45 protein-coding genes, 3 tRNA genes, 5 pseudogenes, 1 riboswitch and 1 other annotated feature are annotated in these 51,396 nt (G+C 34.3%); of the genes and pseudogenes, 36 read left to right on the forward strand and 17 right to left on the reverse strand.

The window, feature by feature from the left end:
• The first annotated feature begins 74 nt into the window (after nt 1-74).
• The 4 genes from FD18_RS04335 to metK all read left to right on the forward strand — a co-directional run bounded on the left by FD18_RS04335 (nt 75) and on the right by metK (nt 1,807).
• A tRNA-Ser gene (locus tag FD18_RS04335) sits at nt 75-164 on the forward strand.
• A 117-nt stretch (nt 165-281) separates the two neighbouring features.
• Nucleotides 282-353: transfer RNA gene (locus tag FD18_RS04340), tRNA-Glu, on the forward strand.
• Between the two features lie 23 nt (nt 354-376).
• Nucleotides 377-449 (forward strand) — tRNA-Val (locus tag FD18_RS04345).
• Between the two features lie 78 nt (nt 450-527).
• A riboswitch (SMK box riboswitch) is annotated at nt 528-601 on the forward strand.
• Entirely contained in the window at nt 599-1,807 is a 1,209-nt protein-coding gene (gene metK, locus FD18_RS04350) for a methionine adenosyltransferase (protein ID WP_057718801.1), read from the forward strand. (Overlaps the previous riboswitch by 3 nt.)
• Nucleotides 1,808-2,023: 216 nt before the next feature.
• Here the strand turns inward: metK and FD18_RS04355 are convergent, their stop codons facing one another.
• Nucleotides 2,024-2,734 (reverse strand): phosphatase PAP2 family protein, encoded by a 711-nt coding sequence (locus tag FD18_RS04355; protein WP_083486756.1) that lies wholly within the window; start codon nt 2,732-2,734, stop codon nt 2,024-2,026.
• Nucleotides 2,735-2,933 (forward strand) — a binding site (T-box leader). It begins immediately after the preceding gene.
• Between the two features lie 44 nt (nt 2,934-2,977).
• Between FD18_RS04355 and leuS the strand changes: the two genes are divergently transcribed.
• From leuS to FD18_RS04425, 14 genes and pseudogenes are all read left to right on the forward strand, one after another.
• Nucleotides 2,978-5,392 carry a leucine--tRNA ligase gene (leuS, locus tag FD18_RS04360; protein WP_057718803.1) on the forward strand — a complete coding sequence of 805 codons (2,415 nt, stop codon included), beginning with the start codon at nt 2,978-2,980 and terminating at the stop codon, nt 5,390-5,392.
• Between the two features lie 101 nt (nt 5,393-5,493).
• Nucleotides 5,494-7,152, forward strand: coding sequence for a putative polysaccharide biosynthesis protein (locus tag FD18_RS04365; RefSeq protein ID WP_057718804.1), 1,659 nt, complete (start codon nt 5,494-5,496; stop codon nt 7,150-7,152).
• 106 nt (nt 7,153-7,258) lie between these two features.
• Nucleotides 7,259-8,395, forward strand: a complete 1,137-nt coding sequence (locus FD18_RS04370; protein ID WP_057718805.1) for a DUF2974 domain-containing protein — start codon at nt 7,259-7,261, stop codon at nt 8,393-8,395.
• A gap of 87 nt (nt 8,396-8,482) precedes the next feature.
• Nucleotides 8,483-9,229 (forward strand): hypothetical protein, encoded by a 747-nt coding sequence (locus FD18_RS04375; RefSeq protein ID WP_057718806.1) that lies wholly within the window; start codon nt 8,483-8,485, stop codon nt 9,227-9,229.
• A 43-nt stretch (nt 9,230-9,272) separates the two neighbouring features.
• Nucleotides 9,273-10,118: an NAD(P)H-hydrate dehydratase gene (locus FD18_RS04380; RefSeq protein WP_057718807.1), complete on the forward strand. Its 846-nt coding sequence runs from the start codon at nt 9,273-9,275 to the stop codon at nt 10,116-10,118.
• Nucleotides 10,119-10,170: 52 nt separating this feature from the next.
• Entirely contained in the window at nt 10,171-11,097 is a 927-nt protein-coding gene (locus FD18_RS04385) for a serine hydrolase (protein ID WP_057718808.1), read from the forward strand.
• A gap of 279 nt (nt 11,098-11,376) precedes the next feature.
• Entirely contained in the window at nt 11,377-13,053 is a 1,677-nt protein-coding gene (gene argS / locus FD18_RS04390) for an arginine--tRNA ligase (protein WP_057718809.1), read from the forward strand.
• A gap of 110 nt (nt 13,054-13,163) precedes the next feature.
• A complete protein-coding gene (locus tag FD18_RS04395; RefSeq protein ID WP_057718810.1) occupies nt 13,164-14,081 on the forward strand; it encodes a class II fructose-bisphosphate aldolase in 918 nt (305 codons plus the stop codon).
• Between the two features lie 66 nt (nt 14,082-14,147).
• The gene (locus tag FD18_RS04400) at nt 14,148-14,468 is read left to right on the forward strand and encodes a hypothetical protein (protein WP_057718843.1); all 321 of its coding nucleotides are present in this window, start codon (nt 14,148-14,150) and stop codon (nt 14,466-14,468) included.
• Nucleotides 14,469-14,542: 74 nt separating this feature from the next.
• Nucleotides 14,543-14,915, forward strand: a pseudogene (locus tag FD18_RS04405) (GNAT family N-acetyltransferase).
• A 26-nt stretch (nt 14,916-14,941) separates the two neighbouring features.
• Nucleotides 14,942-15,158, forward strand: a pseudogene (locus FD18_RS04410) (putative quinol monooxygenase); the annotation flags it as partial.
• Between the two features lie 552 nt (nt 15,159-15,710).
• Nucleotides 15,711-16,247 carry a hypoxanthine phosphoribosyltransferase gene (gene hpt / locus FD18_RS04415; RefSeq protein ID WP_057718811.1) on the forward strand — a complete coding sequence of 179 codons (537 nt, stop codon included), beginning with the start codon at nt 15,711-15,713 and terminating at the stop codon, nt 16,245-16,247.
• Between the two features lie 15 nt (nt 16,248-16,262).
• Nucleotides 16,263-16,931 carry a type 1 glutamine amidotransferase gene (locus tag FD18_RS04420; RefSeq protein ID WP_057718812.1) on the forward strand — a complete coding sequence of 223 codons (669 nt, stop codon included), beginning with the start codon at nt 16,263-16,265 and terminating at the stop codon, nt 16,929-16,931.
• Nucleotides 16,932-17,004: 73 nt separating this feature from the next.
• Nucleotides 17,005-17,625, forward strand: a complete 621-nt coding sequence (locus tag FD18_RS04425; RefSeq protein ID WP_057718813.1) for an NAD(P)H-binding protein — start codon at nt 17,005-17,007, stop codon at nt 17,623-17,625.
• Between the two features lie 53 nt (nt 17,626-17,678).
• Here FD18_RS04425 and FD18_RS04430 read toward each other — a convergent pair whose 3' ends face one another.
• Nucleotides 17,679-18,137: a GAF domain-containing protein gene (locus FD18_RS04430; protein ID WP_057718814.1), complete on the reverse strand. Its 459-nt coding sequence runs from the start codon at nt 18,135-18,137 to the stop codon at nt 17,679-17,681.
• A 298-nt stretch (nt 18,138-18,435) separates the two neighbouring features.
• Nucleotides 18,436-18,816 (reverse strand): chloride channel protein, encoded by a 381-nt coding sequence (locus FD18_RS10095; protein ID WP_338141085.1) that lies wholly within the window; start codon nt 18,814-18,816, stop codon nt 18,436-18,438.
• Between the two features lie 142 nt (nt 18,817-18,958).
• Between FD18_RS10095 and FD18_RS04440 the strand changes: the two genes are divergently transcribed.
• From FD18_RS04440 to FD18_RS10395, 3 genes and pseudogenes are all read left to right on the forward strand, one after another.
• Nucleotides 18,959-19,954, forward strand: a complete 996-nt coding sequence (locus FD18_RS04440; RefSeq protein ID WP_057718844.1) for a class III bacteriocin — start codon at nt 18,959-18,961, stop codon at nt 19,952-19,954.
• 22 nt (nt 19,955-19,976) lie between these two features.
• Nucleotides 19,977-20,483, forward strand: a complete 507-nt coding sequence (locus FD18_RS04445; protein ID WP_057718815.1) for a DNA-3-methyladenine glycosylase I — start codon at nt 19,977-19,979, stop codon at nt 20,481-20,483.
• Between the two features lie 59 nt (nt 20,484-20,542).
• Nucleotides 20,543-21,352 (forward strand): annotated as a pseudogene (locus FD18_RS10395) (AEC family transporter); the annotation flags it as partial.
• 236 nt (nt 21,353-21,588) lie between these two features.
• Here FD18_RS10395 and FD18_RS04455 read toward each other — a convergent pair.
• Nucleotides 21,589-22,344, reverse strand: a complete 756-nt coding sequence (locus tag FD18_RS04455) for an MIP/aquaporin family protein (protein ID WP_057718816.1) — start codon at nt 22,342-22,344, stop codon at nt 21,589-21,591.
• A gap of 202 nt (nt 22,345-22,546) precedes the next feature.
• On the opposite strand from FD18_RS04455, the gene FD18_RS04460 reads away from it, so the two are divergent.
• Both FD18_RS04460 and FD18_RS04465 read left to right on the forward strand, forming a co-directional pair.
• Nucleotides 22,547-24,025, forward strand: a complete 1,479-nt coding sequence (locus FD18_RS04460; protein ID WP_057718817.1) for an MFS transporter — start codon at nt 22,547-22,549, stop codon at nt 24,023-24,025.
• A 105-nt stretch (nt 24,026-24,130) separates the two neighbouring features.
• Complete coding sequence (locus tag FD18_RS04465) at nt 24,131-25,582, forward strand: MFS transporter (RefSeq protein WP_057718818.1); 1,452 nt, start codon at nt 24,131-24,133, stop codon at nt 25,580-25,582.
• A 63-nt stretch (nt 25,583-25,645) separates the two neighbouring features.
• On the opposite strand, the gene FD18_RS04470 is transcribed toward FD18_RS04465, so the two are convergent.
• Nucleotides 25,646-26,209: a hypothetical protein gene (locus tag FD18_RS04470; RefSeq protein WP_057718819.1), complete on the reverse strand. Its 564-nt coding sequence runs from the start codon at nt 26,207-26,209 to the stop codon at nt 25,646-25,648.
• Between the two features lie 111 nt (nt 26,210-26,320).
• Nucleotides 26,321-26,461 (reverse strand): annotated as a pseudogene (locus FD18_RS10400) (transcriptional regulator); the annotation flags it as partial.
• Between the two features lie 35 nt (nt 26,462-26,496).
• Between FD18_RS10400 and FD18_RS04475 the strand changes: the two are divergent.
• The gene (locus FD18_RS04475; protein WP_162257029.1) at nt 26,497-27,306 is read left to right on the forward strand and encodes a glycoside hydrolase family 25 domain-containing protein; all 810 of its coding nucleotides are present in this window, start codon (nt 26,497-26,499) and stop codon (nt 27,304-27,306) included.
• A gap of 9 nt (nt 27,307-27,315) precedes the next feature.
• On the opposite strand, the gene FD18_RS04480 is transcribed toward FD18_RS04475, so the two are convergent.
• A complete protein-coding gene (locus tag FD18_RS04480; RefSeq protein ID WP_057718821.1) occupies nt 27,316-27,894 on the reverse strand; it encodes a hypothetical protein in 579 nt (192 codons plus the stop codon).
• Nucleotides 27,895-27,987: 93 nt separating this feature from the next.
• On the opposite strand from FD18_RS04480, the gene FD18_RS04485 reads away from it, so the two are divergent.
• The 3 genes from FD18_RS04485 to FD18_RS04495 all read left to right on the forward strand — a co-directional run bounded on the left by FD18_RS04485 (nt 27,988) and on the right by FD18_RS04495 (nt 29,262).
• Nucleotides 27,988-28,314, forward strand: a complete 327-nt coding sequence (locus FD18_RS04485) for a hypothetical protein (RefSeq protein WP_057718822.1) — start codon at nt 27,988-27,990, stop codon at nt 28,312-28,314.
• Nucleotides 28,315-28,542: 228 nt separating this feature from the next.
• Entirely contained in the window at nt 28,543-28,971 is a 429-nt protein-coding gene (locus FD18_RS04490; RefSeq protein WP_057718823.1) for a GNAT family N-acetyltransferase, read from the forward strand.
• Nucleotides 28,972-29,064: 93 nt separating this feature from the next.
• Nucleotides 29,065-29,262 carry a P-loop NTPase family protein gene (locus tag FD18_RS04495; RefSeq protein ID WP_057718824.1) on the forward strand — a complete coding sequence of 66 codons (198 nt, stop codon included), beginning with the start codon at nt 29,065-29,067 and terminating at the stop codon, nt 29,260-29,262.
• A gap of 58 nt (nt 29,263-29,320) precedes the next feature.
• Here the strand turns inward: FD18_RS04495 and FD18_RS04500 are convergent, their stop codons facing one another.
• Nucleotides 29,321-30,109 (reverse strand): Cof-type HAD-IIB family hydrolase, encoded by a 789-nt coding sequence (locus FD18_RS04500; protein WP_057718825.1) that lies wholly within the window; start codon nt 30,107-30,109, stop codon nt 29,321-29,323.
• Between the two features lie 88 nt (nt 30,110-30,197).
• On the opposite strand from FD18_RS04500, the gene FD18_RS10105 reads away from it, so the two are divergent.
• Nucleotides 30,198-30,662 carry an AraC family ligand binding domain-containing protein gene (locus FD18_RS10105; protein ID WP_235499878.1) on the forward strand — a complete coding sequence of 155 codons (465 nt, stop codon included), beginning with the start codon at nt 30,198-30,200 and terminating at the stop codon, nt 30,660-30,662.
• 239 nt (nt 30,663-30,901) lie between these two features.
• On the opposite strand, the gene FD18_RS04510 is transcribed toward FD18_RS10105, so the two are convergent.
• Nucleotides 30,902-32,233 (reverse strand): solute carrier family 23 protein, encoded by a 1,332-nt coding sequence (locus FD18_RS04510; RefSeq protein WP_057718826.1) that lies wholly within the window; start codon nt 32,231-32,233, stop codon nt 30,902-30,904.
• Between the two features lie 235 nt (nt 32,234-32,468).
• On the opposite strand from FD18_RS04510, the pseudogene FD18_RS04515 reads away from it, so the two are divergent.
• The 8 genes and pseudogenes from FD18_RS04515 to FD18_RS04550 all read left to right on the forward strand — a co-directional run.
• Nucleotides 32,469-32,921: pseudogene (locus FD18_RS04515) on the forward strand (family 1 glycosylhydrolase); the annotation flags it as partial.
• A gap of 85 nt (nt 32,922-33,006) precedes the next feature.
• On the forward strand, nt 33,007-34,077 hold the full coding sequence (locus FD18_RS04520; RefSeq protein ID WP_235499879.1) for a P-loop NTPase family protein: 1,071 nt from the start codon (nt 33,007-33,009) through the stop codon (nt 34,075-34,077).
• Between the two features lie 130 nt (nt 34,078-34,207).
• The gene (locus FD18_RS04525) at nt 34,208-34,390 is read left to right on the forward strand and encodes a hypothetical protein (protein WP_200953882.1); all 183 of its coding nucleotides are present in this window, start codon (nt 34,208-34,210) and stop codon (nt 34,388-34,390) included.
• An 88-nt stretch (nt 34,391-34,478) separates the two neighbouring features.
• On the forward strand, nt 34,479-35,399 hold the full coding sequence (glsA, locus tag FD18_RS04530) for a glutaminase A (protein WP_057718829.1): 921 nt from the start codon (nt 34,479-34,481) through the stop codon (nt 35,397-35,399).
• Nucleotides 35,400-35,615: 216 nt separating this feature from the next.
• On the forward strand, nt 35,616-36,611 hold the full coding sequence (gene dhaK / locus FD18_RS04535) for a dihydroxyacetone kinase subunit DhaK (protein WP_057718830.1): 996 nt from the start codon (nt 35,616-35,618) through the stop codon (nt 36,609-36,611).
• A gap of 12 nt (nt 36,612-36,623) precedes the next feature.
• Nucleotides 36,624-37,208: a dihydroxyacetone kinase subunit DhaL gene (dhaL, locus tag FD18_RS04540; RefSeq protein ID WP_057718831.1), complete on the forward strand. Its 585-nt coding sequence runs from the start codon at nt 36,624-36,626 to the stop codon at nt 37,206-37,208.
• Entirely contained in the window at nt 37,205-37,576 is a 372-nt protein-coding gene (gene dhaM, locus FD18_RS04545) for a dihydroxyacetone kinase phosphoryl donor subunit DhaM (RefSeq protein WP_057718832.1), read from the forward strand. The genes dhaL and dhaM overlap by 4 nt, the downstream gene beginning before the upstream one ends.
• A 260-nt stretch (nt 37,577-37,836) precedes the next feature.
• Nucleotides 37,837-38,457 carry a phosphatase PAP2 family protein gene (locus FD18_RS04550; protein WP_057718833.1) on the forward strand — a complete coding sequence of 207 codons (621 nt, stop codon included), beginning with the start codon at nt 37,837-37,839 and terminating at the stop codon, nt 38,455-38,457.
• An 89-nt stretch (nt 38,458-38,546) separates the two neighbouring features.
• Here the strand turns inward: FD18_RS04550 and FD18_RS04555 are convergent, their stop codons facing one another.
• The 8 genes from FD18_RS04555 to tdc all read right to left on the reverse strand — a co-directional run bounded on the left by FD18_RS04555 (nt 38,547) and on the right by tdc (nt 51,306).
• On the reverse strand, nt 38,547-39,902 hold the full coding sequence (locus tag FD18_RS04555; protein WP_057718834.1) for a C45 family autoproteolytic acyltransferase/hydrolase: 1,356 nt from the start codon (nt 39,900-39,902) through the stop codon (nt 38,547-38,549).
• Nucleotides 39,903-39,933: 31 nt separating this feature from the next.
• The gene (locus FD18_RS04560; protein ID WP_057718835.1) at nt 39,934-41,262 is read right to left on the reverse strand and encodes a C1 family peptidase; all 1,329 of its coding nucleotides are present in this window, start codon (nt 41,260-41,262) and stop codon (nt 39,934-39,936) included.
• A gap of 25 nt (nt 41,263-41,287) precedes the next feature.
• The gene (locus FD18_RS04565) at nt 41,288-42,949 is read right to left on the reverse strand and encodes an APC family permease (RefSeq protein ID WP_057718845.1); all 1,662 of its coding nucleotides are present in this window, start codon (nt 42,947-42,949) and stop codon (nt 41,288-41,290) included.
• A 72-nt stretch (nt 42,950-43,021) separates the two neighbouring features.
• Nucleotides 43,022-44,446, reverse strand: coding sequence for a C69 family dipeptidase (locus FD18_RS04570; protein WP_057718836.1), 1,425 nt, complete (start codon nt 44,444-44,446; stop codon nt 43,022-43,024).
• Between the two features lie 40 nt (nt 44,447-44,486).
• Complete coding sequence (locus tag FD18_RS04575) at nt 44,487-45,812, reverse strand: C1 family peptidase (RefSeq protein WP_057718837.1); 1,326 nt, start codon at nt 45,810-45,812, stop codon at nt 44,487-44,489.
• Nucleotides 45,813-45,845: 33 nt separating this feature from the next.
• Nucleotides 45,846-47,495 (reverse strand): APC family permease, encoded by a 1,650-nt coding sequence (locus tag FD18_RS04580; RefSeq protein WP_057718838.1) that lies wholly within the window; start codon nt 47,493-47,495, stop codon nt 45,846-45,848.
• Between the two features lie 525 nt (nt 47,496-48,020).
• Complete coding sequence (locus tag FD18_RS04585; protein ID WP_057718839.1) at nt 48,021-49,448, reverse strand: amino acid permease; 1,428 nt, start codon at nt 49,446-49,448, stop codon at nt 48,021-48,023.
• A 19-nt stretch (nt 49,449-49,467) separates the two neighbouring features.
• A complete protein-coding gene (tdc, locus tag FD18_RS04590; protein WP_057718840.1) occupies nt 49,468-51,306 on the reverse strand; it encodes a tyrosine decarboxylase in 1,839 nt (612 codons plus the stop codon).
• Nucleotides 51,307-51,396 lie beyond the last annotated feature (90 nt).

Below are 51,396 nucleotides of genomic sequence, written 5' to 3' on the forward strand. Positions count from 1 at the left end.
GAGCACCTGACTGTTAATCAGGTTGTCGTCAGTTCGAGTCTGACAGCCGGAGTTTATGGCATTAATAAAATAATGGAGTGTTGTCCGAGTGGCTGAAGGAGCATGATTGGAAATCATGTATACGGGCTTTACCTGTATCGAGAGTTCGAATCTCTCACACTCCGTTGGTGAATATTTATCGCCATAATATGTATTTCATTTTTTGAGTAATTTTTTTAAAAAAGTACTTGTTTTTTGAAAAAGATCTGGTATAGTAATATATGTGCTCAATTATGAGATCTGACCCGTTGGTCAAGTGGTTAAGACACCGCCCTTTCACGGCGGTAACATGAGTTCAAATCTCGTACGGGTCATTGCCATATTAAATATGGTTGTTGGAGGATTAGCTCAGCTGGGAGAGCATCTGCCTTACAAGCAGGAGGTCACAGGTTCGAGCCCTGTATCCTCCATCGTTCAGGGGGCTACCAAATATGGTAGTCCCTTTTTTGTGTTTAAAATTGAACGAAATTTTATTGTTATATTGTTTATTCGGTTAAGGTCCCGAAAGGATTCGTTTTTAACAGCGAAGATGCCTTGTAACCGAAAGATGGGGGACTCTATGAAAAAAGAAAAACGTTTATTTACTTCAGAATCAGTTTCAGAAGGACATCCAGATAAAGTTGCTGATCAAATCTCTGATGCGATTTTAGATGCAATTTTGGCCAGGGATCCTAATGGACGAGTAGCCTGCGAAACTACTGTTACTACTGGTCTTGTTTTAGTAGTTGGAGAAATATCAACGTCTGCTTACGTTGATATTCAATCAGTAGTTAGAAAAACTATTTTAGAGATTGGTTATAATCGTCCAGAACTTGGTTTTGATGGAAATAACTGTGCTATTTTAGTTGATATTGATGAACAATCAAGTGATATAGCCGGTGGTGTTAATGAATCGCTTGAAACACGTGAAAATCATGAAGATAAAGATGATTTAGATAAAATTGGAGCTGGAGATCAAGGTCTAATGTTTGGGTTTGCCATTAAAGAAACTCCCGAACTAATGCCACTACCTATTTCTTTAGCGCACTCTTTAATGCGTCGCGTGGCTAGTCTTCGTAAAGAAGGACGTCTTGATTGGTTAAGACCAGATGCAAAAGCACAAGTGACTGTTGAATACGATGAGGAAAATAGGCCAAAACGCGTTGATACAGTTGTCATTTCTACTCAAACTGATGCAACAGTAACTAATGATGAAATTCGTGAGGCCATGATTGATATGGTTATTAAAAAAGTTATTCCATCTCAATATCTTGATGAGAGTACTAAGTTTTTGATCAATCCTTCAGGTCGTTTTGTTATCGGTGGGCCTAAAGGAGATTCAGGTTTAACTGGTCGTAAAATTATTGTTGATACTTATGGTGGATATGCTCGCCATGGTGGTGGTGCTTTCTCTGGGAAGGATTTAACTAAAGTTGACCGGAGTGCTAGTTATGCTGCTAGATATGTAGCCAAAAATATTGTTGCTGCAGATTTAGCTTATCAATGTGAAATTCAATTAGCTTACGCGATTGGAGTAGCTCACCCAGTTTCAATTATGGTTGATACTCATGGAACAAGTAAGGTAAGTGAAGATTTATTAGTTGAAGCAGTTCGAAATGTTTTTGATCTAAGACCAGCAGGTATTATCGAAATGTTGAACTTAAGACGTCCTATTTATCGTCAAACGGCTGCTTATGGCCATTTTGGAAGAACTGATATTGATTTGCCTTGGGAACATACAGATAAGGTAGAAGCGCTAAAAAACTACGTGAGTGAACATGTAAAATAAAAGTAATACTAAATATGTTACTCATTTTAGTAGCCGCAGACTTAGCTTTAATTTTGGTACCAATTTATACGTCTTTTTGGGTATTTTGCTTAAAAGTCGGTGTATGTTGTCTCTTTAATCGTCATCATTCTATCTTTATTACTTAATCAACTATACAAACAGAAAAAAATGCATACGAAAAAAGCTAACTGAGATCAAAATTCTCAGTTAGCTTTTTTATTCATATTTTTTGTTTAAGTAGAGATGGTATAAAACTGAAAAACCCAGTAAAACAAAAGTCGTTCCTTCTAGCCACCCGCCAACAACATCAGAAGGGTAATGAACGTGACAGAAAATTCTAGTGTACCCAATAAAAAGCGGGAAGAGAGCCCAAATAATAATTAATATAGTTTGCCAAAACTTACTTTTAACTAATAAAATAGTTAGCACAATTAGAATGCCGAAGAATGTGGCGCTTCCTACAGAGTGTCCTGATGGGAAACTATAGCCATCGGCATAAACTAAGTGATGGACTAAAGGTCGATGTCGTTCAACTGCATGCTTAGTAATCCAGTTATATCCATTAGCACAAATCATTAATCCCGCCGTAAAAAAAGCATAAGCAAACTTTTTAGCGAATAATAATCCGATGAATAATACGATTGTTGCTACTGTTAAGGTACTAGTATTGCCAATTACTGTTAACTTAGTTGCAATTGCTATATTAGTTGCATTGTTATTAGAAACTAGATCAATAATAGTTTTATCAAAAGAATGAATAAATGAAGTTTGATTAATAACTAAAAGTGCCCAGATTACATAGAGAATTAAAAAAATAAATCCCGGAATTAGAGTATCATGGATGGTTAAATTATTATGTTTCTTTTTCAAAAATATTTCTCCTCTTGTAATTTCTAGTAGATGTGGTAAATTATAATCATTATCCATAAAAAAATAAAGACTAGGGAGTAGTAGCAAGTGATGGTTGTTATTAGAGATGAGCTGGTTGGTGCAAAGCTTAACAATTGTCTTGTGAACTTGCCCTTATAGGTAAAGTCTATCGTTTGCTTTCCGCGTTAAGGGGCACGAGTGTCGCACAATATGTGTGGAACTTAGGTGGTAACGCGAAATGAACTTCGTCCTATGATTTTATGATCATAGGGCGTTTTTTAGTTTTAAGGAGAGATTTAATTGTATAATCACAAGACTGTAGAGAAAAAATGGCAAAAATACTGGGCAGAGCACGATACTTTTAAAACAGGAAATGATCCTAAAAAGAAAAATTATTATGCTCTAGATATGTTTCCATTCCCATCTGGTAAAGGATTACACGTAGGTCATCCAGAAGGTTATACTGCAACCGATATTATGTCTAGAATGAAGCGGGCTCAAGGATATAATGTACTTCATCCAATGGGCTGGGATGCTTTTGGTTTGCCAACTGAACAATATGCTTTGAAGACTGGTGAAGATCCAGAAAAAGTTACTAAGGAAAATATTGCTAACTTCAAAAAACAACTTAATAAGTTAGGCTTTTCATATGATTGGGATCGTGAAGTTACAACGTCAGATCCAAATTATTATAAATGGACTCAGTGGGTTTTTGAACAGATGTATAAGAAGGGCTTAGCTTATGAAGCGGAAGTCCCTGTTAACTGGTCACCAGATTTGGGTACTGTGGTTGCTAATGAAGAAATAGTTGATGGTAAAACTGAACGTGGTGGTTACCCAGTTTATCGTCGTAATATGCGTCAATGGATGCTTAAAATGACTGCTTATGCAGATCGTTTGCTTGAAGATTTGGACGATTTAGATTGGCCAGAACCAGTTAAGGAGATGCAACGTAACTGGATTGGGCGCTCAGAAGGTGCACAAGTTACGTTTAAAGTTAAAGATAGCGATAAGACTTTCGATGTCTTTACTACGCGACCAGATACCCTATTTGGAGTAAGTTATACAGTTCTTGCCCCAGAAAGTAAATTAGTTCAAGAAATTACTACTCCTGAACAAAAAGAAGCAGTTGATGCTTATATTAAAAAGATTGAATCAAAGTCTGATCTGGAAAGAACTGATCTAAATAAAGATAAGACTGGTGTCTTTACTGGTGCCTATGCAGTTAACCCAGTAAATGGAAAAGAAGTTCCAATTTGGATTTCTGATTATGTTTTAGCAAGCTATGGTACTGGTGCAGTAATGGCTGTACCAGCACATGATGATCGGGATTATGCTTTTGCAACTAAATTTGGTTTGCCAATCAATCGAGTAATTGAAGGCGGAAATTTAGAAAAAGAAGCCTTTACTGGAAATGGTAAGCATGTTAATTCCGGATTTTTAGACGGTTTAGATAATGAAGAAGCTAAGAAGAGAATAATTGAATGGCTTGAAAACCATCATGTAGGTCAAAAGAAGGTAAATTATAAGTTACGTGATTGGGACTTCTCTCGTCAACGCTACTGGGGTGAACCAATTCCAGTTATTCACTGGGAAGATGGTACTACTTCATTAGTACCTGAAGATGAATTACCACTTCGCTTGCCTCATGCAACTGACATTAAGCCATCTGGTACCCCGGAAAGTCCATTAGCTAATCTGACTGATTGGGTAAATGTTGTTGATAAGAACGGTAGAAAAGGTAAGCGTGAAACCAATACTATGCCTAACTGGGCTGGTTCAAGCTGGTACTACTTACGTTATGTTGATCCGCATAATGATAAAGAATTAGCTGATTATGATTTACTTAAGAAGTGGCTTCCAGTTGATCTTTATATTGGTGGAGCAGAACACGCTGTTCGTCACCTTCTTTATGCAAGATTTTGGCACAAGGTTCTTTATGATCTAGGCGTTGTCCCAACTAAGGAGCCATTCCAAAAATTATACAACCAAGGCTTGATTTTAAAGAATCATGAAAAGATGTCTAAGTCTAAAGGAAATGTTGTTAACCCTGATGAAGTAATCGATGAATATGGTGCAGATTCACTTAGAATGTATGAAATGTTCATGGGACCATTAGATGCGTCAATTGATTGGGATGACAACGGTCCAGCATCTACTAAGAAGTTCTTAGATCGTGTATGGCGTCTATTTGTTAATGATCTTGATTTAAAGGCAATTCCACAAGAAAAGATTGTTGACGAAAATGATGGTGAACTTGATAAGGTATATGCCGAGACTGTCAAAAAGGTTACAGAAGACTTTGAAGCTTTACACTTTAATACTGCAATCAGTCAAATGATGGTCTTTATGAATGCAGCTCAAAAAGCTAAGACTATTCCACGTGAATATGCAGAAGGTTTTGTTAAGCTTCTTGCACCAGTTGCTCCACACATGATGGAAGAAATTTGGTCAGTATTTGGTCATGATGAATCTATTGCATATGCTAAATGGCCAGAATATGATCCTACAAAATTAGTTGAATCAACAGTTGAAATTATGGTTCAAGTTAATGGTAAGCTTCGTGGCAAATTTAAGGCTGCTAAGGATAGTGATAAAGATACCTTGGAAAAAGAAGCTCTTGCTCTTGATCATGTTCAAAAATTCTTAGATGGAAAAGATGTCAAAAAAGTCATTGTTATTCCAAACAAGATTGTTAATATTGTTGCTAAGTAATTTAAGTTTTTCCTAAATAATTAATATTTGTAAATACAATTTACATTAATGAGTAATATATAATTCAGACGCTTAACTGGATATAGGGAAAATTTATCTTTATGGAAAACAATACTAAAAATACTAAAGAGACAATGGTCAAAGGCTCCGCATGGATGACCTTTGGCTCTATTGTGTCACGAATTTTAGGAGCATTGTATATTATTCCATGGTATGCCTGGATGGGAAGTCATGGGAACATTGCCAATGCTTTAACAGCGAAAAGCTATAACATTTATAGTTTATTTATTATTATTTCTACCGCAGGTATTCCTGGAGCGGTTGCCAAGCAGGTGGCGAAATATAATGCTTTAAATGAATATGATATTGGGCGAAAACTATTTAGACGCGGCTTAATTTTGATGGCCATGTTTGGTGTGATTTGTGCAGCAATTATGTATTTTGGTGCTCCAATTTTAGCTACTGATGATATCATTGGTGCACTTTTGCATGGGGCTAAAAGTGATCCACGTCAAGTTGCCGTGATGAGAAGTCTTTCTTATGCAGTTTTAATTATTCCAATTTTGAGTATCATGCGTGGGTATTTCCAAGGTTATGCAGATATGATGCCTCCAGCTATGTCTCAATTTATTGAACAATTGGCCCGAGTGATATGGATGCTATTGACAGCTTATATTATTATGCAAGTTCAACACGGATCCTATGTTCATGCGGTTGTTCAATCAAATTTAGCTGCAGCTATTGGTGCGGTGTTTGGAATTTTGCTCTTAGTATGGTTTTTATATCGTAGGCGAAATGAACTGAACGTATTAATGGAGCAATCAAACCACGTAATTAAAATTTCTACTGCAGGAATTTTCTGGGAAATTATTAATCAATCTATTCCATTTATCATCATTGATTCTGGAATCACCTTGTTTCAATTAATTGACCAATATACCTTCCATCCAATGATTGCTATGTTTGTTCATGCTAGTTCTGATCAAATTGAATCATGGTATGCATTGTTTGGATTAAATGCAAATAAATTAATCATGATTATTGTATCTTTAGCAACTGCAATGTCAGTAACTGCTATTCCGCTTTTATCAGGTGCCCATGCACGACGTGATTATGCCAGCATTTCTAACCAAATTGAAAACACCTTGGAATTATTCTTATTTGTTATGATTCCAGCTTCATTGGGGATGGCTGCTATTGCAACGCCAATTTATACAATTTTTTATGGCTACGATCAACTAGGTTCAAATGTCTTGTACTTATCATCATTTACGGCAATTAGTTTAGGACTATTTACAGTTTTGATGGCAATTTTACAAGGTCTATCAGAGAACGGACTAGCTATAAAATACCTAGTTTTAGGAATTATCATTAAATTTGCTGTCCAACTTCCAATGATTGAATTCTTTAAAGTATATGGACCGCTTCTAGCTACAAATGTTGGATTAATTATTACTATCTGGCTGTCTTTAAAACACTTAAAAGTTAGATACAAATACAATAGTAGTCGTACATCGAGACGATTTATTGGAATTGCAATCTTTTCAATGGCTATGTTTGTGATAGTTACCGGGGTAGTTAATTTCGGTGGAAAAATTATTTCGCCTGAACGTAGGCCAACCTCATTTGTTCTTGTTACACTTGCGGTAGTTATTGGCGGCTTACTCTATGCCTTTTTAACAGTGAAATTTGGTTTAGCTCAAAAGATAATTGGACCAAAAGTTGATAGGGTCTTAGAAAAATTACATATTAAAGTTTAAAAGAGAAAAAGGAAACTTGAGTAAGATACTTACCTAAGTTTCCTTTTTTGCCCCTGCCAAGGAAGTCTATTATATAATATTTTCGGAGAAAGTGAGGAAGAAAAAAGTGGATAACATGCTTGTATATGCTGCAAAAGAGAAGCGAAGTTTTAATGAATTTCCCTTAAATGAAGTAGATAGTATGATTTTTTCTCAATTAGCGTATTGTAATTTTGATACTCTTCCTCAGCATCATAGTTTACAAAGTTTGGCTTCTGATGACGAGATTAAGACTTTAACTCAAGGGAATCTCGGTGGAAAGAATACTGAAAAGCTGATCAAGATTATGTTAGAAAATCCACGCTTTAAAAACCTATGTTGGCGCAATGTGGTTAGTAAAGTAGATGCAAAAACACAAATGCAATTTAATGCTGTTACCTTTTGTATTGCAGAGAATCAATATTATATTGCATATCGGGGAACAACGGCTACTACCATCGGTTGGAAAGAAAATTTTAATATGTCTTTTAATGATTGGGTACCAGCTCATTATTTTGCTCGTTCTTATTATCGAAAAATCAAAAATTTGTTTTCAGGAAAATTTTATCTTGGTGGGCATTCAAAGGGCGGAAATTTAGCGTTTGCCGTTGCATTGAACCTAAAAGAATCCGACTTGTCTCATATTGGTAGAATCGACTGCTTTGATGGACCAGGTTTTCATAATCAAGAACGATTAAAGGATAGATTCTTAAAATTAAAGGGTAAAATTCATAAATATATTCCGCAAGGTTCATTGATTGGCATATTGCAAGATGATCTGATTGGAGAAAAAGATTATTGTACTATTGTGGCAGCTTCTGGAAATAGTTTACTTCAGCATGATATGTTTACTTGGCACGTTATCGATGATCAATTTGTAGTTTTAAAGCAATTAGATAGCACATCCGAAGTTTCATGGAAGGCAATTGCTGAATGGCTAAAAAATACAAACGATACGGAAAGAAAAGATTTTATTGAAATGCTATATCTAACAGTTAGTGACACTAATCAAATTTATTTCAGGAAGCTGTTAACGTCTAAAACGACATATAAATTAGCTACTCGTTTGATAAAAAATAGTTCTACCCAAAAGAATGTTTGGGAACCAATAATAAGAAAACTTTTTAAAGCTTATGTGAATTCAGCAGCAACAGCTTTTAGTGAACAAAGAAAAAATCAATTAGCAAACTTTAAAAATTTTTTAGATGAACAACGTAATAAATAGGTTAAGTTATAAGAGTCTATCTTGAATTAAAAACTACCTGCTTATCTAGAAAAAGAGTAAAATAACGATTGAAAGAGGTGGACAAAATTGAAAAAAGATACATATATGACTTTACTAGGATTGCGTGATACTTGTTACAATGATTTCAATTTTGATATTGATGAGAAAGATTTTTATTTAGGAACTGATACCTATAAAAAAATTGACAAAATATTAAAGGATGCACAGGATGAGCAATTATTAGTTCAATTTGAAGAAGGCACGCATCTTTATCAAGATTATGATCCGGAATACTTGAGCGTAGCTCAAAAGAGAGAAATTCAACATGATATTAATGCAGCCCGTAACTTTTTGGATAATTACAATGGTGATGCAGACGATAAGCATGATAATTATGCAGCTTACCTAGATGATAATTCTTTGAGTTATTCTTTTGGTCCAGATAGTAATTTAGATGAAGTACAAAATAATTTAAATGATATTGAAACCAATGGCGTAATCATTTGGCAAAGACGAAAAGATGAATATATTTTATTACCACATACTATTCATAGCCTTGAAAGAATTAAAAAGCAGATTGCATCAAGTAAACGTGTTGATGATAAAAAATTGCGTTATGCAATGGAGCGTTTGTTTGACAATATAACTGATTTTCTTAAGCCATTTAGTGATAGTGAATTAGGAAAGTACGAAAGTTCAATTTCACAAGAGCTTAGAGATAATTTGGAACATTATGCTTTAAGTGTTCAAACTGATGCACGTGAAGTAGCTGCAGATAAAGTAACTAAATATGCAGTACAACTTGCGAAAAAAGAAAATAATGACAGTATTTAAAGTAAAGCTCATCGATTAGATGGGCTTTTTTGGATAGGATAAAATGGAATCTATTTCAAAAGAATTAATATCTAGAGTAATAAAGAAAAGAAAAAGTGCTACACATAAAGGAAATTATGGTCGTTTACTCCTAATTGGAGGTAGTAAAAAATATGGTGGAGCACTAATTATGGCAGCAGAAGGTGCATTGAACAGTGGTGCAGGTTTAGTGACAGTAGCTACAGACCAAGTCAATATTGCTGCTCTTCATACTCGAGATCCAGAGATTATGGCTCTTAATTGGGATGAAAGCATAGAGTTAAAAAATTTAATTAAAAGCTCTGATGTAGTGATTTGCGGAATGGGTCTTGGATTAGATGAAAAAGCAGAGCAAATATTAGGGCTAGTTAGAGATAACATTAGCTTAAAGCAAACACTAATCTTAGATGCTAGTGCACTAGATTTAATTGGTCAGCAAAATGATTTACTACCATTAAATTTAAAAGTTCTGATTTTTACCCCTCATCAAATGGAATGGGAACGATTAAGTGGAATAAAAATTTCTGATCAGAATGATGAATTGAATCAAGCAGGTTTGAATAAATTAGTTAAAAATAAGAATGCAATTCTGGTTTTGAAATCCAATCACACTAAAGTTTATGATCAAGCAGGGCATATTTATTTAAATCCTTTTGGTAATCCAGGAATGGCTATTGGTGGCATGGGAGATACATTAGCTGGAATTATTGGCGGATTTTGTGGTCAATTTACGCCTAACTTAGAAACAGTGGCAGCTGCTGTGGGGATTCATTCTTTAGCTGCTGATAAAATTGCAGAGAAGCAATATATTGTTCGACCAACTCAATTATCGGCTCATCTTCCAGAGATAATGAAGCAATATGAGAAATAATTAAGTAATGACGAAATGAGTTAAATTGCATAAAGAGAAATTGGGTGACCGAATGAGACATGCAAAGAAGAAAACTAAGAAAAAGTATTTATGGTTAATTATATTTGTAATAGCAGCTATTTGTTTTTTTGTATGGAAAAACAAGTTTAACTCAAATAGAATGCCATCGAATTATCATACGGACCAAGTAGATTTAAATGTTAAAGCTGCAGTAGCAATTAATGCAAAAGATGGAGCAACTCTTTACGCTAAAAATGCTAATCAAAACTTGCCGATTGCCTCAATGACCAAGCTTTTAACTGTTTATTTAACTTTACAAGCAATTAAAGAGAAAAAAATATCTTGGGATACAACTGTTACCCCAACTCAAGAAATAGTAGACTTAGGCTCAAATCAAGATTATGCAAGTGTTCCGCTTAGACTAGGGCAAAAATATACCGTAAGACAGCTCTATGAGGCAGCCTTAATAAAGTCGGCAAATAATGCAGCTCGTTTACTTGCGATTGCAGTTAGTGAAAGCGAGACAAATTTTCTAAATCAAATGCGCCAGCAAGCTTATAAATGGAAACTCAATAATGCTAAATTCGTAACTGTTGATGGTTTACCGGAGAAAAGAAAAAATTTTTTAGGGATGATGACAACAGTTGAAAATAAAATGAGTGCTAATGATATGGCAATTGTAGCGAGAAAATTAATAACTGATTATCCTGAAATTTTAAATACTACGAAACTATCTAGAGCATATTTTCAAAATACACTTATGACTAATAGTAATAAAATGCTAAATGGTCTCTCATACTATGATTCGACATTTCCTGTGGATGGTTTAAAGACGGGTACTACTGATGGTGCTGGTTCGTGTTTTACTTGTACAGCAGATAAAAATGGAAAAAGAATAATTACAGTAATTTTAGGTGCTGAAAATGATAATGAACGGTTTGTGGAGACTAAAAAGTTATTAAGTTATTGTTTTAATTAAAATTTTACTATGCATTCGATTTAATATTGCACTTTCCCTAAGTTTGCTGATATAATCTTCATGACAAAAGGTTAAAAGTAGTAGTATTGCATTTATGTTCAGCGAGTCTATGGTTGGTGGGAGTTAGACAATAGGGCAATATGAAGGCGTGTTTAACTTTAACTTTAAAATCAATTAATAAGCGGATACTTTGTATCAAGTAGAGTGGTACCGCGGGAACTTTCTCGTCTCTTTCTAGTTTACTAGGAAGAGACTTTTTTTATGCAAGAGGTGTTATAGGTGGATTTTAAACAAAAAGTCGTTGATTTAGTTAGTGAACAGGTAGATTTACCTAAAGAAAAAATTTCTATGTTAATTGAAAGACCAAAGAATGCTAAAATGGGTGACTATGCTTTTCCAGCATTTGCTTTGGCAAAAATTGAACATAAAAATCCTGCTTTAATTGCTAAGGATATTGCTGAAAAGATTAGTGATGATAATTTCACAAGTATTCAGGCGGTTGGACCATACGTGAATTTTGCGATTGATCATGCAAAACTTGTTAATGCGACTTTAAATGACGTTTTAACTGAAAAAGATCATTTTGGTGATCAAAAATTAGGTGAAGGTAATGTTCCAATCGATATGTCTTCTCCTAATATTGCGAAGCCAATGTCTATGGGACACTTGCGTTCTACTGTAATTGGCAATTCAATTGCTAAAACTTTAGAAAAAGTAGGATATACTCCAATTAAAATTAATTATCTTGGAGATTATGGTACCCAATTTGGTAAGTTAATTACTGCTTATCGTTTATGGGGAAATGAAGAAGACGTTAAGAAGGACCCAATCAACAATCTTTTCCATTACTACGTTAAATTCCATGAAGAAGCAGAAAAAGATCCTAAATTAGAAGATGAAGGACGTGCTGCCTTTAAGAAACTTGAAAATGGGAACGAAGAAGAAATTAAGTTATGGAAATGGTTCCGTGAAGTTTCTCTTCAAGAATTTAACCGAATTTATAAAGAATTAGGTGTGACTTTTGATTCATATAACGGTGAAGCATTCTTCAACGATAAGATGCAACCAGTAGTTGACGAATTAAAGGAAAAAGGCTTACTCGAAGAATCACGAGGAGCTCAAGTAGTTAACTTGGGTGAAGATGAAAATCCAGCCTTAATTTTGAAATCAGATGGCTCTAGTTTGTACATGACCCGTGACTTAGCTGCAGCTCTATACCGTAAAAAGGAATATGACTTTGTAATGTCCCTTTATGTTGCCGGTGGTGAACAAACTGGTCACTTTAAGCAATTAAAACAAGTTTTGAAGAAGATGGGTTATGATTGGTCAGATAATATTCACCACATTCCATTTGGTTTGATTACTCAAGGCGGAAAGAAACTATCTACTAGAAAAGGAAACGTTGTTTTCTTAGATCAAGTCTTAAAGGATGCAGTTTCTTTAGCAGAACAGCAAATTGAAGAAAAGAATCCAAACTTATCTAATAAGGAACAAGTTGCTCATGATGTTGGTGTGGGCGCCGTTGTATTCCATGACTTAAAGAATGATCGAATGGATAACTTTGATTTTGACTTAGAAGAAGTTGTTCGTTTTGAAGGAGATACTGGTCCATACGTTCAATATACTAATGCTAGAGCTCAAAGTATTTTACGTAAGGCTAATAAAGAAATCTCAATGGATAATTTAAGCTTAAATGATGATTGGTCCTTTGCAGTTGCAAAAGCATTAGCTGATTTCCCTGCTATTGTAGAAAAAGCCTCAGAAAAATTTGAACCATCAATTATTGCAAAATATGCCTTGGATTTAAGTAAGAAATTTAATAAGTATTATGCAAACGTTAGAATTTTGGACGAAGATGATCAATTAAATGCTCGTCTTGCACTAGTTCAAGCAACTTCAATTGTTTTAACTGAAGCATTGAGACTTTTAGGTGTAAATGCACCTAAAGAAATGTAGTATTTTTTGAAATAAAAATATTCACGAATTTTTTTAAGCTAAAGTATGTTAATTTTTGCACTAATGGGTTAAACTAATGATGTGTTAAAAATTTAGGAGGTATTTTTTTAATGGCTTATTTAGTAAATGGTAATGACATTTTCAAAGCTGCTCGTGAAAACCACTACGCTGTAGGTGCATACAACACTAACAACCTTGAATGGACTCGTGCACTTTTAAGAGGTGCTAAGGAAACTAGAACTCCTTTATTGATTCAAGTTTCTACTGGTGCTGCTAAGTACATGGGTGGTTACAAGACTGTTAAGGACTTAGTTCTTAACGAAATGGACAACATGGATATCGATGTTCCAGTTATTTTGAACTTGGACCACGGTGACTTTGAATCAGCTAAGGAATGTATTGCACTTGGTTACTCATCAGTTATGTTTGATGGTCACAACTTACCAACTGACGAAAACTTAGCTAAAACTAAGGAAATCGTTAAGTTAGCTCACGAAAGAGGTATCTCTGTTGAAGCTGAAATCGGTAAGATTGGTGAAAACCAAGGTGCCGATGGTGGTGAATTAGCATCAGTTGAAGACGCTAAGACTTTCGTTGCTGCTGGTGTTGACAAGCTTGCTTGTGGTATTGGTAACATCCACGGTGTTTACCCAGAAGGTTGGAAAGGCTTGAACTTCGATCGTTTGAAGGAAATTGCAGAAGCAGTTCCAAACGAACCACTTGTTCTTCACGGTGGTTCAGGAATTCCTCAAGACCAAATCGAAAAGGCAATTCAATTAGGTATTGCTAAGATTAACATCAACACTGAATTCCAATTAGCATTCCAAGCTGCAACTCGTAAGTACATCGAAGACAAGATGGACTTAGACAAGGGCAACAAGGGTTACGACCCACGTAAGCTTTTGAGAGCTGGTACTGACGCAATTACTGATTCTATGAAGGAAATGATTTCATGGATGGGTACTGCACCAATCGACTCAAAGGAATCATCAGTTCAATTTGATGAAGCTTCATTAAACGAAGAATAATCAATAAGTCTATTAGAAAAAGGCCTCAGGAAACTGAGGCCTTTTTTGTTAATCTGGATAAATAAAATGCAAATAAAATTTGATGAACGTGGATGTAAGGGCTTCTTTAAGAAATATAATAAGCAAGTCCCCCTAATAAAGGAGCTAATTGAGAAGGCTATTATTAAAGAAATAGCAACAGGGATGAGCAAGGTTAAACTAGCTAGTAGAAAAAGAATTAATGGACAAAAAATTTATGAATTTCGCTTAAATCTTAGTACTCTTGGTTCTGCTCGAATTGCTTTTTCAATTTTTGATGATCAAGCAATTGTTTACTTTATTAGTAAAGATATCCAGAAATCATCTTTTAGTAAAGAGTTTGAAAAAATTATTAATAAAAAAGGATAGTAATGAATATAGGAGAAGGTAGAAATTTAGATAAGGTAACAGAAGGAAGGCTTTTAATTGTCTGAGAAAATAGTGTGCGTACGACGCATCATTTTTTATCAGACGAAGAGAGTAATGATATAAAAGAATATGTTCCTCAAGCATTAAACGGGGTAAATCCATCTGCTAGTAGTTTACGATGATAAAAAAGTACCCGTTTCTTTTATGGGAGTTAATGATCAAAAGCTAGAAATGTTATTTGTTGATGATAGACAGCGTGGAATAGGAATTTGTAAAAAATTAATCGCTTATGGAATTGATAATTTTGATGTTAACGAACTTGCCGTTAATGAACAGAATCCAAAAGCACGTGGATTTTATGAACATATGGGTTTTAAAGCAGTAGAAAGATCAGAATTTGATGATCAAGGAAAAGCTTATCCAATTTTAGTAATGAAAAGAAACTAGTATTTATAAAAGAGAGCGTTTTAATTATGTCTTTAACAGTTAATCTTTATTACACTGGAAAAAATGGTAGTGCACGTAAATTTGCTGAAGAAATGGAAAAAAAGCGGTGTAGCAGATCGGATTAGACAAGAACCAGGAAATGAAAAATATGATTATTTCATTCCTATAAATGATCCTGAAACAATTCTTTTGATTGATAGCTGGAAAGATCAAAAATCACTTGATGCGCATCATGCTTCACCATTTAAATATTGTTTAACTGCTTTAAGTGTGATTTCATAACTAAATTTACTTTTTCTGGACATACAAAAAAGTCCTACTTTCATAGATAGTACAACTTTATATATTTGTACTGTCTACTAAAGTAGGACTATATCAGTTCTAAGTAGCAACGAGGTTTTTGTTCAATACTAAAAATAGAAGAAAATGAAGAATAAAAATATCGATTTATTTCCGACGAGCCTTTACAGGAACTGGAATTGGTTTATTTATAATAGCAGCATTTGCAGCAAGTACTGCAATCGTGCTAGCTCCTAAAATAAGTAATAATATCATTAAACCATTCCTTTCTTTAATTGATTGGTATTAATATTAGAGTGAATTTATGAATTTTCTGTGACTTAATTTTAAGAGAAAATCTAAAAAATATAAATAATTTTACCGTTTTAAAGAAATACGAACAATTTTATACATCTTAACAAAGATAATTAATAAATAACTTAAAAAGACTAAAAAAAACTCTTTATTTGTGTTAAAATTTCATCATTGACGATTTTAATGAAGAGGAATTACAGAATGAATAACGATATCGAACGTATATTGTATAGTCAAAGCGACTTAGATGGTCGTATGGATGAAATGGCTGCTGACTTAAATGTGAAGTATAGAAATGAAGAGCCAATTATTATTCCAGTCTTAAATGGTGCTATGATTTTTGCTAGCGATATGATTAAGAGATTAGATTTTAAGTTGATCATTGATCCTATTAAGGCATCTAGCTATGTAGGAAGCCAATCAACTGGAAAAGTAAAGATTACGCAAGATATTAAGTCAGATGTGAAGGGTCGTCCAGTAATTTTTATGGAAGATATTATTGACACTGGGCGTACATTACAAGCACTCAGTGAAGTAATGAAAGATCGTGGAGCTAAGAGTGTTGAAGTTGTTGCAATGCTTGATAAGCCAGACACGCGAGTAGTAGATTTTCATGCTGATTATTACGGCTTTAAGGCTCCAGATGGTTTTTTGGTTGGGTACGGGCTAGATTATAATGGCTTGTACAGAAACTTGCCTTATGTGGGAATTTTAAAGCATGAGGTTTATGCAAATTAGAAAGTGAGATAAATTATGCGTGTAAATGTTTTGCAGCATACTCCAAATGAAGGACCAGGTTCAATTAAGACTTGGGCCGATCAACATCACCATGAATTCTATGTTTATCATCCTGAAACATTTGGCAAATTACCGACTGTTAAAGAAACGGATTTATTAGTAATTCTTGGCGGACCGATGAGTCCAAATGATAATTTAGCTTGGATTAAACAAGAAAGACAATTAATTAAAGCAATGCTTGATGCTCATAAACCAATGCTTGGTGCGTGTTTCGGCGGACAACAAATTGCTAAAACTATAGGCGCTAAAATTTTAGATGCTCCTCATAAAGAAGTAGGCTGGGCTCCAGTTTACTTAAAAGGCTCAACTATCCCAAATTTACCTGAAAAATTAACGGCTCTTCACTGGCATGAGCAAATGTTTGAAATTCCAGAAGGTGCTAAATTATTGTTTTCAAGCGATTTAGTAGAGAATCAAGGCTTTTTGCTTGGTGATAACGTGATTGGCTTACAATTTCATTTTGAACCAGAAGAAGATAATGTAAGAGAAATTGCAATCAATGACGTTGATTATCCACTAGAAAATAATGATTTACATCAAACTGGCGAAGAAATTATTGCTCATGGAGTACCAGAAGAAAATCAAGAGGTAATGTTTAAATTACTTGATTTCATTACTAAGTAAAAAGTGCAAATTTTGGATTACTAATAAAAAGTAAGCTAAAATAAAGCTGTAAGTTTTTCTAGGAGGAAAAATTATGGCTAAGATTTTTATTTTTGGTGGCTCAGGAAGAGTGGCTACAGATTTAATTAAAGATTTAGTAGCAGATGGTAATACTGTGACTGCTGCTGCTCGTCATCCAGAAAATATTATTAAATTGGAAGGCGTTACAGCCGACAAGCTAGATTTACATGCAGATGTTGATAATATTGCTAAGCAGGTAAAAGGTTTTGATACAATTTACTTCACTGCCGGTTCAAGAGGTAAGGATTTAATTCAGACGGATGCAATGGGAGCGATTAAGACAATGACGGCTGCTGAAAAGGTAGGCATTAAGCGCTATATTATGCTTAGTTTAGATATTAATTCATGGAAGAAAATTCCGAGCTTAGAAGATTATTTAGCAGCTAAGTTCTTTGCAGATACTTATTTGATGGATTCTACGAACTTAGAATATACTATTTTGCAAGCAGGCAGTCTTACTGAAGAAGCTGGAACAGGTAAAATTCAACTTAATGTTGAAGCAGCTGATTCAAATCCAATTCCTGATGTTGCCAAAACATTAGCTGAAATTTTGAAATATCCAAATACAATTGGTAAGGTTATTCCAATGAGTAGCGGTAAGACACCAATTGCTGATGCTTTAAAAGAAATTTAATACATAGAAAAAGGCTCCGTGAGGGGCCTTTTTTAGTGTTGAGAAGTTTACTATTAAAATTTAAAAATATTAGAGATTTCTTCTAAATATTTTTGATCTAATTCATTAAAATTAGCAACTTTGGTCGAATCAAAGTCGAATACGCCCCATAGAGCACCATTTCTATTGAAAATAGGAACGACAATTTCGGAATTTGAATCGCTATCACAAGCAATATGACCTGCAAATTCGTGTACATTTTTTACAATTTGAGTTTGCTTTTCTTTTGCAGCTGTTCCGCAGACTCCCTTACCAATAGCAATATGTACGCAGGCTGGTTTTCCTTGAAATGGTCCAAGAATTAGTTCGTTATTTTCATAGCGATAAACTCCTGCGAAGTTAACATCATTAAGCGCATTAAACAATAACGCAGAAATATTTGCTGCATTTGCAATCCAATCACTCTCTCCATTTACTAGAGCTTCAGCTTGCTTCACTAATAGTTGGTAATTGCTTTCTGTTGATGCTGACATAATTTGATCCTCTTTTCGTGATAAATTATTTTAATTTTAACATTGAATTAAAAACTAAGCTTAACTTTTCTAAAAATAAACTTATGTAGTAGCATTACTAGATATGTTGTAATAAAAATTAATGGGGCTAAATAAATTGATAATAAAAAAATTAATAAAATTACTGTAAGGAATGTTTTTTAGAATTATTGTTATACTTGCGACAACAGTTAGAAAAACCGTAATTACTGGTTGGATAGGAATACATTGTGCGATTGCTGCTCCAATAGCCACACTGGCAAAGATAGGAGGAAAAATCTTACCTCCTCGCCAGCCTAATCGTAGAAAGAGTCTTGATTAACGCTATTACAAGTAAAAATAATGAAGAATATGAAAGTGCAGTCTTAGAAAATGGTACGATATGAAATTCTCCAGAAAATAGCGCATGGTCAGTAATTAAAGTTAAGCTACTAAGGACTAATCCCCATAGAATAGCTTTAAAAATTGGTGATAATTTCCAAGATTCCAGCTTGGTAAATACTTTTTCTAAATATAAGAAAAAATAGACAAAGATTAGACCAGCTAAGATTGGAATGATGCCATACCAAATAATAGACCATGACCAAGTAATGGCACGTTTATGAATACCAAAAACTCCTTCTTCGGGAAAAAGTTTAAAAATTAGAATCGTGTCAAGCAGCTTAGCTAAAAGTGTTCAATTTATTATTGCAATTTGCGTATAAATAAGATTTATGAAGCAGTTTACTTTATTTGTTGTCTTGATTCAAATCGCTCATAATAAATTTGAGGGCAGGATGAATAAAGAAAGGATTTGTCCAGTTATGATTGGTAAAGAAACTCAAATACGTTTAGTAAATAAATTAGAAAATATACATCATGTTGTTGTTCAAGCATCAGCGCTCGTCGGGAGCAATGTTTTTGCTTTGCAACTACTTCATAAACAGAGCGATGTTATTGTTTATCAAACTCCAAATGATAGTGGAACTGTGACCTTTGATGAAAATCATCCAATTTTATTCTTGAAAGGGCCAAATTCAGCTGGAACTGCTGGCGGACATACTCAGACTTGGGTACAAAGTGGAGAAGACAATAAGTGGTTTGTTGGTACTAAACCTAAAAGGCATGAGAATACTTATTGGACCACGCAAATTGCTCGAGTAGCAGTTTCTGGATATCGGACGCAAACATTTACTAATAATACCGATTTACCGCGTTTGTCTTATCTTAATCGTGCAGGCTCAGGTTATGGTGATGGAAGTGTGGTTTATCCTGGAAAAGATTTAGTTAGAGTTGAAGCTGCTGTATCGCCCAATGGTCAGTATTTTTTGATTGCTAGTATAGATAATAGTCATATGGGACACTTCGCCATTTATAATCTTAATGAAGTGAATGAGAAGCTAGATGCTGCAGAAGAAACCTCTGAAGATATTAATATTCAAGAGTTAACCTGTCTAGGTGCTTTTAACGTTCCGCATTTTAATGATCAAAAGATTCTGTCTATTCAGGGTTATGCGATAGATGATAACAAGGATATTTATATTTCAAGTCAACCTAGTCCGCATACGACTTTTTTAGGATTTCCTAAGCAAGGAAAACCACGTGAAATAGTCAAAATTCCCTGGGGAATATCTAACGCAGATAAGTGGTCTGTAGTTAACTTAGACAATAGTTTAAAACTTGATGCTTTAGATTTTTGTACTGAATTTGAGGGCATTCAAGTAACTAGTGACTGCCTTTATTTAACTGTTGCCTATCATCAGCGTAATAGCGACTTAACGACTTTGATGAATAGAATATATCAAGTTGAGAAATTTTAATATAAAAAATGGGGTGATAAAAGTGAAAGTAAAGCGATGCAGTTGGGGAAATAGTAAAAATCTTGTATATCAATATTACCATGATAAAGAATGGGGAAAACTTAATTTAAATTCGAATTACTTATATGAAATGCTAGTTTTAGAAAGTTTTCAATCTGGTTTATCATGGGAGACTATTTTAAATAAAAGAGAAAATTTTCGAGCTGCTTTTGCAAATTTTGATTATCATAAAGTGGCTAAATTTAATGAACAAGATTTTGAAAAATTAATGCAAAATAAAGGAATTGTTCGCAATCGTTTGAAAATTAATGCAGCAATTAATAACGCAAAAGTTTTGTTAAAAATGGAAAAAGAAGGACAAACTTTGGAACAATTTTTAATTAAATTTATTCCTGAACCAATAATTAACCATCCTCAAAAAGTTGAAGATGTTCCAGCTTCAGATGAACTATCTAAGCAAGTTTCAAGGAAAATGAAAAAATTAGGGTTTAAGTTTGTTGGACCAGTAACGATATATTCGTTTTTATAGGCAGTGGGATTAATTAATGATCATATAGATAGTTGCAGTTTTAAAGATGGAGGAAGGTAATGGCTTTAATACTGTCGACAAAACAAGTAGTAATTATGTTCATTTTGATGATTATTGGTTGAGTATGTTATCAAGTTAAGTTTTTGCATGGGCAAACTGTTAAAGATTTAACCAAGATTCTGTTATATGTGATATCACTCTGTTTAATTGTCAATTCTTTTCGACAGTCATTTTCAAAAATACGACTATTACAATTTGGTTTAGTATTTTCACTTGTAGCTGGTTTATTTGTCTTTAGAATTATTATTAGTAGGACAATTTTTAATGAGAAGTGGGTCAAGAATCACCAGAAAAGAACAGTTTTGCAATATGCCGGTACCTCTACTAATGCTGGGTGGTTTATGGGAGTGCCATTAGTACAAGCGATTTTAGGAACTAAGGAGTCTTTTTTGCAGCTCTTTATTTGATTGTTTATAACATTTTCATGTGGACGCATGGAATTAGGATATTCACATAAAAGAAAAAGTCATTTAGAGAAATTTTTCAGCAAGCCGTGATAATCCTAATATTATTGCGGCAGTCATTGGGATGGTTTTGTTCATAACACAGTTTAAATTATCTGATGTAATTTCTGATCCGATGAATTATATTGCTAATTTGAATACCCCTTTAAGTATGATTGTAATCGGTACAAATCTTGGTGCAATTAATTTAAAAGAGGATTGGTATGATAAGTTAGCCTGGAGCGGAGTTTTTATTAGAAACTTATTTTTCTCAATAGTTATCTTAGAGATCTTATGCGTTTTGCCATTACCAGTAATTGCCAAATGACTACTCTAATTATGGCAGCTTGTTCAGCAGCAGGATTGGAGAAGAATTTTTATGTAGAGTCCTACTGTTTAATTTATTTACTAAAATCTTTGAAAGTAAAAAATACGTTTTAGTTTGGGTCATATTAGCTTCTTCGTGGGGAGCGATTTTGTTGATTTTTGGTATAGTAATAATTATTTCTTTAAGTTCTATTTATGCATTTAATAAACGGACTAATACAGTTTTTAAGCATTAAAAAAGCAGATCAAAATGATCTGCTTTTTTACATACTTAATTAAAGTCCAAAAGGAATCTTGTAAAGGAAAATTCCAATAATTGCACCTAGGATAGGAGCAACAACAGGAATCCAGCCATAACTCCAGTGTGCGCCACCCTTTTTATTAGGGATAGGCAATAATGAGTAAACAAGTCTTGGACCAAAATCACGGGCTGGATTAAGAGCTGGACCAGTTGGACCACCAAGGGCCATAACTAATGCAGTGATTAAGAATCCTACACCGATATTAGCAATATCAACAGCTTGTTTGAAGAACATCCCCTTGTAAAGACCAATTGCAACAAACATTAAAACCGCAGTACCAACAACTTCGGAAATAAAACCGTTCCACTTACTATTAGTACAGTCGCTAGTAGCAAAACAAGAAAATATGATATCAGGATTGGTAGATTCTTTGAAGTGTGGCCAATATACTCCTAAAACAAGAAGTTGACCGCAAATTGCTCCTAATAATTGGCAAGCAATGTAGGGAGCAACTTGTGACCACGGAAAGTTACCAGCAGCTGCTTGGGCAATTGTAACTGCTGGGTTAATATGGTTACCTGAAATTGAACCAAATAGCATGGCAGGAAGCATTACACCAAAGCCAAAACTGAAGGCAACCAAGATCCAACCACCATTAGCTTTGCCATCAGGAGCATTACCAGTTGTACCTTTTAAGAAAGAATTTGCAACTGAACCATTACCAAATAATACTAAAATCAAAGTACCGAAAAACTCGGCAAAATACTTAAGCATCCAACTATGTTCCATAAGATACTTTTTCCTCTCTTGAAAAATAAGTGAAAAGTAAACACAGCTATTGATTATACCTAAGTTTGTAAAAAAATCATAGCTATTTTTTTAAGATTCTTGCAATTTTAAGCAAAAAGTTTGCATAATATAAAGATAAATGTCCAAGCTCTAGTTACTTAATGTAATAAGAGCTCTTTTTGTTATTGAGGGAAGTGCTTGAATGAATAAAAAACAGATTACTATGGTAACAATAGCGCTGATGCTAGGGAATGTGATGGCTGGATTAGATGGAACAATTACTAATACTGCAATTCCGGCAATTGTTTCAGCGCTACATGGAATCCAATTTATGGGATGGATTGTTGCAATCTATCTCTTAGGAATGTCTGTTTCAATACCTATTTGGACAAAAATTGGTGAAAAAATTACTAATAAACTAGCTTTTGAAATTGCCTTAGGATTATTTGTTTTGGGCTCAACTTTAGAAGGAATTGCCCCAAGTATCTACTTTTTCTTAGTAGCAAGAATGATCATGGGAATTGGAGGCGGTGGTATGGGATCACTGCCTTATATTATTGCGGGTTATGTTTTTCCAAATATCAAGAAAAGAACTCAAATTTTGGGGTATTTAACTGCTAGTTTCAATGGAGCTGCAATTTTAGGTCCCTTAGTAGGAGGCTGGCTAATTGATACTTTATCATGGCACTGGGTCTTTTATATTAATATTCCAATTGGCTTAATAGCTTTACTAATTTCATTGATCTACTATAAACCGGTAACACCAAAATCTGCTCCAGTTTTTGACTTGGGAGGAGCATTTTTATTGGTTACTGGACTGATTATGTTTTTAATGGGAATTCAACTCTTAGGTCTTACTGCAACTTGGATTGTTGTAGGTTTGATTTTATTAAGTATTGTCTTATTAATTTTTTTCTTTTTTCACGAAGCAAAGACAGAAAATCCAATTATTCCTCTTTCTATTTTTAGAAATCATGATTTAAATGGAGATTTTATTTTATTTGCAACTACTTGGGGAGCCTTTATTGCTGTAAACACCTATTTACCAATGTGGGCACAGGCGCTTTTGGGAATGTCAGCATTAATGGGTGGGATTACTTTGATTCCTAACTCAATTGTTGAAATTATTGCTTCTCAAACAGTTGCCACAATTCAAGAGAAAATTAGAACATTTACGCTAGTAATGATTGGAATTGTAACCATGATGATCTCTTCCGGTGGGTTATTTCTAGCAAATAACAAAACATCTTTGTGGATGTTAATTGTAGTAGGTGCTTTTTCTGGAATTGGAGTTGGTTTTATCTTTGTGGGACTCCAAGTAAAAGTTCAAATTGATGCTGGGATGAAGGACATGGCAACTGCTACTTCAACTTCTTATTTGATCAGAATCTTAGCCCAAACTGTGATGGCAGCTGTATATGGTGTGATTATGAACTTAGCTTTAGCTAGCGGAATCAATTCGCATAGTAATATCACGATGAAGATGATGAATGAATTAAGTGATGCAAAATCTGCTAAATTATTGCCACAATATCTTTTGCCAGAAATGCGCCGAATTTTTCATAGTGGTATTCATGAAATTATGGCAGTCTCATTTATTTTGTTGATAATTGCTACTGTCTTTAATTTTTATTTCAATTTTAGGCAGCCAAATAAAAAACTTAATAGATCATCAAAATAAAGCTTGTGTTTGAGAGTTTAAGCAAGTATATTTTAGATAGATTATTAGCCTTGATTATTGCGAAGTAATTGGGGCTTTTTATTTTATAGAAAAGTAGGTGTACATATGACAAAAAAGCAGGTAACGATGGTGACATTTGCCATGGTTTTGGCTAATGTAATGGCAGGATTAGATAGTACAATTATTAATACTGCAATTCCCGCCATTATTGCGGATTTACATGGAATTCAATTTATGGGGTGGATTATTGCAATTATGCTTCTGGGCATGTCCGTTTCAACACCAATTTGGACCAAAGTCGGCGAAAAAATTGGCAATAAAGCCACCTTTGAATTGTCGTTACTCTTTTTTGTTTTAGGCTCTCTTTTTCAAGGCTTGGCTGACAATATGTATTTCTTTCTTTTGGCACGTGCTTTAATGGGAATCGGTGCTGGAGGTATGGGATCGCTGCCTTATATTATGGCTGGCTTTATTTTTGACAATATTAGGACAAGAACTAAGATTCTAGGATATTTAGGTGCTGCTTTTAGCGTAGCGGCGATCGTAGGACCATTAGTAGGTGGCTATTTAGTAGATTCTCTTTCCTGGCACTGGGTCTTTTATATTAATATTCCAATCGGTTTATTAGCGATCTTATTATCACTAATCTATTACCGTGAAGGAGAGATTAAAGAAACACCGAAGTTTGACGTGCTTGGTTCATGTTTAATCATTGCGGGGCTAACATCACTTTTATTGGGAATTCAATTGCTAGGTTTAACTAAAATTTGGATTGTTACAAGTTTAATTGTTGCAGGTTTATTATTATTAATCTTATTCTTTGTGCATGAAGAGGGACATCCAAATCCTGTAGTCCCAATTAGCATGTTTAAAAATCAGGCTTTAGTTGGTGATTTTTTGCTTTTCATTTTTAGTTGGGGTGCATTTTTAGCAATCAATACATATTTACCAATGTGGGCACAAGGTTTGCTGGGGACAACTGCTCTAATTGGAGGAATGACCTTAATTCCTAATTCTTTGGTGGATGTTGTAGGCACTTTAGTAGTTAATCCATTAAAAGCTCGCTTTAATAATCGAACTCTGCTCTCAATGGGATTAATTTGTATTTTGATTTCATCTCTTGGCTTGGCGCTGGTTCCGCAAAATGCCAATATTTGGTGGCTTTCAATTCTTGGAATGTTTTCAGGATTTGGTGTTGGTTTTATTTTTGTCTTACTTCAAATAAAAGTCCAAGTTGATGCTAGTGAAAAAAATATGGCGCCAGCAACATCGCTTTCTTATTTAATTAGGATTTTAGCTCAAACTGTGATGGCAGCTGTTTATGGTGTAATTATGAATATGCAACTAGCTAAAGGTGTAGCTGAAAATTCGGGTATAACGATGAACATGCTTAATAAATTGAGTGATGCTAATTCAGCTAAGAACTTACCCCAAAATTTGTTGCCAACGATGAGAAACATTTTTCATTTAGGATTGCAAGAAATTATGTGGTGTTCAACTGGATTACTTATAATTGCAATTGGATTGAATTTTGTTTTTAATAAAAATACTAAATAAGAAAAGAGCTGATAGACGAGTCCTGAAGTTGGGATTGTCTATCAGCTTTTTCTGTATTATTAATTAATTTACTTTTTCTATTTTTCCAACTGCAATTGGAAGAGTAACGTGTGGACCATAGTTTGCTACGCTGCCTTGGACAGTGTTGGGAAGCGATAGGCTCTCGGGCACACCGTGAATATAAACTACGCGCTTATCTAAAGCTAGATCAGTTGTGTTAAAGATTTCTTTAAAATGCTTCTTTAATTCATTTAAAGGAACATCAGCTTCGTATAGATAGTGACCAGATTCATCAGCATGGGGATAGGAATCAGTAGGAATATTAATTTTTTCAGGATTTTTATTGAAAGGAACCATTGTTGTACCTGACACTGGCTCAGTTTCTGGTAAATCAATAAATCCATCTCCATTTAAGTCATTGTCCATTGTTGCTACATGAGCATCTTTACCATCAGGGAAACCATGGAAGTGTTGCCAGTGTTCGATGTTTGCTGGAGTATCGAACATTTCAATCATAATATGTAACGTATCTTGTTCCCCATCTTCAGTAAAAGTAGCAGTTCCGTGAGGAGAGCAAGCTATTTTTTCGGCATTAAGTGGTCCAATTTTAGCAATATATTTTTTCATTTTAATTTCCTTTCTAAAAAATTAAACTTTCAACTATATTATAGAAAGCAAAATTGAAAAGAAGAAAATATTATGCTTAGAAATTATTGCTAGATAATGGTAGGAGAAGATTTAGCTATTAATGACGATATGATTCTCAATATATGATAAGAGTTCACTAACTGGCTTTTGATAATTATGACCAACCCACCAGATTAAGAGCATGTAAATGCCACCTGATTGATAGCTAATCGCATAGGACGGGAGAAGTAGTATCAGATCTTGCGTCTTCTAGATATAATCTAGGCATTTATGGAACAAGAAATGTATGTCTTCATGGTGAAAAAGTTGAAATGAAGTATAGCTTTGTGGCTGATATGTCATACGACTGGAGCGGTAACTTAGGCTTTAAGATGCCAAAAAATTGGGCCTTTGATCAGTTTGTTGAATATCCTATTGGTGGAACGCCAATTGACCAAGTGGCTGCTTCAGGTAAAGATAGTGGTACTAAATATTTCAGCCCGGGTACTGAAAATACAATTTCGGTTTCAGATGCTTTAGATAATATTCGTAAAAATTTAGGTAATAAATTTGCAGTTGATTTAAATAAAACAATTACTATTTCTAATGGTCCAGCTTTAAAGGTGACTTTAACAGCAACAGACAGTTTTTCAGAAGTGGGATCTTCGCCAGTATTCACAATTAGTAATGGAAAATTAAATTCAGCAAATATTACTAATTGGCTAGCTAATACTTACGGATTAAAACCAGAGAAACTTGACATTGTAGTCAATGGTGCTGGTACATTAGTGGAGTCCTCAAAAATTACTGCTGGAAATATTTCTGTTAAGGTGTCAGCTAATAGTAATGACGAGTATAAATTATCCTTTATTTGTAATGTAATTAAAGAGGAGGACAAATTATTAGACAACGAACTTTCACTTATCATTGATATGACAATTAAACCATTACCATTTTTAAACGGTATCCCTAACTTAAATGTAAATCTATCTGCTGAAGATGCGGGCCGAACTGTAGTATTAATTGGTATTGCAGCCTTAGCTCTAGTAATTACGGGAAATCCCGAATTGTTTCCTGTAGCAATTGCTGCTATTTAAATTACACTATTAAAATCTAAAATAGTATTTACATCTATTTTTTATTGTTAAAAATAATTTAGTTTTTTTGAGTACTGTATTATTTTGAGATTTTGAAATTATTTTTATAATTACCTTCTGATGATGATTATTTAAATTAGAATCTTTAAACGAACTAATAATATACATCTTTTTTGTATTAATAAATATGGCAGTATCTAAGTCTAAGATTCCAGCAGAATTAATATTTTTTGATGAGATATTATATTTATTTTTCAGAATAGAAATATCTGAATTTGATAAAGAAAATAGAGAAATTAATGTTGGAGTTGGGTATTGTTGGGCCCAAAAAAATGCAGCATAGATTGTTATGATTAACGGAGAAAATATTCCTAATAAACAAATTATTTTAGACAAAAAATTAGCATTATTTAAAGATAATATAAAAAATATAGTTGCTAAGAAATAAATTATATGTATAAAAAAACGTGTAAAGCGAGACTTTTGGGGTACATAGATTAAATTTAGAAAAAACACTAGCCATGTTGCCTTAAATACATCCCATTTAGTTAAATTGGAAACAAAAATAGGGTTATCTTGTGAATTCATGAAAAACACCTTTCGAAAGTTATAGATGTTACGATTTTAAAAGATGAAAAGTTGAATGTCAAAATTAATTAGTTTAAAGAAAAGAGGAGAGGATTGAGTACAAAGGACTATATAGAATTAGTAGAGCTGGCTTTATGGATTATTAGTATTATTAGTGTGACTGTATTAGGGTATGTTCATTTTAAGGAAAAACAACAAATATCTTTTATCCAACTTGCTAGACAGCTAATGATTGATTATGTATATTTTTATGATAAAGAACTTATCTCAAATGAGAAAAAGTTAAATAATGTAGTAAGAGCAGTTGTGACCAGCTTAGAGAAAAAAGGATTCGTAGTTTCTGAAAATGATGTAAAAAATATCATTGCTGGTATTGAAAAGATAGTAACTGACTTACGATTTAAACAGATTAATAGTTAAAGCAATAGGGGCGAGCAGACAAGCTTGTCCCTATTTTGTATAGCATTAGAAATTTGATTTTTAAAGAAAAGTATTTTTTAATTAGAGAAGTAAATTATATTAATAGAAAAGAGAAGGATTCTTATTTTAGACGAACAAGCCGCCCGATGGGGCTCTAAGAATTATCATAAAGTTAAAGATTTATATTATAGTGCTTTTCCAGAATGGGAAAGATTCTCATGGATCTCAATGGTATTAATGAGCTTGCGAAAGAAACTTCAACTTAATGCCGTTTATGATGGAGAAATATTTTGCGGGATGGTTTGTTACTATATTAGTGACAATACTGTTTATTTGGCCTACTTAGCTGTTGAACCAGAATTACGTGGCAATGGATATGGGAGCAGAATTTTACATATGCTTGAAGAAAAATATCCAGATCAGCAAATCGTATTAGATATTGAACCGCTTGATCCTGATGCAGAGAATTATCATCAACGTGTTAGTCGTTTGCGTTTTTACCAGAAGAATGGTTGGCGTAGAACGCACCAGATGTTGGTTGACGCGGATGGTGAATTTGAAGCCTTAGTTGATCAAAATCACTTTGATAAAAAAGATTTTGCTAAGACATTGAAGCAAATGAGTTTAGGTTTTTATCGATTTAGAATTGAAAAATAATATTTGCAGTCACTCAATTATTGAGTGGCTGCTTTTTTATAGAAAAGTATAAAACAGTACAAAACAGTTTATAGTAATAAATGAGGAAAAATAATGAATCCATTTAATCCAACATTTGGTGATGTTCCTAAAATATTTTTAGATAGATCGAAACAGCTAAATACCGTAATCAAGGGCCTTGAGGAACCTGTAAGTCCATATCAAACTACTTTTGTTTATAGTTTACGTGGATCAGGTAAAACTGCTTTTTTGAGTGATATTAGCAATCAGATGTCTAAAAAGGATAACTGAATTGTGATCAATTAGATTGGCATTTTGAAGCATGGGGATTGCTTCAAGCTTTTTGTTATTAGAGAATATTATTTTCAATGTAAGTAAGAACACCTTGTTCATTATTGGAAGTAGTTGTATGATCTGCAACTTTTAAAACTGCTGGATCCGCATTTGACATCGCTACGCCATCTCCAACTTCTTTGATCATTTCTAAGTCATTACCCCCATCTCCAAAAGCAGTCATATCAGAAAGAGAAATTCCTAAAACTTGGCCTAATTCAGCTAAACCATGAGCCTTATGGATCTCTGGTAAAATCAAGTCAATTTCGCCATGACCACTACTTGTTACATTACAATAGCGGCCGAGGTTCTTTTTTAAGAAGTCTACATAATAATTTGTTTTTTTGTCCGGACAGGAAATTGAAAATTTGAGTACTTTATCATCAAGCTCATTAAGGTTATGTATTTTCTTTAAACGATAGTAGTATTTAGTAGAAATTTCGTAATAATCATCTGTAAATTGAATCGGAAAGTAAGCACTTTTTGCACCTGAGATTAAAAATTGTAATTCAGGTTGTTCTAATAAAAAATCTTCGATCTGTTTAACTGTATCGTTTGAGAAAGCATGAAGTGCTAAAATTTTTCCTTTATTTCTAACTAAAGCGCCATTTTCTGCAACATAGATTACATTAGGAAAATCTTTAAAGAAAGTAGTAATTTGATAGTATTGATTACCACTAGCGATAGTGAATTTAATATCTTTCTTTTCTAATTCTTGATAAATTCGAGCAAATTTTTCTCTATCGTAAGTTTTATCATCTCTTAAGAAAGTACCATCCATATCTACGGCGATTAATTTAATCATTTTAAATCCTCCTCATATTTTTACATTATTAAGATACCATTTATAAATAGAAAAAAAGTATCATTTTCGTAATTAAGAAGTAATTTTTTTGAAAGGGATTACAATAGTTGAGCATGAAGAAGTTCAAAATAATCAAAGATTGCCTTTTTATTTTTACCACAGCGATCAGGCAATTCAGTCAGAGCATTGGCATCAAGGAATTGAACTTAATTATTTAATTAAGGGAAAGGATCTGCGTTTTGCACTTGAAGGTAAAACTTATCACTTTAATAGTGGTGATATTTGGCTTGTTAATCGAAGAAAGATTCATAGTTCATCTGGTAAAAAGGAAAATTGGAAATATGAAGGTTTGATTATTGATAATGATTTTTTATTAAGTCAATATTCTACAAGTATTAACTGGAACCTTGATCTGTTAGGAAAAAATGGCACTGAGAATAAAACTGCTTATAAAAGGTTAGAAAAAGAAGTTATTGAACTCGGTAAATTATGCCATAAACCATTAACTGATGCTCGAAGATTTATGATTTTAAGTCATTTGAGTTTTACTTGATCAGAATTTTAATAAAAAAGAGTCAGTTACTAAAGGTCCTAATCTTCCACTAGGGGATGAAATGATTAAATATATTAATGAGCATTTTCAAGAAGATATTCAGGTTGACGATATGTTGCATTTACTTTGCTATTTTTTAAGGAATACGTATTGCAGCAATATAGATTTGAACAAGAAATGGACTACTAAAAAGGCTAGAATCCACATTACACGGATTCTAGCTCTTTTCATATATTCAACTAATTAAAGTATTTTTGTTCTTTTTCTTTCTTTTCAGCTTCTAGTGCCTTTTCACTAGCTGCTTGCTTAGGTAAAATCCAGTTCATTAACATACCAAAGATTGTACATAAGGCAACTGAAGTTAATTGGAAACTACCAAGTTGTAAATAAGCTCCACCGATACCAATAACTAAGATAACAGAAGCGATTAACATATTACGTTTTTCGCCAAAGTCGATTTTATCATCAACTAAAATCTTTAGACCATTAGATGCAATCGTTCCAAACAGTAAGAATGAAATACCACCGATAACTGGCATTGGAATTGATTCGATGACTGCAGCAACTTTACCAACAAAACTAAAGACAATTGCAAATACTGCAGCTCCTGCTAATACCCAAACTGAATGAACTTTGGTCATAGCTAAAACACCGATATTTTCACCGTAAGAAGTAGTCGGAGGACCACCGATAAAACCAGCAATAATTGTTGAAAGACCGTCACCCATCATAGTACGGTGTAAACCTGGATTCTTAAAGAAGTTTCTCTTAGTTAGGGAGTTAAGAACCATAATATGTCCCATATGTTCAGTCATTGTAACAAAGGCAATTGGAGCCATTGTTAAGATAGCTGCTGGATACCATTTGAAGTGGTAGCTAATTCCAGGCACATCTAAAGCGGGCATTGAGAACCAAGCAGCTTTTACTACTCCTGAAAAATCAACTATTCCTAGAACACAAGATAGAGCGTAACCACAAACGATTCCAAGCATAATTGAAACCAAACTAGTAAAACCTTTGAAGCACATTTGAAAAATTAAGGTCATGACCAAGGTAAAGATGGCAACACCAAAGTAAGTTAAGTTGTACTTGGTACCTTTCATCATGGCATCGTTGGCAGCAGTAGTTGCAAGAGATAGTCCAATTACGATAATGATTGGTCCCACAACAATTGGTGGTAAGACTTTGTTTACCCAATCAGACCCAACCTTTGCAATAACTAAGGCAACAATAACATATACTAACCCAGCCGCAATTGCACCTTGGGCAATTGCTGGATAACCATCTTGCTTCATTAAAGCTTGCATTGTTGCAACGAAAGCAAAACTTGATCCTAAGTATGCTGGAATCTTGAAGCGGGTTAGTAGCATATGGACTAAAGTACCAACACCAGATGAAAGAAGAGCAATACTTGGATTAATTCCGACTAAGATTGGAACTAGAACCGTTGATCCAAACATGGCAAACAAGTGTTGCATGGAAAGTAGAATTCCTTGTCCTAATTCTGGTTTCTCATAAACGTCTAAGATCGCATCATCATTATGAAATGTGTCTTTAGGCATCTTTTTCATAATTTCCTCCTTGAAATGAAAATCTTGATGACCTAAAGAAAAAACGACTATCTAAAGAGGTTTCCTTTAAGATAGTCGTTTCTGTTTAAAACTATGTCAAAAAATAGTTTACGCGCAGATTTCCTTGATAGCCTCACGGGACTATATTAAAGGTCATCACATTATTTCTTTCTTAATTTAACTAAGAGATAAGAAAAAAGTCAAGCATAAAATTTGATTGTTCTAACTAAGGTACGACGTCAAACATATGAAGGGGGCTGGTGAAGAGATTCATCCTAAGGATTTGCCTGCAACTGATTGGGACTGGATTATTTATTCACAAGGGATGTACGACCAATTAAAGCGTGTCTATGATCATTATCCATTAGTTCATTCGATCTATATTACTGAAAATGGAATGGGTTATAAAGATAAGTGTGAAAGTGAAGATAAGATAATTGATGATACTCCAAGAATTGATTATCTAAGACAACATATGGAAGAAGTTGCTAAGGCAATTGAAGCTGGTATTCCAGTAAATGGTTACTTTGTCTGGTTACCTCAAGACATGTTCTCTTGGACGAATGGTTATTCAAAGCGTTATGGTCTATTCTATGTCGACTTTAAGACGCAGGAGTGTTACGCAAAGAAGAGCGTATATTGGTATAAGAAATTAGCTGAAATCCGAGAAATCTCTCCTATTGATTAAGAAAATAATCATCTGTAAAAAGTTTAAAAGAGTTTAAAATAAAATATGAAGTTTAAAGAGTTTAAAAATGAAAGGAGGCATTAAGGTGAATAATCCTTTTAATCCGACATTTGGTGATGTCCCTAAAATATTTCTTGATACAGATACTACAATTAATGATTTAATTTCTAAAATTAAAACTAGTGATTTTGCCCGTTCATTTTTTATTACTGGCGTTAGATGTTCAGGGAAGACTGTCTTTTTAAATGCAGTGGCTCAAAAATTGGATCAAGATGATAATTGTTATCGGATTAACCTTATTAATAAAGATAACCTAGTCGCAAGTTTAACAAAAAAGTTAGCTATCAAGACTGAATTTGCTTTTCAAAAAGCTTTAAATAATGTTAATTCAATTACTGTAAAAGGAATTAATATCGATTTGAACAGTTCTGAAACAGAATATGATATTGTTTTAGAAAAAATACTAGAAAAAGTAAAAAGACAAAATAAATACGTGGTTGTTACAATTGATGAAATTACTAATACCGAAGCAGTAAGAGAATTTGCACAAGTCTTCAATGAATTAAAGGGAGATAATTTACCAATCTTCGTTTTAATGACTGGACTTCCAGATTTGATTTTAGATATTCAAACTCAGAATAAATTGACATTTTTGCTTAGATCAGAAAAAATTCACACATTGCCGTTAAAAAAGGCAGATATAATTGCGGCATATAGTTCTGTGTTTAATTGCTCTTTGAGTGTAGCAAGTCGTATGGCGAAAATGACAGGTGGTTATGCATTTGCCTTTCAATTATTGGGATTTTTATTGTTTGATCAACTAAACGGAAAAATCCTCGAAAGTGCAGATCTTGATAAAGTTTCAATTCCATTTCAGTTGCAACTATTTGACAATGCATATCAGAAAATCTTTATTGGTCTATCTGAATGGGATCGAAAATATTTATTAGCAGTTAGGGGAGATAAGCGACTTCGAGATGTAGTAAAGATTTTAGGGAAAGATAAAGTATTTGTAGCTCAATATCGAAGAAGAGCTATTGAGCGTAAATTGATAATCCCAGCCGGATATGGACTAGTACAATATACGCTTCCGTATTTTGATGAGTATTTGAAACAAACTGAAGATCCCGATTCAGCTTATTATTGGGGATATTAGGAACAATATTTGAGGGATAAATTTAAATGACGATTGTATACTTTGTAAGACATGCTCAACCGAATATAGATATTCATACTGGTGCCACGCGTCCACTAAAGTGTAAAAGGATTAGAAGATAGAGAAAAACTTGAATAAGACTATTATAGTGGGGAGTCATGGAACAGCTATAGGAACAATAATCAATTATTATGATTCTAGTTTTACTTATGAAAAATTTGTAAAAATTCAGCCATTAATGCCATTTGTTATAAAAGCTGAATTTAAAGGCTTGGTATTGAAGGAATATAATTTAGATTTCTTTTTAAGATAATGTTTTTTATAATCTCAAATATTTCACCTAATCAAATGAATCGACTATGCTTAAAGTGAGAGTGTATTTTCATAGAAAAGAGATAGCTATGATTCAATTAGAAAAATTAGTTAAGAAAAATTTACCTAAAGAAAAAGAAGGAAAAGTTGCTAGCTATATTCCAGCTTTAGCTGAAGTTAATCCTAAGCAACTCGGAGTTGCTTTATATGATTTAGAAGATGGTGAAGTAGGTGAAGCAGGCCAAAGTGAAGTACGCTTTGCGATTGAAAGTATTTCTAAGGTGATTACCTTAATGCTTGCTATTAAAAAGATGGGCATACAAGAAGTATTTAAACATGTAGGGTCTCGTCAAACAGGCTTTGCTTTCAATTCAATTCTAAATATGGAAATTGAAAGAGCTAAGTATCCGTTGAATCCTTTTATTAATGCTGGAGCAATTGCTACAACTTCGATGGTAGTAAGCAAGACGGGTGACGATACATTTGAAGAAATCTTAGATTTTGCTCGTGATATTTGTAATGACCCAGATCTTTATTTAGATCAAATAATTTATCATTCTGAAAGAAGAACAGGCAATCTAGATCGGTCTTTAGCATATTATATGGAATCTAAAAACATGATGCTCGGGGATGTAGTAACTAGTCTTGATACTTACTTTAAGCAATGTTCAATGATGGTTACTGCGCGTTCTTTAGCAAATTTAGGTGCTGTTTTAGCTAATGGCGGTATAAAACCATGGGATAACAAACGTATTATTTCTGATGAAGAAGCTCGTTGTATCAAGTCATTGATGATGACGACTGGCCTATATAATCAATCAGGAACATATTCACGACTAATTGGTGTGCCAACAAAAAGTGGTGTTGGTGGTGGTCTGATGTCAGCTGCACCTCATAAATATGGAATTGGAATCTTTAGTCCAGCCTTAGATAAAGATGGTAACAGTATCGCGGGCTTAGACTTGTTAAGAGATATTGTTGATGGATTAGAGCTGGATATATTTGATTAGGTAAAAATTTTGTATAAAAAAGCTAAGTATTTTCACTATTTTTTATAGTGAGTGCTTAGCTTTTTTCAATATATGAATTAATTTAAATAGTAATTTTAGCAGATCTATGAAAAATAGTTCTGCTTTTTCTTTCCAAATAATAAATTAAACTTATCGGCACTATTACGTTATAATAATATTGTGAAAGTGGTTTCAAAAAGAAAAGAGATAAAAACAATGAAGAAGATTATTAATGATCCACACAATGTTGTTGCAGAAATGGTTTCCGGAATGACTCGTTCATATCCTCAATTTATTGAAAAGATTCCAGATACTGAAGCTGTTGTTCGGTCTGATAAAGAATCTATGAAAGGAAAAGTTGGTATTATCAGTGGTGGAGGTTCAGGGCATGAGCCAACGCATGCCGGATATGTTGGTGAAGGGATGCTAAGTGCTGCTATCTGTGGTCAAGTCTTTACTTCACCTACACCTGATCAAATTTATGCGGCAATTAAGGCTGCTAATCAAGGTCAAGGTGTCTTCATGGTAGTAAAAAATTACTCTGGTGACATCATGAATTTTGATATGGCTAAGGATTTAGCCGATATGGATGATATTCCTGTTAAATCAATTGTAGTTGATGATGATATTGCAGTTGAAAATAGTTTATACACTCAGGGACGTCGCGGAGTTGCGGGAACTCTTTTTATGCATAAGATTCTAGGTGCAGCAGCCCAACAAGGTGCTAGTTTAGATGAAATTGAAGAATTAGCTAAAAAAGTTTTGCCAAATATTAAGACAATTGCTGTAGCACTTTCTGCAGCTACTAATCCGGAAGTTGGTAAACCTGGTTTTGTCTTAAAGGAAGATGAAATCGAATATGGAGTGGGTATTCACAGTGAACCGGGATACCGTCGTGAAAAAATTAAACCATCGAAGGAATTAGTTGAAGAACTTGTTGGTAAATTAAACGATGAAATGCATCTTGATGGCAGTAAAAAGTATGCTTGCTTAGTTAATGGGATGGGTGCTACTCCTTTGATGGAGCAATATATTTTTGCTAATGATGTTTTAAATAAGTTAGATGAATTTAAGATCAAGCCAAGTTTTATGAAAGTTGGAAACTATATGACTTCACTTGATATGGCCGGTATTTCTTTAACTTTGTTTGAGATTAAAGATGATAAGTGGCTTGATTACTTAAACTTCCCAGTTAAGACTATTGCTTGGTAGAAAGGAATAAAAATGACATTAACAGTTGATACGTTAACAAGTTGGATGAATAATTTTGCTGATAAGATTGAGGTAAATAAACAATATTTAAGTGATTTGGATACACCAATTGGTGATGGAGATCACGGATTTAATATGAGCCGAGGAATGGAGGCTGTTAGAGAAAAATTAACTACAAAGCCTGTCGATTTACAAGCTGGTTTCAAAAATATTGCGATGGCTTTAATTTCAACCGTCGGTGGAGCTTCTGGTCCGTTATATGGGACGGCTTTTCTAGAAATGGCTAAAAAGAGTAGCTCAACAGATGATCTAGGAGAGGTTCTTAAAGCTGCTTTAGCTGGAATTCAAAAGCGTGGCGGTGCAAAGCCAGGAGATAAAACGATGGTCGATGTTTGGAGTGAATTGGTACCAGAAGTAAAAGCCGGCACTTTATCCAAAGATAAGATTGAAAGGGCCGTTGAATCAACCAAGGATATGGTAGCCAAAAAGGGACGTGCAAGTTATTTAGGCGAGCGTTCAAAAGGGCATGTTGATCCAGGTTCTGAATCAAGTGGATATTTATTTGAAGCTCTGCTTGAAACGGAGGGTTTACTATGAGTCTAGGTATTACGATAGTTTCTCATGTTCCAGAAATTGCGGAAGGATTACCTAAGTTATTAAAGCAAGTAGCAGGCGATGTTTCGATTACTACTGCAGGTGGTACTAACGATGGCGATATTGGAACAAGTATGGAAAAGATCATGCAGGCTTTTGATGATAATGAAGCTGACAACATTTTAGCCTTTTATGATTTAGGTAGTGCTAAGATGAACCTTGAAATGGCAATGGAAATGAGTAATAAAAAAGTTCATTTATATGACACTGCTTTAATTGAAGGAGCCTATACTGCTGCTTCTTTAATTCAAGCGGGCGTTGGTTTAGATGAAATTGAAGCTCAACTTAAGCCATTGACTATTAAAGATTAAATTAACGATAAAGAAAAAGTAGGATATTTACTAGATAATTAGTGAATATTCTACTTTTTTAATAGCAATAATAAAAAAAGCTAATCACAAGGATTAGCTAAACTCAACAGTCGTCTTAAGTGACGATGATTGGAGTTAGTGCCTGGTACTCACTAGCTGCTTTTCTTTAATTAATTTATGATGATTTTCAACTATGACCAATGATTTTTAAGCTCATAGTGGTAAAATAATAAAAAACATTATTGAAAACAGGAGTAAAAATGAAAAGATATTCAAAAGCGATATATTGGGGCTTACCCATTAGTTTGATTCTCGCCATTTCGATTATTTTACACTTAGGTTGGATTAATGCCTTTGATAATTTCTTTGAAGGATTAGTTCATATTGTCCCTAATTTAAAGGGATTGATGCTAAAGATTACATTTTTAGCAGATACCAAAGTTGACTTGATCTGGATGGTATTAATTGCAGTAATCTTGTGGTTTAGAAAGCAACGTCCTCTTGCGACTAATTTAGTTTTAACGATGATTACTGGAGATGCAGTAGGTTGGATAATTAAGCACTTGATTCAAAGAGCTCGTCCTGTACAACACTTAGCAGTTGATGATGGATTTAGTTTTCCTAGTGGTCATACTTTAGGTATGGGAATGATTGTTATTTGGATCATTATGGTGCTTTTACCAGTAGTTTTGAAAGATAGAACTAAACGTTTTTGGATTGATTTTCTATTGATTGTTTGGTTAGTCATCGTAATGATTTCTAGAGTATATGTCTATGCTCACTATCCATCCGATGTTTGCGGTTCAGTAGCAATTGCCTTAACTTGGGTTGGTGTAATGCAATTTGTTTTTGAAAAACTTAAACAAATAGTAGACAGATAAATAACAAAATAGGGTTAAGCATAATGCTTAACCCTATTTCTATGAGTAGTTTTTATAATTTTATTTTTGATTAGGTTAGTTGAACTTATCTAGTCAAATAGTGTCCATGGCTGACTTGGTCTATCATAGAGATAACCTTTTTGCCAATTCCATTCAGGATGTTGCTTCATAAAGTCTTTTGCATCAAATGGTTCACCATCAGCTCGGCCGAAGATACCCCACATATTCAGGTTTTGAATATCAGTAGCATCTGCACATTTACCATCACATGAACCACCTGGGAAGAAAGGTACATTCCAGACGCCATGTGGATCGTCAGCATAGTATTGTGGGTCAACGTCATAATGAGCACAAATATTACGTGAAGAAGCACATTGATATCCTAAGTATGGATCGTACTTGTCCGCTAAGATCTTCTTGGCAACTCCATCATCAATCGTACCAGATACTTCAGGTAATAATTCTTCAAAGCGTGCTCTACGAGCACCAGTTTGTTGACGAGTGTCGTTATAGCCATTGTCAACACACTCAAGGTTACGAATACGTGGGTTGTGACAAGCATTACAGCCATAATAGAACCCGTCAGTTGATTCGAGTAATTCCTGATGCTTTAAACCTTGTTCATAACGAGCAATCTCACCAGTATTGATATTGCAAAGAAGCCAAATATTTGCGTAACCGCCATTATTTCCTTCATTTACTAATTTTACCCATTGATCGATATTATTCGCATATTGAGTAGCTTTACGAGCTCTAATAAATTCTGGGATTCCATTTACGTCGTAACCGACGAACCCAGCAATAGTGGTTTCGGTAATTCCAAGGCCAGCATCCGTTACATAGAAGTCGGTCATTGAATCAAGATAGCCTGGAACAGTTTGCATCTTAAATGCATGGCCATTAGTTGGATGAACCTCTTCACAGACGTTAAAGTACTGACCGCTCCAGAAATCATCAAAACTTTCATGAGCAATTACTGGTTTACCATCTTTAGTAGCTGATCCTGTTGCAACGAATCCAGAGCAGTGAGAACCACGTGGACCTTGTGGTGGATTATTGGAATAGTTAGCTGCAACTTGCGGCCACCAATAGCCTGTTAGTTCCATCCAATCATTCCAGCCAATAATGTCATCAACACTGGTTTCAAAGCCATTGGCAGTGAAGCCATCCGCCATTCCTTGCATTTCTTCTAAATATTCTTCAGGAATTTTATCTTTATGCATTTTGACAGCTTGTTCTACAAAGAAGGAATAATCCATTCCATATAATTCAAGAGTCATATGTGTATAAACCCGAATTGCATCTCTAAATTCATCAGTTAGAAGGTATCCATGTTGAAAACCAATTTCATAAGGGTCACCTTGAACTGTTAAATAATGCCAACCATTAACATCTTTTTTAGTAGCTTTTGCAACGATTTTGTTTTGCGCATCTGTTAATACCATAGCATTCACCTTCATTTTAATTAATTAGAAACTAATCAGATAACATGGCTGTCCAATAAGGAAGAGTAATAGGGGTAGTTTCTTGATAGGACTTTAATTCCGTAGCTGATAAATACTTCTTATTTACTACAGTATTATAAGTGTATTGGTCCATCCAAGGATTATCCATAATGAAGTATCCCTTGTGTCCTGGTTTATTGCCCCATGAGTTTTGAACTTTCCACTTAGTTGGCTCATCGTCTTGTAAATCAACACCACAAATTAGCATTGCATGAGTTGGCATGCTTTCACGATATTGAACTCTATTGGCTTTATCTTTACCCAAAGTAATTCCAAATGAACGTTTCCAGTCATAAACACCTAGTGAAAGTAAACCAGCTGGGTTATTCCATTCTTGTAAAACATCGCAGGCAAACCAAACTGGATCGCCATCTTTTAGTTGATTAATAGCCATCCGTCTCATATCATGCATTGGAACATTTAAGTAATGACTATTTTTTCCGCCAATAACGTTATTACATAGATCAATTGTATAAGTTTGATTAAACTTGTAGCCACCACCAGGTAAATTCATAAGTTCAATGTAATCATTTAAGTTAATATCAGAAAACTTCTTATAAAATTCAAGTGGTGTAATTCTACCAGTTGTGTGGTAGTTATTATTTTTATCACGATATTCATAAGTAAAGTGCTCTGGAGGAGTACCAAAACAAATGCTTAAGATCCGATAGTTTTCTTGATTCATTTGACGGATTACGCTTTTAATTTTAGTGTCGGAAGCTTCATTGTTAACAAGGTCGCGCAACTTCATTGCATCTTTATCCAGTTTTCTGTTGTACATCTGATTAAGCTCAGTTGTATTCCAGGCTGGTGTGGTTTCAGGCATTAAGTCATTAGGAACAAGTCCATATTTTTCAATTAAATTAATTAAGAAATTCCAATCACCACCATCTTCTTGTGGCGTAGCAAGTAAAAACATGACTTCACGATCAGAAAGAGGTTTAGTAGCAGTTTTTACAATGTTGTTATAGAAGTAATTACCACGTTCTAACTTGTCATAGAAGAATAGATAATCAGGAGAGAGCTCCATATCTTTTAAATTATGGTGCTTTTCAATTAAGAAACGAACAAAGTTTAAACCACTAAACATCCAGCAACGGCCGGAATGCTTTTGATTCATTACTTTGTTAGAGTCAACATCAACTGAGAATGCAAAACTGCTATTATCAATAGCACGTTGATTAGTAATGGAATTTTTAATACCATTTTTCATAACTGCATTTTGAGTAACACGGTATCTTTGATTATCAAGAAAATCTGATCTAATAGTTTTTAAATCAGTAGGATTAATTTCTGACATAATATTATCTCTTTTCTAATAAAAATTAATTGTCAGTAGGGGTAAGTTTATTCTCATTAGCTTCTTTGACTAATTTAGCTGCAGCTTGCTCGTCTGGACCATAGTGGCGCTTAATTGGCATACCCATTGGATTTTGATCTTTAGACATAACAGTTGTTGGAACGTTTGATAAAGCCTTTCCAGGTTTCTTAAGTCCTTCAATTTCCCAAGTAAATGGAGCAAATTTGTTGTGTGGATCAACCCATTCGGGGTGCTTCTTTGATAGTTGATACATAATAAAGCAAATAGCTAAAATAAGTGCTACCAAAATACAAATAGTTACAACATAAGTAACAGGGGAGCCAACTTCGGCTTTAACTTGTGCTGGTGGATAGATGGCTAATACAATACCGAATACACTAGAGATTAAACCAAGACCAGCAACAATCCATGCCCCAACTTTGCCACCTGGAACTTTAAATGGGCGAGGGCGGTTAGGTTGATCGTATCTTAATCTTAAAAATGTGATGAACATTAAGATGTAGTAGAACATGTAAAGAACTGTGATGGTCTGAGTTAACATAATGACGAAACCTTCAACATTTGGAAGTAATTTAACCAAGTAGGCAATTATCGTCATCCCTGCAATTTGAGTGTACATTAGATGAGCAGGCATTTGATGTTTGTTCTTTTCCTGGAACCACTTTGGCAAAAATCCAGAACCACCAGCTTGTCCTAGCATAAATGAAGGACCAGCCATGTTAGTAATAACACTGGCTAAAACATTACATAATCCAGCCCAAACAAGAACCATATATAACCATGGGATTCCAATTGTGGCACCAAGTGTTCTGAATACTGTGTTCAAAGTATAAATAACATTAATCTGCTTTTCTGGAACAACCATTGCAATGATTACAGTACCAACAACGAAGATTAAGAATACTAAGATAATAGAGAAGAACATTGCCGTTGTGAAATCCTTTTCAGGATGTCTTAATTGTTTGATGTGAGCGGCATTCATATCAATACCGGTGTATGAGAAGAATACTCCGGCTGCTAAGGCTAAAGTGCTCATTCCATTCCACTTAGGAATTAATCCTTTTGGTGTCATTGGAATGGCAGGAGCGTGTCCTTGACACAACCAAACAATGGTTAAAATAACCATTAAAGCTAAGGGAATAAAGGTACCAATTAAAACACCATATTTAGCAACACTACTGAATGCTTTAACTCCCTTAGTGGCAACAAAAGTTAGTACCCAATATAAAATAATGAATCCTGTCATGATTAATACTTCATGTTGTGGGTGTTGAGCGAATTGAACCGCTTTATTATACATTGGTGTATAGAACATAATTGTTGCAGCATAACTAGGCATCCCCATCCCAAAGTTAATCATTGTTTGGAACCATAGAATTAATAAACAGGTTAGTGCCCAGCCTTTGCCTAAACCTTCACCAACCCATCGAAAGATACCACCACGATTACTCCAGCCAGATGCTAGTTCGGCAGCTACTAAAGCTGTAGGAATGAAGAAACAAATAGCACCAATAGCGAAATAGGTAACGGAAGCTAAACCATAGAAGGCTTGCTGAACGTCATTACCAATACCGGCAATAATGGTAACGTTCATTAGGGTGAGAGCAAGGATGGAAATATAAATCTGTTTGACAGACTTTTTATCCTTTTCCTTTGCATCTTCCATCATTGTTAACATCTCCTAAATAACATACGTTAAAGAAAAAAGCTAGGTGAGAGTCACCTAGCTTTTATTAAATTAATTTTGTAAACGATCAGTATTAATTGAAAAACTTAAACGAGATAAAGTTAATTCACGTTTCACTAAATCTCCTACAGTTTTATGTGTAAGGTCAAGAACCTTTTGTGCATTAGCTGCATTAGCCTTAGTTAGATATTGAGTTAGCTTTTGTCCACTTAACTTTTCAGCTTTCTCATCAGTTACATGGACTAAATGATGAGTAAGTTGATCAGCAGTAGGCAAGAAACCATCTAAGCCACTTAATAGAGATTTCATTTCATTATAGCTTGGTTGAATTAAAGCAGCTACAGTTCTCGATAACCAATAAGCTTCTTCAGGACTATATGCATCAGTTGTATTTTCGTACTGAGGAGCCGTACCATTTGCATTAGCATAAAATGGCACATATGGATTAAAGGCCGTTGGAGCAAAATTAAACCAAGCAATTCCAGCAATTCCAGCTGGTACTTTATTTCGAATTTCTAGAATATGTGATTCTGCACATCTTGCCATAGAAATTGGACGGAATTTAGTTCTGTCATCTTTTGGCGTGTCATCTGCTAAAGGATCATAAATAGTTTCATTGTAATGAGAACTAAGAACATAGCCGACATCTTCACGCTTTAATTTACGATTTGGTTTAAAACTAAAGTCTAAATTGTTGCTAGTAGGTGAGAAAGCAATATGACCCAAGTAGCGTTGACCAAACCAAACGCGTGGAGTGTTGTAGCAACGATCACGTGCATTAGACGTGCCAAAAATATGGCGAAAATTAAATTCATTAGGATCAGGGTTAAGGTTGTTACTGTCTACAAACTCTCTAATGGCAGGAGCCCACATAAAACGACTACTATCATCAAAGTCAATATCTTGAAGTGAAACTTGATTAGCAATTACAGCCGCTTTGTCATCATCAAGTTTTTCAGCAACCCAATAGTGACCGGTTGGAATTTCCATGTACCAAACTTCATCTTTGTCACTAAAGGCAATTCCATTTCCTTCGTGTGAACCATATTTTTCAATTAGTTTACCAAGATATTGGACACCATCACGCGCAGAATGAATGAAAGGTAATACAATGCTTAAAAGCGCATCTTCACCAATTCCATTACTTACAAGTGGGTCTAATCCTAAAACTTGTGGATTACCATATAAGCTTTCTGTTGAACTCATGGCTACATTTTCACTATTAATGCCACACTCACCAAATTGACCATGAATTTTGTAATCAACAAAAGGTGCCATTTGATAGCGAAGTGCATTTTCAGGTAGAGGAATATCTAAGCCTGTAACATATGAATGGAAAGTTTGTTTTTCTGATTTGGCAGGAACAACTACAAACTTTACTGGTACATTACAAACCTCGGCATCGCAATTACGAGCAATGATTGTAGAACCGGCAATATTGGCTTTTTTACCAACTATAACAGTGGTACATGCCATATATAATCGTCCTTTCTAAAGATTAAAGAAATAGTATTCTTTAAATTGGGTTCATTGCGTTCCAGTATGGAAGCATTACAGGTTCTTTTTCATATGCAGCAAGTTGTTCATCAGTTAAGTACTTCTTGTTGACAACAGTTTCGTAGGTATATTGTTCCATCCAATCGTTGCCCATAATAAAGTAGCCTTTGTGACCTGGCTTAGTGCCCCAAGAGTTTTGAATCTTCCATCTTATTGGCTTGTCATCACGCATGTCAACACCAGAAATAAGCATTGCATGAGTTGGCAAACTTTCACGATATTCAAATCTCTTAGTCTTATCAGTACCTAACTTAATACCAAATGAACGATCCCAGTCGTAAACATTAACATCAAGTAAACCAGCATCTGGAGCCCATTCTTGTAGGACGTCACAACCAAACCATACAGGTTCGTCATCCTTTAATTGTTCAAGAGCAGTCTTTTCCATATCTTTCATTGAAACGTTGAAGTAACGACTTGGTTGACCACCAACCATATTGCCAGAGATTTCAACGCCAAATGGAGTATTGTATGGATAATTTTCACCTGGTAAGTTCATTAGTTCAACATAATCATCAAAGTTGATGTTAACAAACTTCTTGAAGAATTCTATTGGTGTAACTTGACCAGTAGTATGATATTCATTGTTTTCATCACGATATTCGTAGGTGAATTTGTCTGGAGGAGTACCTAATGAAATAGCTAATACACGGTAGTTTTCTGCATTTAAGTGGTGAAGAACACTCTTCATCTTTTCATCAGATGCGTCGCTATTAGCTAAATCACGTAACTTCATAGCGTCTTTTTGTAACTTTCTGTTAAACATACGGTTTAATTCTTGTGAGTTAGCACTAGCAGCAGTTTCTGGGTAGGCTTCCATTGGAACAATACCGTATTTTTCAATTAAGTCTACTAATAGTTGCCAGTCACCACCATCTTGTTGAGGGGTAGTAAGTAACCAGTTAACTAGACGGTCTGATAATGGACGATCAGCTGTGTTAATAATGTTTTGGTAGAAATAATTAGCTTTTTCTAACTTATCATAGAAGTAAACATAGCTCCCTGATAAGTCCATATTTTTTATATGATGATCTTTTTCAATGTGATAGCGAATAAAGTTTAAACCAGAGAAATCCCAGCAACGACCGGATTGTTTTTGATTTAGAACATGATTTGAATCAACATCAATTGAAAATACAAATGGTGCACTATTAACTACACTTTGATTTGTGATTGACTTCTTAATACCGTTTTTCATTACGGCATTTTGTGTATTACGATACTTTGGTGTATCTAAAAATTCTGATCTAACTTGTTTTAAATCTTCATTATCAATTTGTACCATAATTAATCTCTTTTCTTTAAATCGATAATTTATTTAACTTTTATCAGTTGAAATCTCATTGTTTTCATCTGCTTTAACAACGTCATCAGAAACTTGTTCATTTGGCTTATATGGGCGCTTAATTGGCATACCCATTGGATTTTGATCTTTAGACATAACAGTTGTTGGAACGTTTGATAAAGCCTTTCCAGGTTTCTTAAGTCCTTCAATTTCCCAAGTAAACGGAGCAAATTTATTGTTCGGATTTACCCACTCTGGGTGTTTCTTAGAAAGTTGATATAAGACAAAACAAACGATTAAAACGACAGCGACTAAAGCTAAAATAACAGAAATATAAACTGTTGATGAACCAACTTCTGATTTAACTTGTGCTGGAGGATAGATAGCAAGAACAATCCCGAAAACGGATGAAATTATACCTACTCCTGCGACAAGCCAAGCACCAAAACTACCACCGGGAACTTTAAATGAACGAGGACGGTTAGGTTGGTCATAACGTAAACGCAAGAAAGCTGTAAACATTAAAATGTAATAAAACATGTACAGAACAGTGATTGTTTGAGTAACTAGAATAACAAATCCTTCAACATTTGGAATTAATTTAACTAGATAGGCAACAATCGTCATTCCAGCGATTTGCGTATACATTAAATGTGCAGGCATGTTATGTTTATTGTTTTGTTGGAACCAGTGTGGTAAAAATCCACTTCCTCCAACTTGGCCTAACATAAATGAAGGACCTGCCATATTAGTTACAACCATCGCAATAGTATTGAATAGTAAGGCCCAAACAAGAACCATGTACAACCAAGGCATACCAATTGTTGATCCTAAAACCCTGAATACAGAGTAGAGAGTGTATAAAACATTAATTTGTTTTTCAGGAATAATCATTGCAATGATTACAGTACCAACAACAAAGATTAAGAAAGCAAGAATAATTGAGATAAACATTGCTTTAGTGAAATCTTTTTCAGGATGCTTCAATTGCTTAATGTGAGCGGCGTTAGTATCAATACCGGTGTATGAGAAGAATACTCCGGCAGCTAATGCTAATGTACTCATTCCATTCCACTTAGGAATTAATCCCTTCGGTGTCATTGGAATAACAGGTTGATGCCCCTGAGCTACCCAAACAATAGCTAAAATAATCATAACGGCTAAAGGAATAAGACTTCCGATAATAACACCGTATTTAGCGATGTTAGAAAAGGCCTTAACACCTTTAGTAGCTAAATAAGTAAGGATCCAATAGAAAATGACCCAACCTGTCATGATCAGCAATTCGTGTTGTGGTGCTTGAGCGAATTTTACAGCCGCATCATAGTTTGGTGTATAAAACATGATGGTTGCTGTAAAGCTTGGCATCCCCATCCCAAAGTTCAAAATTAATTGGAACCACAGGATAAGTAAACAGGTTAGTCCCCAGCCTTTACCTAAACCTTCACCAACCCAGCGGAAAATTCCTCCGCGGTTACTCCAACCAGAAGCTAGTTCAGCCGCAACTAAAGCAGTTGGGATGAAGAAACAAATAGCTCCGATTGCGAAGTACGTTACTGATGCAAGTCCATAGAATGATTGCTGAACATCGTTTGCGATTCCGGCAACTATGGAAACATTCATCATTGTTAGGGCAAGGATAGATATATAGGTCTTTTTCTGTTGAGTTTTATTGTCTTCCATGAAAATACCCACTCCTTCTAAAAAGGCAAAAGAAACTAACTAAAAAGATGGTAGGCTTGTGAATCTCTTTCATTAGCAACATCTGTTATTAATGAAAGAGATTAGTTCACATGAGTTTTCATCAAAATAGAAAGTTAATAAAACAAATAGATATTTATATAACGACTTGCAAGTTAAAATAATAATTATCTATTCGTCTCTTAGGTTAGAAGTTAGAAATAAAAAAAGCAAATGAAAAGACTTATAGTGTTATTTAAATAAGTAGCTATAATTATATATACATGCAATTATAAGAAAACATTACCGTATTACATCATATATTAATATAGAAGCGGTGTTATAAAATTAAATAAAAGATGAAAAATAACAAGTAATAGATTTTGTAAGCATCAAATTGATACGAAAAAACATACTTCAATTCAAAATAATGTCTTAACTTAATGATAGTATTTTGATATCAAAGTATGTTTTTAATTAACTATTTATATGAGTAAGTAGTATTTTTATTAAAGTATAAAACTAATATTAGTGCTTAGAAGCGCTATTTTCTTTAGCCATTAAATCTTTAACTTCACTTGTCCATGAATCTTTTCTAATCTTAACGAACCAGAATGGTAAAAGTGTTAAGACAATACTGATAATTGCTACAATAATGAAATTGCTTAAAGTACCAACTGCGAAAGTAGCAATTAAAGCAATGATAATTGTGGCAATCAATACAATAGAAACAATCCATGCAACAAATGTATTTCCGACTTTAAATGGACGCTTTAAGTCAGGCTTTTGCAATCTTAACTTAATAAATCCAATTGCCATAAATACATATACTACACAGTATAGAACTGTCGTAGCATTTACTAATTCTAGAAAGGCAGCGTTGATACCAGGAATTAATAGATATACTAAAGCAAAGAGGGAAATAATCGTAGCTTGAGTAAGGAGAACGGTATGTGAATCACCAAATTTGTCTGTCTTCCAGAATTTGAATTTTGGTGGATATAATCCCTTTTGTGCACTTGAAATAATAGTTTTTCCGGGTCCGGATGCCCATGCAGACAATTGAACACTTACCCCAATGAAGACTAGAATACTAAAGATATTAGCAATCCAAGATGGTAAGCCCAAAATTTTATCAAAAACAATAACTGGTTGAACGATATTGTTTAAGTCAATTTGTGAAGATGGAACTACCGCACTTTCTAGAAATCCATTTACGGTATTTAATAAGAACATGAATACTAAAGTTACCAAAACACCAATTGGGTAGTAAGATACTTTTTTAATTCTAGTAATGTAGACTGAAGACATTTCAATTCCCGTAAAAATAAAGATTATAGGGGAGAAGAATTGAAGTGATTTCATATCAGTTGGATCAGGAATTAATTTAGAGGCATTAAAATGTCCTAAAATAGAAGCTGGTTGAATGCCATTTTTGATTACAGCGCAAATACCAAGAATAGTCATTACAGCTAATGGAATATAGATTCCTAGCCAAGCACCGATTTGTCCAGTAATCTTAGCCATGTCGAATTTCATATTCAAAAATGTAATAATCCAATACACTACTAAAATAACGATAAGAGTAAATATGTTATTAGTGCCTAGTTTATCTTGATTAATAGCCGTTGCTAATAATGGAGGTAGTGCGGAAGCGACCATAACCATTCCAGGGAACATTTGTACCCAAAGAAGCCAAGAGGTTGCAAATCCGAAGCTTGGACCTAATGAATTATTAACCCAAAGCTCAGGACCACCTTTTTCAGGGAAAGTACTACCAAATTCACCGGATATTAAACAAATAGGTAAAGCGAATAGAAATGTAGCTACTCCCATGTAGAAGAACATTGTCCAGCCACTACCGGCAACATCAGGAATATTACGGATACTTGCGGCTAATGCCACCGTCATCCCAATGAAGGTCCCTAGACCTACTTTTGAAGTTTGAGTTTTCATAACCTATACTTCCTTTAGATTAAAGAATTTCATTTAATTTCTTCTCCATAGATTTAGCTATTCCCTTTGAATAGAAGTCAAATAGCTTATTGTCATTTAGATAAGGAGTCATAATAGCGGCACGTAACAAGGTTACAGAACCAACTTTGTTCCATTCATCTTTGGTAAAGCCCATCTTTTCGATAAATGGAACTGGTGAATCGCCATATGTATCTTTTCTAAAGATAGTGTGGGAGGTAAGGAATCTATTTGAGTAAACGTGACTATCGTACATTGATGAGAAGTCAAACATTTTTTCGTTTAATTCGTTTGTCTTTTCTAGACTAGTTTCACCATTAATCTTTAATACCCAATCAACCATGTTAAAGTCAGGGTTATCTAGTGGATAAACATCAACTTCTTTGCCTTTTACATTAAACTTCAATTTCTTTAAGAAGTTTCTGAATCTTTGAGCAGCTTCAATAGATGATCCAACTAAACGTCCATATCCTGTTACATTCAATGGAAGAGTACGATGTGCAGCCCAAACGGCAGCTGCAGTAGCACCAGCTTTCGATCCACCGATAATGTATGAACCTAACATGTCAGGTGCAGAAGCTGTCTTCTTTTCAAATACATATGGAGCAAAGTAAGAAATAACGTTACGCATAGCTTGATACTTAATGGCGATACCACCTGCTGAATATGGAACATAACCCATCTTGTGTGGATCAACTGTTACTGATTCAGCCTCTTCAATAGCCTTAAAACCACGGTAAACATGTTCAGAAATTCTAACTGGGTAATTGAATACATGGTGTTTCTTTAAGAGATCAGCTAATTGATCGTATTCTACAAAGTTTCCATTTTCATCCTTGAATAATGCACGACCATAACCACCGTAAGCAGCATCAACGTGAAGATAGAAGTAAACGCCTTGTTTTTCCATTTCTTTACGGAACTTAACGATACGATCTACTTCATCAACTTGTCCTTCTTCAGTAGTACCGACAACAGCTACAACACCTAAGATTGGAATCTTCTTTGCAGCAAGATCCTTAATAGTGCTTTCTAACTTGTCAATATCCATTCTGAAGTCGCTCTTTACAGGAATTTGAATCATTTGATCCAAGCCAACTCCAGAAATATCTAAGGCCTTCAACCAAGAATAGTGCTTAGTGTAAGGAACAATGAACTTACCTAATTTTTGAATGTTTTTACCACTACGTGAAGAGTGGGCTTTAACTTCATCAATTTGTTCAGGTGTAAGGGTAGCAAGGATCTTCAAAACGTCTTCAACGGACATGTTGAGCAATTCCCATTCGCTCTTACCCTTTACTTTATCTGGAACAACTTCTTTGAAAGCTAAAGGCATAGATTTAAATTGACGAGCGTACCATAAACCTTCAAGGTTAGCCATTGAACCATCATGAGTAATGTGACCCCAGCCATGCTTATAATCAAAAAGCTTAGCGAAGTCTTCCCCAACTTCTGCTTCCATCTTTGAGGTTGCCATTGAAGATTCCAAAGCAACGTTGTTACTATTCCATAGCATGGCGTAGCAATAAGCTAACATTGATGGCATTAAAGTATCTGAGTTCATTTGTCCCCAATAACGACCAGCTGACATCCATGGGATAGTGCCTGGACGTAATCTTTGGTCTAATTCAGTCAATACTTCATGTTGGCGACGCAATGAATCTTGATATTCTTTCTTTGTTTCGTCATTATCAGTAATGGCAGGAATATCAGAAGGAATATAATTCTTTCTCCATCCTAAGTGGTTTTGTACCAATCTAGTCAATTCGTCAAGATAGGTAGACCCATTTTCTGATTTGTCACCAATGAATAGTGATTTATAATTTATATCTTCACTCATTTTAATAATCCTCCTTTTAAAATAAGTGGCGTTTATTAAATAACGCTGTATTAACCTGACACCTTTTAGCATAATAAAAAAAAAAAAAAA

The organism is Lactobacillus taiwanensis DSM 21401 (genome assembly GCF_001436695.1).
GTDB lineage: Bacteria > Bacillota > Bacilli > Lactobacillales > Lactobacillaceae > Lactobacillus > Lactobacillus taiwanensis.

Excerpts from the sequence above, each read along its gene's own strand:
- FD18_RS04570 (WP_057718836.1), bottom strand. The coding sequence starts at position 44,446 with ATGGCATGTACCACTGTTATAGTTGGTAAAAAAGCCAATATTGCCGGT.
- FD18_RS04355 (WP_083486756.1), bottom strand. The coding sequence starts at position 2,734 with ATGGATAATGATTATAATTTACCACATCTACTAGAAATTACAAGAGGA.
- FD18_RS04425 (WP_057718813.1), top strand. The coding sequence starts at position 17,005 with ATGGCTAAGATTTTTATTTTTGGTGGCTCAGGAAGAGTGGCTACAGAT.
- FD18_RS04465 (WP_057718818.1), top strand. The coding sequence starts at position 24,131 with ATGACAAAAAAGCAGGTAACGATGGTGACATTTGCCATGGTTTTGGCT.
- FD18_RS04430 (WP_057718814.1), bottom strand. The coding sequence starts at position 18,137 with ATGTCAGCATCAACAGAAAGCAATTACCAACTATTAGTGAAGCAAGCT.
- FD18_RS04440 (WP_057718844.1), top strand. The coding sequence starts at position 18,959 with ATGATTGGTAAAGAAACTCAAATACGTTTAGTAAATAAATTAGAAAAT.
- FD18_RS04555 (WP_057718834.1), bottom strand. The coding sequence starts at position 39,902 with ATGGTATTAACAGATGCGCAAAACAAAATCGTTGCAAAAGCTACTAAA.
- FD18_RS04385 (WP_057718808.1), top strand. The coding sequence starts at position 10,171 with ATGAGACATGCAAAGAAGAAAACTAAGAAAAAGTATTTATGGTTAATT.
- glsA (WP_057718829.1), top strand. The coding sequence starts at position 34,479 with ATGATTCAATTAGAAAAATTAGTTAAGAAAAATTTACCTAAAGAAAAA.
- FD18_RS04395 (WP_057718810.1), top strand. The coding sequence starts at position 13,164 with ATGGCTTATTTAGTAAATGGTAATGACATTTTCAAAGCTGCTCGTGAA.
- dhaM (WP_057718832.1), top strand. The coding sequence starts at position 37,205 with ATGAGTCTAGGTATTACGATAGTTTCTCATGTTCCAGAAATTGCGGAA.
- FD18_RS04460 (WP_057718817.1), top strand. The coding sequence starts at position 22,547 with ATGAATAAAAAACAGATTACTATGGTAACAATAGCGCTGATGCTAGGG.
- FD18_RS04495 (WP_057718824.1), top strand. The coding sequence starts at position 29,065 with ATGAATCCATTTAATCCAACATTTGGTGATGTTCCTAAAATATTTTTA.
- FD18_RS04455 (WP_057718816.1), bottom strand. The coding sequence starts at position 22,344 with ATGGAACATAGTTGGATGCTTAAGTATTTTGCCGAGTTTTTCGGTACT.
- FD18_RS04490 (WP_057718823.1), top strand. The coding sequence starts at position 28,543 with ATGGTATTAATGAGCTTGCGAAAGAAACTTCAACTTAATGCCGTTTAT.
- tdc (WP_057718840.1), bottom strand. The coding sequence starts at position 51,306 with ATGAGTGAAGATATAAATTATAAATCACTATTCATTGGTGACAAATCA.
- FD18_RS04480 (WP_057718821.1), bottom strand. The coding sequence starts at position 27,894 with ATGAATTCACAAGATAACCCTATTTTTGTTTCCAATTTAACTAAATGG.
- FD18_RS04470 (WP_057718819.1), bottom strand. The coding sequence starts at position 26,209 with ATGAAAAAATATATTGCTAAAATTGGACCACTTAATGCCGAAAAAATA.
- FD18_RS04575 (WP_057718837.1), bottom strand. The coding sequence starts at position 45,812 with ATGGTACAAATTGATAATGAAGATTTAAAACAAGTTAGATCAGAATTT.
- FD18_RS04400 (WP_057718843.1), top strand. The coding sequence starts at position 14,148 with ATGCAAATAAAATTTGATGAACGTGGATGTAAGGGCTTCTTTAAGAAA.
- FD18_RS04565 (WP_057718845.1), bottom strand. The coding sequence starts at position 42,949 with ATGGAAGATGCAAAGGAAAAGGATAAAAAGTCTGTCAAACAGATTTAT.
- metK (WP_057718801.1), top strand. The coding sequence starts at position 599 with ATGAAAAAAGAAAAACGTTTATTTACTTCAGAATCAGTTTCAGAAGGA.
- FD18_RS04585 (WP_057718839.1), bottom strand. The coding sequence starts at position 49,448 with ATGAAAACTCAAACTTCAAAAGTAGGTCTAGGGACCTTCATTGGGATG.
- dhaL (WP_057718831.1), top strand. The coding sequence starts at position 36,624 with ATGACATTAACAGTTGATACGTTAACAAGTTGGATGAATAATTTTGCT.
- FD18_RS04550 (WP_057718833.1), top strand. The coding sequence starts at position 37,837 with ATGAAAAGATATTCAAAAGCGATATATTGGGGCTTACCCATTAGTTTG.
- dhaK (WP_057718830.1), top strand. The coding sequence starts at position 35,616 with ATGAAGAAGATTATTAATGATCCACACAATGTTGTTGCAGAAATGGTT.
- FD18_RS04500 (WP_057718825.1), bottom strand. The coding sequence starts at position 30,109 with ATGATTAAATTAATCGCCGTAGATATGGATGGTACTTTCTTAAGAGAT.
- FD18_RS04380 (WP_057718807.1), top strand. The coding sequence starts at position 9,273 with ATGGAATCTATTTCAAAAGAATTAATATCTAGAGTAATAAAGAAAAGA.
- FD18_RS04580 (WP_057718838.1), bottom strand. The coding sequence starts at position 47,495 with ATGGAAGACAATAAAACTCAACAGAAAAAGACCTATATATCTATCCTT.
- FD18_RS04560 (WP_057718835.1), bottom strand. The coding sequence starts at position 41,262 with ATGTCAGAAATTAATCCTACTGATTTAAAAACTATTAGATCAGATTTT.
- FD18_RS04510 (WP_057718826.1), bottom strand. The coding sequence starts at position 32,233 with ATGAAAAAGATGCCTAAAGACACATTTCATAATGATGATGCGATCTTA.
- FD18_RS04420 (WP_057718812.1), top strand. The coding sequence starts at position 16,263 with ATGCGTGTAAATGTTTTGCAGCATACTCCAAATGAAGGACCAGGTTCA.
- hpt (WP_057718811.1), top strand. The coding sequence starts at position 15,711 with ATGAATAACGATATCGAACGTATATTGTATAGTCAAAGCGACTTAGAT.
- FD18_RS04365 (WP_057718804.1), top strand. The coding sequence starts at position 5,494 with ATGGAAAACAATACTAAAAATACTAAAGAGACAATGGTCAAAGGCTCC.